Source organism: Actinokineospora enzanensis DSM 44649 (assembly GCF_000374445.1).
Classification (GTDB): domain Bacteria; phylum Actinomycetota; class Actinomycetes; order Mycobacteriales; family Pseudonocardiaceae; genus Actinokineospora; species Actinokineospora enzanensis.
Map to the genome: position 1 here is coordinate 1 of NZ_KB894424.1, position 57671 is coordinate 57671.

General features: G+C 71.1%; 52 protein-coding genes (1 of these 52 running past the window's edge). 30 read left to right on the top strand and 22 right to left on the bottom strand.

The window, feature by feature from the left end; all coding sequences use genetic code 11:
• Positions 1–396: 396 nt before the first annotated feature.
• Positions 397–1674, bottom strand: coding sequence for an aspartate aminotransferase family protein (locus C503_RS0123140; protein WP_018684612.1), 1278 nt, complete (start codon positions 1672–1674; stop codon positions 397–399).
• Between the two features lie 83 nt (positions 1675–1757).
• Positions 1758–2354, bottom strand: coding sequence for an NADPH-dependent FMN reductase (locus tag C503_RS0123145; protein ID WP_018684613.1), 597 nt, complete (start codon positions 2352–2354; stop codon positions 1758–1760).
• A 61-nt stretch (positions 2355–2415) separates the two neighbouring features.
• On the opposite strand from C503_RS0123145, the gene C503_RS0123150 reads away from it, so the two are divergent.
• From C503_RS0123150 to rocD, 5 genes are all read left to right on the top strand, one after another.
• Positions 2416–3039 carry a TetR family transcriptional regulator gene (locus C503_RS0123150; protein ID WP_018684614.1) on the top strand — a complete coding sequence of 208 codons (624 nt, stop codon included), beginning with the start codon at positions 2416–2418 and terminating at the stop codon, positions 3037–3039.
• A gap of 184 nt (positions 3040–3223) precedes the next feature.
• Positions 3224–4630, top strand: coding sequence for a CBM96 family carbohydrate-binding protein (locus C503_RS0123155; protein ID WP_051114923.1), 1407 nt, complete (start codon positions 3224–3226; stop codon positions 4628–4630).
• Between the two features lie 303 nt (positions 4631–4933).
• Positions 4934–6181: an MFS transporter gene (locus C503_RS0123160; protein ID WP_018684616.1), complete on the top strand. Its 1248-nt coding sequence runs from the start codon at positions 4934–4936 to the stop codon at positions 6179–6181.
• Entirely contained in the window at positions 6175–7137 is a 963-nt protein-coding gene (locus C503_RS0123165) for a TolB-like translocation protein (RefSeq protein ID WP_018684617.1), read from the top strand. The genes C503_RS0123160 and C503_RS0123165 overlap by 7 nt, the downstream gene beginning before the upstream one ends.
• Before the next feature lie 473 nt (positions 7138–7610).
• Positions 7611–8834, top strand: coding sequence for an ornithine--oxo-acid transaminase (gene rocD, locus C503_RS0123170; protein ID WP_018684618.1), 1224 nt, complete (start codon positions 7611–7613; stop codon positions 8832–8834).
• A 103-nt stretch (positions 8835–8937) separates the two neighbouring features.
• Here the strand turns inward: rocD and C503_RS0123175 are convergent, their stop codons facing one another.
• The 3 genes from C503_RS0123175 to C503_RS40495 form a co-directional block, all read right to left on the bottom strand.
• The gene (locus C503_RS0123175; RefSeq protein ID WP_018684619.1) at positions 8938–10569 is read right to left on the bottom strand and encodes an ATP-binding cassette domain-containing protein; all 1632 of its coding nucleotides are present in this window, start codon (positions 10567–10569) and stop codon (positions 8938–8940) included.
• A gap of 76 nt (positions 10570–10645) precedes the next feature.
• Positions 10646–10834, bottom strand: a complete 189-nt coding sequence (locus C503_RS0123180; protein WP_018684620.1) for a DUF397 domain-containing protein — start codon at positions 10832–10834, stop codon at positions 10646–10648.
• Positions 10821–11681, bottom strand: coding sequence for a helix-turn-helix domain-containing protein (locus tag C503_RS40495; protein ID WP_018684621.1), 861 nt, complete (start codon positions 11679–11681; stop codon positions 10821–10823). Before C503_RS40495 ends, C503_RS0123180 begins: the two co-directional genes overlap by 14 nt.
• 206 nt (positions 11682–11887) lie before the next feature.
• On the opposite strand from C503_RS40495, the gene C503_RS0123190 reads away from it, so the two are divergent.
• From C503_RS0123190 to C503_RS0123200, 3 genes are read left to right on the top strand one after another with little or no spacing between them, the layout of a single operon-like run.
• Positions 11888–12106, top strand: a complete 219-nt coding sequence (locus tag C503_RS0123190) for a hypothetical protein (protein ID WP_018684622.1) — start codon at positions 11888–11890, stop codon at positions 12104–12106.
• Between the two features lie 31 nt (positions 12107–12137).
• Positions 12138–12812: a phosphatase PAP2 family protein gene (locus C503_RS0123195; protein ID WP_018684623.1), complete on the top strand. Its 675-nt coding sequence runs from the start codon at positions 12138–12140 to the stop codon at positions 12810–12812.
• A 36-nt stretch (positions 12813–12848) separates the two neighbouring features.
• Positions 12849–13031 (top strand): hypothetical protein, encoded by a 183-nt coding sequence (locus C503_RS0123200; RefSeq protein WP_018684624.1) that lies wholly within the window; start codon positions 12849–12851, stop codon positions 13029–13031.
• A gap of 21 nt (positions 13032–13052) precedes the next feature.
• On the opposite strand, the gene zapE is transcribed toward C503_RS0123200, so the two are convergent.
• Complete coding sequence (gene zapE / locus C503_RS0123205; RefSeq protein ID WP_018684625.1) at positions 13053–14084, bottom strand: cell division protein ZapE; 1032 nt, start codon at positions 14082–14084, stop codon at positions 13053–13055.
• 87 nt (positions 14085–14171) lie between these two features.
• Between zapE and C503_RS0123210 the strand changes: the two genes are divergently transcribed.
• Both C503_RS0123210 and C503_RS0123215 read left to right on the top strand, forming a co-directional pair.
• Positions 14172–14888, top strand: coding sequence for a pyrimidine reductase family protein (locus tag C503_RS0123210; RefSeq protein WP_018684626.1), 717 nt, complete (start codon positions 14172–14174; stop codon positions 14886–14888).
• A 17-nt stretch (positions 14889–14905) separates the two neighbouring features.
• The gene (locus C503_RS0123215; protein WP_018684627.1) at positions 14906–15997 is read left to right on the top strand and encodes an ATP-dependent DNA ligase; all 1092 of its coding nucleotides are present in this window, start codon (positions 14906–14908) and stop codon (positions 15995–15997) included.
• Between the two features lie 171 nt (positions 15998–16168).
• Here C503_RS0123215 and C503_RS0123220 read toward each other — a convergent pair whose 3' ends face one another.
• Complete coding sequence (locus C503_RS0123220; protein ID WP_018684628.1) at positions 16169–17074, bottom strand: EamA family transporter; 906 nt, start codon at positions 17072–17074, stop codon at positions 16169–16171.
• A 216-nt stretch (positions 17075–17290) separates the two neighbouring features.
• Here C503_RS0123220 and C503_RS0123225 point away from each other — a divergent pair, with 216 nt between their 5' ends.
• Together C503_RS0123225 and C503_RS0123230 are read left to right on the top strand one after the other, a co-directional pair.
• Entirely contained in the window at positions 17291–18823 is a 1533-nt protein-coding gene (locus tag C503_RS0123225) for an alpha/beta hydrolase (RefSeq protein WP_018684629.1), read from the top strand.
• Positions 18824–18839: 16 nt separating this feature from the next.
• Complete coding sequence (locus C503_RS0123230) at positions 18840–19382, top strand: dihydrofolate reductase family protein (RefSeq protein ID WP_018684630.1); 543 nt, start codon at positions 18840–18842, stop codon at positions 19380–19382.
• A 333-nt stretch (positions 19383–19715) separates the two neighbouring features.
• Here the strand turns inward: C503_RS0123230 and C503_RS0123235 are convergent, their stop codons facing one another.
• On the bottom strand, positions 19716–20354 hold the full coding sequence (locus C503_RS0123235) for a DUF6319 family protein (RefSeq protein ID WP_018684631.1): 639 nt from the start codon (positions 20352–20354) through the stop codon (positions 19716–19718).
• Between the two features lie 118 nt (positions 20355–20472).
• Here C503_RS0123235 and C503_RS0123240 point away from each other — a divergent pair, with 118 nt between their 5' ends.
• Positions 20473–20691: a hypothetical protein gene (locus C503_RS0123240; protein ID WP_018684632.1), complete on the top strand. Its 219-nt coding sequence runs from the start codon at positions 20473–20475 to the stop codon at positions 20689–20691.
• 10 nt (positions 20692–20701) lie between these two features.
• Here C503_RS0123240 and C503_RS0123245 read toward each other — a convergent pair whose 3' ends face one another.
• Complete coding sequence (locus C503_RS0123245) at positions 20702–20896, bottom strand: hypothetical protein (RefSeq protein WP_018684633.1); 195 nt, start codon at positions 20894–20896, stop codon at positions 20702–20704.
• Positions 20897–21099: 203 nt separating this feature from the next.
• On the opposite strand from C503_RS0123245, the gene C503_RS0123250 reads away from it, so the two are divergent.
• Positions 21100–21648, top strand: a complete 549-nt coding sequence (locus C503_RS0123250) for an NUDIX hydrolase (protein WP_018684634.1) — start codon at positions 21100–21102, stop codon at positions 21646–21648.
• Between the two features lies 1 nt (position 21649).
• Here C503_RS0123250 and C503_RS0123255 read toward each other — a convergent pair whose 3' ends face one another.
• Positions 21650–22687 carry a DNA polymerase domain-containing protein gene (locus C503_RS0123255; RefSeq protein ID WP_018684635.1) on the bottom strand — a complete coding sequence of 346 codons (1038 nt, stop codon included), beginning with the start codon at positions 22685–22687 and terminating at the stop codon, positions 21650–21652.
• 134 nt (positions 22688–22821) lie between these two features.
• Here C503_RS0123255 and hisS point away from each other — a divergent pair, with 134 nt between their 5' ends.
• The 6 genes from hisS to C503_RS0123285 all read left to right on the top strand — a co-directional run bounded on the left by hisS (position 22822) and on the right by C503_RS0123285 (position 27264).
• Positions 22822–24078, top strand: a complete 1257-nt coding sequence (gene hisS, locus C503_RS0123260) for a histidine--tRNA ligase (RefSeq protein WP_033400968.1) — start codon at positions 22822–22824, stop codon at positions 24076–24078.
• A 36-nt stretch (positions 24079–24114) separates the two neighbouring features.
• Entirely contained in the window at positions 24115–24453 is a 339-nt protein-coding gene (locus C503_RS40500; protein ID WP_018684637.1) for a hypothetical protein, read from the top strand.
• 34 nt (positions 24454–24487) lie between these two features.
• Positions 24488–24934: a peptide-methionine (R)-S-oxide reductase MsrB gene (msrB, locus tag C503_RS0123270; protein ID WP_018684638.1), complete on the top strand. Its 447-nt coding sequence runs from the start codon at positions 24488–24490 to the stop codon at positions 24932–24934.
• A 147-nt stretch (positions 24935–25081) separates the two neighbouring features.
• Positions 25082–26065 carry a TIGR04222 domain-containing membrane protein gene (locus tag C503_RS43520; RefSeq protein WP_018684639.1) on the top strand — a complete coding sequence of 328 codons (984 nt, stop codon included), beginning with the start codon at positions 25082–25084 and terminating at the stop codon, positions 26063–26065.
• A gap of 72 nt (positions 26066–26137) precedes the next feature.
• Positions 26138–26938, top strand: coding sequence for an MbnB/TglH/ChrH family RiPP precursor modification enzyme (locus tag C503_RS0123280; RefSeq protein ID WP_018684640.1), 801 nt, complete (start codon positions 26138–26140; stop codon positions 26936–26938).
• Entirely contained in the window at positions 26935–27264 is a 330-nt protein-coding gene (locus C503_RS0123285; RefSeq protein WP_018684641.1) for an SCO6045 C-terminal-like domain-containing protein, read from the top strand. The genes C503_RS0123280 and C503_RS0123285 overlap by 4 nt, the downstream gene beginning before the upstream one ends.
• 43 nt (positions 27265–27307) lie before the next feature.
• Here C503_RS0123285 and C503_RS0123290 read toward each other — a convergent pair whose 3' ends face one another.
• Positions 27308–28069 carry a VOC family protein gene (locus C503_RS0123290; RefSeq protein ID WP_018684642.1) on the bottom strand — a complete coding sequence of 254 codons (762 nt, stop codon included), beginning with the start codon at positions 28067–28069 and terminating at the stop codon, positions 27308–27310.
• Between the two features lie 584 nt (positions 28070–28653).
• On the opposite strand from C503_RS0123290, the gene C503_RS0123295 reads away from it, so the two are divergent.
• Complete coding sequence (locus C503_RS0123295) at positions 28654–31833, top strand: S8 family peptidase (protein WP_169514598.1); 3180 nt, start codon at positions 28654–28656, stop codon at positions 31831–31833.
• Between the two features lie 61 nt (positions 31834–31894).
• On the opposite strand, the gene C503_RS0123300 is transcribed toward C503_RS0123295, so the two are convergent.
• The 5 genes from C503_RS0123300 to hemE form a co-directional block, all read right to left on the bottom strand.
• On the bottom strand, positions 31895–32488 hold the full coding sequence (locus C503_RS0123300) for a class I SAM-dependent methyltransferase (protein WP_018684644.1): 594 nt from the start codon (positions 32486–32488) through the stop codon (positions 31895–31897).
• Position 32489: 1 nt separating this feature from the next.
• Positions 32490–33737: a CoA transferase gene (locus C503_RS0123305; RefSeq protein ID WP_018684645.1), complete on the bottom strand. Its 1248-nt coding sequence runs from the start codon at positions 33735–33737 to the stop codon at positions 32490–32492.
• A complete protein-coding gene (gene hemQ / locus C503_RS0123310) occupies positions 33734–34426 on the bottom strand; it encodes a hydrogen peroxide-dependent heme synthase (protein WP_018684646.1) in 693 nt (230 codons plus the stop codon). Before hemQ ends, C503_RS0123305 begins: the two co-directional genes overlap by 4 nt.
• 965 nt (positions 34427–35391) lie before the next feature.
• On the bottom strand, positions 35392–36795 hold the full coding sequence (hemG, locus tag C503_RS0123315; RefSeq protein WP_018684647.1) for a protoporphyrinogen oxidase: 1404 nt from the start codon (positions 36793–36795) through the stop codon (positions 35392–35394).
• Positions 36792–37856, bottom strand: a complete 1065-nt coding sequence (gene hemE, locus C503_RS0123320) for a uroporphyrinogen decarboxylase (RefSeq protein WP_018684648.1) — start codon at positions 37854–37856, stop codon at positions 36792–36794. Before hemE ends, hemG begins: the two co-directional genes overlap by 4 nt.
• A 130-nt stretch (positions 37857–37986) precedes the next feature.
• Between hemE and C503_RS0123325 the strand changes: the two genes are divergently transcribed.
• Positions 37987–38550 (top strand): DUF3000 domain-containing protein, encoded by a 564-nt coding sequence (locus C503_RS0123325; RefSeq protein WP_018684649.1) that lies wholly within the window; start codon positions 37987–37989, stop codon positions 38548–38550.
• A 714-nt stretch (positions 38551–39264) separates the two neighbouring features.
• On the opposite strand, the gene C503_RS0123330 is transcribed toward C503_RS0123325, so the two are convergent.
• Positions 39265–41688 (bottom strand): M14 family zinc carboxypeptidase, encoded by a 2424-nt coding sequence (locus C503_RS0123330; RefSeq protein WP_018684650.1) that lies wholly within the window; start codon positions 41686–41688, stop codon positions 39265–39267.
• 266 nt (positions 41689–41954) lie between these two features.
• Complete coding sequence (locus tag C503_RS0123335) at positions 41955–43106, bottom strand: dipeptidase (protein WP_018684651.1); 1152 nt, start codon at positions 43104–43106, stop codon at positions 41955–41957.
• A gap of 257 nt (positions 43107–43363) precedes the next feature.
• On the opposite strand from C503_RS0123335, the gene C503_RS40510 reads away from it, so the two are divergent.
• Positions 43364–44080, top strand: a complete 717-nt coding sequence (locus C503_RS40510; protein ID WP_033400965.1) for a response regulator — start codon at positions 43364–43366, stop codon at positions 44078–44080.
• A gap of 98 nt (positions 44081–44178) precedes the next feature.
• The gene (locus tag C503_RS0123345) at positions 44179–45423 is read left to right on the top strand and encodes an HRDC domain-containing protein (protein ID WP_156893416.1); all 1245 of its coding nucleotides are present in this window, start codon (positions 44179–44181) and stop codon (positions 45421–45423) included.
• 1 nt (position 45424) lies between these two features.
• On the opposite strand, the gene C503_RS0123350 is transcribed toward C503_RS0123345, so the two are convergent.
• Positions 45425–45874, bottom strand: a complete 450-nt coding sequence (locus tag C503_RS0123350) for a nitroreductase family deazaflavin-dependent oxidoreductase (RefSeq protein ID WP_018684654.1) — start codon at positions 45872–45874, stop codon at positions 45425–45427.
• A 127-nt stretch (positions 45875–46001) separates the two neighbouring features.
• Between C503_RS0123350 and C503_RS0123355 the strand changes: the two genes are divergently transcribed.
• From C503_RS0123355 to C503_RS0123375, 5 genes are all read left to right on the top strand, one after another.
• Complete coding sequence (locus C503_RS0123355; protein ID WP_026316618.1) at positions 46002–46685, top strand: TetR/AcrR family transcriptional regulator; 684 nt, start codon at positions 46002–46004, stop codon at positions 46683–46685.
• A 93-nt stretch (positions 46686–46778) separates the two neighbouring features.
• Positions 46779–48008 (top strand): thiolase family protein, encoded by a 1230-nt coding sequence (locus C503_RS0123360; protein WP_018684656.1) that lies wholly within the window; start codon positions 46779–46781, stop codon positions 48006–48008.
• Positions 48008–50116, top strand: coding sequence for a 3-hydroxyacyl-CoA dehydrogenase NAD-binding domain-containing protein (locus C503_RS0123365; RefSeq protein WP_018684657.1), 2109 nt, complete (start codon positions 48008–48010; stop codon positions 50114–50116). Before C503_RS0123360 ends, C503_RS0123365 begins: the two co-directional genes overlap by 1 nt.
• Before the next feature lie 82 nt (positions 50117–50198).
• Entirely contained in the window at positions 50199–50918 is a 720-nt protein-coding gene (locus C503_RS0123370; RefSeq protein ID WP_018684658.1) for a DUF72 domain-containing protein, read from the top strand.
• Positions 50919–50932: 14 nt separating this feature from the next.
• Positions 50933–54394 carry an NB-ARC domain-containing protein gene (locus C503_RS0123375; RefSeq protein WP_026316619.1) on the top strand — a complete coding sequence of 1154 codons (3462 nt, stop codon included), beginning with the start codon at positions 50933–50935 and terminating at the stop codon, positions 54392–54394.
• Positions 54395–54525: 131 nt separating this feature from the next.
• Here C503_RS0123375 and C503_RS0123380 read toward each other — a convergent pair whose 3' ends face one another.
• Complete coding sequence (locus tag C503_RS0123380; protein ID WP_018684659.1) at positions 54526–55653, bottom strand: sensor histidine kinase; 1128 nt, start codon at positions 55651–55653, stop codon at positions 54526–54528.
• On the bottom strand, positions 55650–56336 hold the full coding sequence (locus C503_RS0123385; RefSeq protein ID WP_018684660.1) for a response regulator transcription factor: 687 nt from the start codon (positions 56334–56336) through the stop codon (positions 55650–55652). Before C503_RS0123385 ends, C503_RS0123380 begins: the two co-directional genes overlap by 4 nt.
• Before the next feature lie 67 nt (positions 56337–56403).
• Between C503_RS0123385 and C503_RS0123390 the strand changes: the two genes are divergently transcribed.
• Complete coding sequence (locus C503_RS0123390; protein WP_018684661.1) at positions 56404–57051, top strand: class II aldolase/adducin family protein; 648 nt, start codon at positions 56404–56406, stop codon at positions 57049–57051.
• Between the two features lie 483 nt (positions 57052–57534).
• Here the strand turns inward: C503_RS0123390 and dxs are convergent, their stop codons facing one another.
• Positions 57535–57671, bottom strand: the end of a protein-coding gene (gene dxs, locus C503_RS0123395; RefSeq protein WP_018684662.1) for a 1-deoxy-D-xylulose-5-phosphate synthase. 1777 nt of this gene lie beyond the right edge of the window; the window shows 137 of its 1914 coding nt (coding positions 1778–1914); its start codon lies beyond the right edge, outside the window; it ends in the stop codon at positions 57535–57537.

A 57671-nucleotide genomic window follows, 5' to 3' on the forward strand; every position in this document is an offset into this window, starting at 1 on the left:
GCCGGTCTCTTCCCGCCCGATCCCACTCGGCCCTGGGGGCCTCCTGGGATCGGGCGGGAAGAGACCGGCGCGATCCCGCGTGGTGGTCCAGTTGGGGGTGGCCGAGTTGGGCGGTCGGGTTATAGGTGGTCGAGTTTGGGGTGGCCAGGTTAGTGGTGGTCGGGTTAGTGATGGTCGGGTCTGGGGTGGCCGGGTTGGGCGGGCGGGTTGTAGGTGGTCGAGTTTGGGGTGGCCAGGTTAGTGGTGGTCGGGTTAGTGATGGTCGGGTCTGGGGCGGGCGGGTTGGGCGGGCGGGTTGGGCGGGCGGGTTAGTGGTTGTCGAGTTGGGGGGGATCTCGGGTGGGGGAATGTCGGGGGTGGCAGTGGGGGATTTGTGTGCCGCGGCGGGGTGGGGTGTTAGAGGATGGCTTGGGTTAGGGCTGCCAGGGCCTCGTCTACCTCTTCCGCTGTGACTGTCATGGGGGGTACCAGGCGGATGACGTTTCCGTATAGGCCGCCTTTGCCTACCAGGAGACCATTCCTCTTTGTCTTTTCCATGACGGTGGCTGCTGCGTGGGGGTCGGGGGCGCCGGTTGGGGTGATGAACTCGATGGCGATCATCAGGCCTCGGCCGCGTACGTCGCCGATTGTGGGGGTGGTTTCGGCGAGGGTGCGGAGGGCGGTGAGTAGGCGTTCGCCCAGTTTGTCGGCGTTGGATTGGAGGTCGTGGTCCAGTAGGTAGTCGAGGGCGGCGTTGGCGGCGGTTGTCACCAGGGGATTGCCGCCGAAGGTGGAGATCGAGTTGGCGGTCAGGCAGTCCATCACGTCCGCGCGGCCGACGACGCCGCCGATTGCCATGCCGTTGCCGAGGCCCTTGGCGAAGGTCATCATGTCCGGCACCACGTCGTGCGCGTCCATGCCCCAGAAGTGGGTGCCGGTGCGGCCCCAGCCGGTCTGTACCTCGTCCGAGATCAGCAGGATGCCGGTCTCGTCGAGAATGTCCTTGAACGCCCGGTACAACCCGTCCGGCGGCACGTTGAACCCGCCGACGCCCTGGATCGGTTCGGCGATCATGCAGGCGACGTCGCCCGCGGTCGCCGTGACCAGTACCTCGCGCAGGTCTTCGGCGCAGGCGCGGATGTAGTCCGCATCGGACAGATGGCGGAACGGGCCGCGGTAGCGGTAGCCGCCGTGGACGTAGCTCACCTTCAGCGGTGACAACGAACTGGCCGCCCAGCCGCGATTGCCCGTCACACTGTTCGTCCCGAACGCGCGCCCGTGGTAGGAGTTGCGGATCGACAGGACCTGGTTGCTGCGCCGGAACTGCGTGGCCAGCAACAGCGCCGCCTCGTTCGCCTCGGTCCCGGAGTTGCCGAAGAACACCTTCGCGTCCGGGATGCGGGACAACCGGGCGATCTTCTCCGCGAGTTCCACCTGGCTGCGAATCAGGTACAGCGTGGACGTGTGCAGCACCCCGGTGTCGAGCTGCCGCCGGATGGCGTCGCTGATCTCGGCGATGTCGTAGCCGATGGCGTTGGTCAGGATGCCCGCGAAGAAGTCCAGGTAGGTGGTGCCGGTCGAGTCGGTCACCCGCCTGCCGCCTGCGTGCGTGATCTCGATGGGCTCGTCGTAGTAGAGGGACAGCCAGGCGGGCAGGACGGCGCGGTGCCGGTCGATCAGCGGGATGTCAGCCATCAGCCGAGTGTGGCCGGAGCACCCCGGGCGGCGCCACGCCCCCTCCCGAGATCACCCCGACCACTCCCGGTCGGGCCGCGCGGTCACCCGGCGAGCGGGGCCGCGCGCAGGCCGGACAGTGCCTCGGACCAGGACCGCACCTCATCCAGCAGGGTGCACAGGATCTGCTCGTGGTGCGCGCCGGGGGCGAACTCGCCGGGCTCGCGCGGGTCGGTGATCACGAAGTCGTGATACATCGACAGCGCGACCTGGGCGCGCACGCAGGCCACCTTGACCTCGGCCAGCGTCAGCCGCAGGTGTTCGACGCCGCGCGCGCCCGCGGTCTGGGCGCCGTAGCCGACGAAGCCCGCGGCCTTGTCGTTCCACTCGGCGAACAGGTAGTCGACCGCGTTCTTGAGCGCGGCCGGGAACGAGTGGTTGTACTCGGGGACCACGAACACGAACCCGTCGAACGACTCGACGGTGCGCGCCCAGCGGGTGGTGTGCGGGTTGCGGTAGTCGCCCATCACGGCGGGGACGGGTTCGTCGAGCAGCGGCAACGCGTGGTCGGCGAGGTCGACGACCTCGACGGTGACCTCGGCCGGGTAGTGCGACCGGGCGACGGACGCCACCCAGTCCGCGACGACGGGGCCGCGGCGGCCGGGGCGGGTGCTGCCGACGATGACGGCGATTCGGGTCATGAAGGTAAAGTACAACGTGCATGGCAAGTAGTACAACGAGCGTTGTAGTTTCGGAGGTCACATGCCCCCCTCTGCCGACAAGCGGCGCGCCATCCTCGACGGCGCGCTCGGCACGTTCGCCCGCGACGGCTACACCCGGGCGAGCATCGACGCCATCTCGGCGGCCGCGGGCGTGTCCACCCGCACGATCTACAACCACTTCGCCGACAAGTCCCACCTGTTCGCCACCGTGATCGAGGAGAGCGCGGGCCGGGTCGCCGACGCCCAGCTCGACCTGCTGGACCGACACCTGCGCAAGGTGACCGACCTGGAGGCCGACCTGGTCGCGTTCGCGCTGGCCTGGCTGCGCTCCACGACCGGGTTCGAAGACCACTTCCTGCTGGTCCGCCAGGTCAACGCGGAGGCGCGGCACATCCCGCCCGCGGCCATCGATGCCTGGCAGGAGAACGGCCCGCGCCGGGTGCAGCGGGTGCTGGGCGAGCGGCTGACCGAACTGGCCGAGCGGGGTCTGCTGCGCGTGCCGGACCCGCGGCGCGCGGCCGTCCACTTCATGATGCTGATCTCCGCGCACAACCCGTCGTTCCGTGCCGACCGCGTGCCGGACTCCGAGCTGGACGATCTCGCCGCCGCAGGCGTGCACGCCTTCCTGTACGGGTACCACCCGGGCAATCCGCCGGTCGGGTGATCCTGTTCCACAGTGGACAAACACTCGGCCGCCGAATCGTTGACGCGACAGCGGAAACCGGCCTCCGATGCGGACTGTTCACCGGCGCGCCATCTGACGGCCGGGACCGTCGGGGCGGGCGTTCGGGGAGTGCCGGGAAGGTGAGGAGTCCCGAACGGACACCGAACCAGGGAAGGGCTTCGACATGTCCAGTCGCACAGCCAGGGTCGCCGGGGCGTTAGCCGCGACGGTGGGGGTGACGGCGGCGGCCGTGCTCGCCACCGTCGGCTCCGCGCCGATGGCCTCCGCCGCGACCAGCACGTTCACCCCCGTGGCCGACACCTCCGTCGACAACAGCGCAACCGGCACCAACTACGGCACCTCCGGCCAGCTCGGCGTGGACAACTCGCCGGTGAAGCGGATCTTCCTCCGGTTCACCGTCAGCGGTCTCACCGCGCCGGTCACCGGCGCGAGGCTGCGCGTGCACACCGACGACGTCAGCGGCTCCAACAGCCCCAGCGGCGGCACGTTCCGGTCGCTGTCCAGCACCACCTGGTCCGAAACCGGGACCACCTGGAACAACCAGCCCGCCATCGACGGCGCCACGCTCGGCTCGCTGGGCGCGGTCGGCCGCAACGCCTGGTACGAGGTGGACGTGACCCCGGCCGTGACCGGCAACGGCACCATCAGCATCGCGGTCACCTCGACCAACAGCGACGGCGCCGACTACGACTCGCGCGAGTCCGGCGCGGCCACGGCCCCGCAGCTGGTGGTCAGCACCGACACCGCCCCGCCCACGACGACGACCACAACCCAGGCGCCCACGGGCGACCCGGTCCTGGTCGGCGCCGGTGACATCTCCGACTCCGGCAGCGGCGACACCGCCACGGCCGCGCTGCTGGACAACATCCAGGGCACGGTGTTCACCACCGGCGACAACGTCTACAACAGCGGCACCACCAGTGAGTTCAACACCTACTACAACCCGACGTGGGGCAGGCACAAGGCCCGCACCCGACCGTCGCCGGGCAACCACGACTACGAGACCTCCGGCGCGAGCGGCTACTACGGCTACTTCGGCGCGCAGGCAGGCCCGTCCGGTCAGGGGTACTACTCCTACGACCTGGGCAACTGGCACGTCGTGTCGCTGAACAGCGAGATCAGCAAGTCCGTCGGCTCGCCGCAGGAAACCTGGCTGCGGCAGGACCTGGCGGCCAGCAGCAAGCCGTGCACCCTGGCCTACTGGCACAAGCCACGGTTCACCTCCGGCTCCAACCACGCGCCGGACGCAGGCGCGGGTCCCCTGGTGCAGGCGCTCTACGACTACAACGCCGAGGTCATCGTCACCGGTCACAACCACCAGTACGAGCGGTTCGCGCCGATGAACCCCAGCGGCGCAGCGGACTCGGCGCGCGGCATCCGGCACTTCGTCGCGGGCATGGGCGGCGCGGGCTTCTACAGCTTCGGCACCATTCAGCCGAACAGCGAGGCGCGCAACAATAACACCCACGGCGTGCTGAAGTTCACCCTGCACGCGAACAGCTACGACTGGCAGTTCATCCCCGAGGCGGGCAAGACCTACGCCGACAGCGGCACCAACTCCTGTCACTGAGTTGTCTTTCTCCCGCCGCCCGCCCCCTCATCCCCGCCCGGCACGGTCCCCGGCCTGGGACCGCACGGCCACCCACGTGGTGGGGGCGTTGCGGGACGAACCACCACGGACTCGTGGGGCACGGGCCCGGGTGGAAACCGGGGCGTACACCCGGGGGTGAGCACCCGGGCGGAAACCGGGGGTAGCTACCCGGGCGTACACCTGGGGTGGACCCATGGGTGGGTACCCGGGGTGGATATCGGGCGCTACCGGGGTTTTCTGCCCCGGTAGCGCCCATCCCTGCTCGCTTTCGGAGGTGCCGCGATGTACCTGTCCACCGTCACCCGGCCGAGTGCGGCCGACGCGCCGGACAGTCGCAAGTGGAGAGTCGGCGGGAACGTGCTGGCGCTGGGCGCGGTCAGCCTGGTCACCGATGTCTCCTCGGAGATGGTGACCGCGGTGCTGCCGCTGTACCTGGTGATCGGCCTGAACATGAGCCCGCTGCTCTACGGCGCGATCGACGGCCTCTACACCGGCGCGACCGCGCTGCTGCGCCTGGTCGGCGGCTATGTCGCGGACCGCACCCGCAGGCACAAGACGGTCGCCGGGCTGGGCTACGGGCTGTCCGCGGCGATGAAGCTCGGCCTGATCGTGGCGGGCAACGCGGTCGCCGCGATCGGGTTGGTGATCACCGCGGACCGCGCGGGCAAAGGTTTGCGCACCGGCCCCCGCGACGCGCTGATCACCCTGTCGACCCCGCAGGACCGTCTGGGCCGCGCGTTCGGTGTGCACCGCACGATGGACGCGGCGGGCGCGTTCGCCGGTCCGCTCGTCGCATTACTGATCCTCGCCTACGCGGGCGCCAAGAACTACGATGCGGTCTTCTTCACCAGCTTCGTGATCGCCGCGTTCGGCGTGGTCGTGCTGGTGTTGTTCGTCCGGGACAAGCCGGAGACAGTCGCCCCGAAGGCCGTCTCGCCCAAAGCCGCGGCCGGGTTGTTGCGCCGCAGCGGCATGGGCGGTCTGCTGCTGGCGGCCACCCTGCTCGGGCTCGTGACCGTGGGCGACGGCTTCGTCTACCTGCTGCTGCAGAAGCGCGGCGAGCTGGCGGTGGGCTGGTTCCCGGTCCTCGCCGTCGGCACGAGCCTCGTCTACCTGCTGCTCGCCACACCCCTGGGCATGCTGGCCGACCGCGTCGGCCGCTCCCGGGTCGTGCTGGGCGGGTACTGCGCGCTCGCCGGGGTGTATCTGTCGCTGCTGGCCCCGGTGGGCGGCCCGGCCATGGTCGTGCTCACCCTGGTCCTGTACGGCGTCTTCTACGCGGCCACCGACGGCGTCCTGATGGCCCTGGCCGGACGCGTCCTACCGGCGGAGCTCCGGGCGACCGGGATGGCCATGGTCCAGACGGGGCAAGCGCTTGCGTACCTGGGCTCGTCCGTCCTGTTCGGACTGGCCTGGCAACTGTGGGGTATCGACACCGCCTGCGCCACCGCCGCGGGCGCGGTCGTCGCCGCGATCGTCGTCACCGCCGTGATCTTCGCGCGGCTGAACCGGAGGACAGTGACATGCTGACGCTCAAGGCACGGGTTCTCACCACCGTCGCGGCCGCGGTGGCCCTGGGCGGCGCGGCCGTGGTCTACGTTGCCACCAGTGCCCCAGCACAGGCAGACCACTCGGCTCCCATCGCGGCAGGCGCGCGCGTCCAGGTCCTGACCAACGGGATGCTGTCCACGGTATCCGCCACCGACACCCGCGGCCCCCGCTCGATCACCGACCGCCAATGCGACCGCGCCTACACGGCGAACGGCACCGTCGCATGCCTCGTCCCAGTGGACGCCCTCACCGCCACCAAGTTGGTGGTACTGGATAAAGACCTGCACGAGACCAAGTCCGTGCCCCTGACCGGCTTCCCCAACCGCCTGAAGGTCTCCCCCGACGGCCGCATGGTGTCGTGGACGGTGTTCCTGGAAGGCCATTCCTACGCGACATCCGGCTTCTCCACCCGAACCGGCGTCCTGGACACCCGAACGGGCCAGGTCGTGGACTCGTTGGAAGGTTTCCAGGCCACGGTCGAGGGAAAGCCGCACACGGCAGTGGACGTCAACTACTGGGGCGTGACCTTCACCGACGACGACAACCACTTCTACGCGACCCTGTCGACCGGCGGCAAGCGCTACCTGGTGGCGGGCGACTTGGCCGCTCGCACCGTCCGAACTCTCACCGCGAACGTCGAATGCCCATCCCTCTCCCCGGACGGCACCCGAGTCGCCTACAAGTCCGCCATCGACGGCGACCCCAAGAAGGGCTGGCGCCTGTCGGTCCTGAACCTGGCCACCCTCGAATCCCTGCCGTTGGCCGAAACCCACAGCGTCGACGACCAGTCCATCTGGCTGGACAACACAACCATCGCCTACGCCCTCCAACGCGACGACGGCACCAACGACGTCTGGTCGGTCCCGTCGAACGGCACCGGCACCGCCACCCTCCTGATCGAAGGCGCCAACTCCCCCTCCCCCGCCACGACCTGAGAATCACCCATTGCGGCCCCGGAAACGCCCTACCCACCCCACCCCGACAACCCCATACGATCCCCCACGTCCTCTCCCCGAGAGTCGACAAGGCACAGAAGCAGGCAGGTTCTCCCACGCATTGCCTCCCCTGCTTCTGTGCCCCCACAACCACTCCACCCACCCTTGTCCACAGCCAAGATCACCGACACTCCGACTCTGTCGGTCCCCCTCGCTGGAATTGGTACGGGGCCAAGGGCCGTCCATGATCGAATCGACCCGGGTATCAGGTGCCGCCCGGCCACGATCACCCAGCCGGGGTGGAACAGGTACGAAACCCCCACCCGCTCCACCTCCCACCCACGACATCGCAACACCGACCCACCCACCGGCACAACAGATCGCCACAACAGCCGAAGATGGCGCAACGAATCGGCGTCGAAAGCAACGCTCTGCGGATGAAAGTGGCGTACGGGTGGGCATAGCCTGGGCCCATGACCGCCACAGTCCCGGCCGCTGCCGCCGAGTTGATCGAGTTGGACGAGCGGTGGAGCACGCACAACTACCACCCGCTGCCCGTGGTGATCGCCGAGGCCGAGGGGGCCTGGGTGACCGATGTCGCCGGACGGCGGTACCTGGACTTCCTGGCCGGGTACTCGGCGCTGAACTTCGGGCACCGGCACCCCGCGCTGGTGGCCGCCGCGGTGGAGCAGCTGGGGCGGGTCACGCTGACCAGCCGCGCGTTCCACCACGACCAGCTCGGGCTGTTCTGCCGTGAGCTCGCCGAGCTGACCGGCACCGACCTGGTGCTGCCGATGAACTCCGGCGCGGAGGCGGTCGAGTCGGCGCTCAAGGTCGCGCGCAAGTGGGCCTACCAGGTGAAGGGCGTGCCGCAGGACACCGCCGAGATCATCGTCGCCGGGTCCAACTTCCACGGCCGCACCACCACCATCGTGTCGTTCTCCACCGACGACCTCGCCCGCGCCGACTTCGGCCCGTTCACCCCGGGCTTCACCGCCGTCAAGTACGGCGACGCGCAGGCCGTCGAGGCCGCGATCACCGAGCGGACCGCGGCGATCCTGGTCGAACCCGTGCAGGGCGAGGCAGGCGTCGTCGTGCCGCCCGCCGGATACCTGCGCGAGCTGCGCCGACTGTGCGATGTGAACGACGTGCTGCTGGTCGCCGACGAGATCCAGTCCGGCCTGGCGCGCACCGGCACGCTGTTCGCGCTCGACCACGAAGGCGTCCGCGCCGATCTCTACACCCTGGGCAAGGCGCTCGGCGGCGGCATCCTGCCGGTCTCGGCGGTCGTCGGCCGCGGCGACGTACTCGGCGTCCTCAAGCCCGGCGAACACGGCTCGACCTTCGGCGGCAACCCACTGGCCTGCGCTGTCGGCCGCGCGGTCGTACGCCTGCTGCGCACCGGCGAGTTCCAGGACCGCTCCACCGCACTCGGCGCCCACCTGCACGAACGCCTGAACGACCTGGTCGGCCACGGCGTCGCCGAGGTCCGCGGCCGCGGCCTGTGGGCAGGCGTCGAACTCGCCCCCGGCGGCGTCACCGGCCGCGTCGCCTCGGAAGCCATGATGGCCCGCGGCGTGCTGTGCAAGGAAACCCAGGACACCACCCTGCGCGTGGCCCCGCCGCTGGTGATCACCGAGGCGGAGCTGGACCACGGGGTGGACGTGATCGCCGAGGTCATCGGAACCGGGCGCTGAGATCATCGGGCGGCCGAGCGCGAGGGCCCCGGCCGCCCGGTCAGCCACGATTGAGCACGCGCGGCCCTGGTCATCTCCCATCCGGCAGCCGGGCGCGGGTGGGTCAGCGGGCGCGGCGGACCCGGGTCTCATCCCAGATCGGCTTGTCCGCTTCGGACACCTCGCCGTCGGAGCGGAAGACCAGGAAGCGGTCGAAGGTGCGGGCGAACCAACGGTCGTGGGTGACCGCGACGACGGTGCCCTCGAAGGCTTCCAGGGCGTCCTGCAATGCCTCCGCCGAGTGGAGGTCCAGGTTGTCGGTCGGTTCGTCGAGCAGGAGCAGGGTCGCGCCGGAGAGTTCGAGCAGCAGGATCTGGAAGCGGGCCTGTTGACCGCCCGACAGGGTCTCGAAGCGCTGGTCGCCCGCGGCGGCGAGGCCGTAACGGCTCAGCGCCGACGCGGCCGCGCCGCGGTCCAGGCCGGGGCGGGTGTCGTCGCCGTGCCACAGGATGTCGGCGAGGGAGCGGCCGAGCCATTCCGGGTGTTGGTGGGTCTGGGCGAACAGGCCCGGCACGACCCGGGCGCCGAGGCGGCAGACGCCGGTGTGCGCAACACTGTCCACATCGGACAGCAGGCGAAGGAAGTGGCTCTTGCCGGAGCCGTTGGAGCCGAGCACGGCGAGGCGGTCGGCGAAGAAGACCTCGATGTCGAAGGGCTTCATCAGGCCGGTGAGCTCCAGCTGCTCGCACGTGATCGCCCGTACCCCGGTGCGGCCGCCGGTCAACCGTGGCTTCACCCGTTGGGGTCTGGGCGGTACGGGCGGGGGTCCGGCCTCCTCGAACTTGCGCAGGCGGGTCTGGGCCGCGTGGTAGCGGCTGGCCATGCCGTCGCTCATGGTGGCCGCGCGTTGCAAGGAGCGCACGAGTTCCTTGAGCTTCTCGTGCTCCTCGTCCCACCGGCGCTGCTGTTCGGCGATCCGCTCCCAGCGCGCCTCCCGCGCCTGGTGCCAGGTCGCGAAGCCGCCTGGGTGGGTCCACGCCGTGCCCGCCTCCACGGTGACCACGTGCGTGGCGACCGCGTTCAGCAGTTCGCGGTCGTGGCTGATCAGCAGCACCGCCTTGGTCGACTCGGCCAGCCGGGCCTCCAGCCAGCGCTTGCCGGGCACGTCGAGGTAGTTGTCCGGCTCGTCCAGCAGCAGCACCTGTTCACGGCCGCGCAGCAGCGCCTCCAGGACGAGCCGTTTCTGCTCGCCGCCCGACAGCGTGCGGACCTCGCGGAAGCGGGCGCGGTCGAAGCCGACACCGAGCGCGGCCGTGGTGACGGTGTCCCACAGGATCTCGGCGGTGTAGCCGCCCGCCTCGTCGTAGTCGACCAGCGCGGCGGCGTAGGCGAGCTGGGTGGGCTCGTCGTCGGTGTCCATGAGCGCCAGCTCCAGCCGGTCCAGCTCGGCGGCGGCGGCACGCAGCGGCGCGGGCGCCACGGCCAGCAGCAGGTCACGCACCGAACGGTCGTCCCGGACCGACCCGACGAACTGCGGCATCACCGCCAGCCCGCCCCTGACCGACACGGATCCGTCCGGCGAGGCCAGCTCGCCCGCGATGATCCGCAGCAGCGTCGTCTTGCCCGCACCGTTCTCTCCGACAACGGCGACGACCTGACCCGCGCCGACCTTCAGCCCGGCGTCACGGAACAGCACCCGGCCATCGGGCAGGGTGCAGGACAGACCGATCGCGTCGAGATGACCCACGAGCGGCATGGTCGCGCACCCCGACCGCCGAGCGCGACCGGTTTAGGACGAGCGGGGACCCACCCGGCGCGCGTCCACCTCACGTTCAGCCGAACACGCCCCGCTTGACCGCGTCGAGAAACACCGCGAACCGAGCCGAGTCGGCCACCACGATCCCCCCGGCAACCGCCTTCGAGTCACGAACCGCCACCTGGGCGACCCCGACCGCGACCTCGACGCACGCACTCTGCGTTTCGCTGAAGCTGCTCTTGCGGAAGAACCTATCCATGTCCATCGATCTCGTCCCTTAGCCGTTTGATCATCCTGACGGTCTCACGAGGAGACAACGCCAGCTTCGCCGCGCCGTCCCACACGGCCGACAGAGCTGGTACGGCTTGGTTCCGCACAGTGTGCATCCCGATGAGGCTCTCCACGTACGCGGAGTCCGGCTCGTCGTCCTCCGGAAAGCTCAACAGCATCAGGGGGCCGGACATCGCGCCGTAGGTACCACACCGGAAAGGGATGATCTGGAGCGTCACATGGGACAACGTCGCCATCTCCAACAGATGACCCAGCTGCTCGGAGAAGACGATATTCCCACCCACTGGGCGACGCATGGCGCTTTCGTCGATCAGCGAATGCAGCTCCAGGGGCCTGTCCGGCCGATGCAGCGCACTCTGGCGGTCCTGCCGCTCGGCGGCTTCCGCTTCTGCGTCCCACCCTGAAATGCGCTCGTGCGCGGCTCGCGCTTTGGCAGCGGCGTAGGCGGGAGTCTGCAAGAGTCCGGGGATGATCACCGTGTCGAGCGTTCGCTCGCGAACGGCTTCTCGTTCGTCCATGCGGAACCGCCGGTAGGTGTCCGGCAGAGATGTCGCGTGCTCGATGGCGGACATGTCCGCGTCCGCGACCTCCCACAGTTCCAGCGCACGCTCACGTTCCGCGTCGGAGACGCCCAGCACGTCCAGGATCATCATGAAGAGGTGGATGCGCGGCAGGCTGACGCCGGACAGCAGCCGAGTGACGGTCTGCTGCGCGCAGCGTGAACGTGCCGAGATCTCCTTCGGAGTCTGCTCGGCACGCTCCATGAGCTGGCGGACGTACCGACCCAGCCTGCGCTTGCCCCGCGTGGTGCCCACGGCCATGCGATCACCCTAGCCACAGTCCGTAACCCGATTTCCGCCGACTGTCACCCATTTGGACAAGCCAGTTTGTACACATCAAACGCTACTCTGACAAACGCAGGCGGGTCGAGCGGCTCTGTGCGACCGACCCTTAGCGGTGCACTTGGGCCTTCCCGCCTCGGCCCGCCTGCCCATCCCCGAACACCGAACCGGAACCGAGGTATCCCATGCACTCCAACGGGTTGGACGTCGTCATCGATCTGGAGAACGACGACATCCGTTACCGGGTCCACGAGGAACACGCCGCCGTGACCTTCAACGGTGAGGCCGGTTTCCACGTCCAGCTCAACCTCTACGAGCCCGCCCTTGCCCAGCTGCACAGCCTGATCGGACGGGTGCTGCCGGAGATCCGCGCCCGTGCCGACGAGTGGACCGCCGAGAGGTGAGGGGCATCCGACGTCGGGCATAGTGGGGCGGGTGGAGCCCCATCGCCTGTTGCCCCGGCACCTGCTCCTACCCGCGGTGGCGGCGGCCGTCGTCTCGTTCGGGATCGTGGCGCTGGTGGGGCGGCAGGTCGCCGGTGAGCGGACGGCTGGACGGGTCGACCGGGCCGCGTTCGCGGTCGCCGACGCGGTGTTCGACCGGCTGCCCGGGGTGGCCGGGCCGCTGGCGTGGGCCTCCCGGCCGGTCGCGATGATCAGTGTGATCGTCCTCATGGTGCTCGCCGCGCTGTGGGCGCGGCGGCCGCGGGTGGCGTTGCTGGCGGTGCTCGGCCCGGTGATCACGGCCGGGCTGAACAGCTGGGTGCTCAAGCCGGTGGTGGACCGCACGCACGACGGCTACCTCGCCTACCCGAGCGGGCACACCGCCACGCTGGTGTCGATCTTCACGGTGTTCACGCTGGTCACCGCCGCGAACGCGCCACCGGGGCGGCGGCTGGCCCGGACCGCCGCGACCGCGGCGGCCTGCCTGGCGCTCATCGCCGTGGCGGTGAGCGCGATCGTCGTGCTGCGCTTCCACTACCTGACCGACGCGGTCGGCGCGTTCTTCTGGGCGATCGCCGGGGTGGTGACCGTGGCCGCCGCGCTCGACCTGCTGCCCGGGACACACCCGAGGGCCCGCCTCACCCCGTTGAGGGCGTACCGTGCGTAACCTGGCAGGGCCTCCGCGCGAACGGAAAGGATGGCGGTGACCGACACACCCATCTACGACCAGATACGCCGGGAACTGCGCGCCAAGTCGGACAGTGGGGACGCTCAACCCCGAACCCGACAGCGCAGTGAGCCCGACTCCGGAACCGGCGTCTCGGTCTGGGCGTTGATCGACGAGCACCGCACCCCCGACGACAAACCGGGCCGCAGGCGCTCCTGAGCCCCCAAGCCCTACCCGCCGTTACCCGCGCAGCCCCGCCGCGTCGCGGGACAGCGCGACCAGCCTGCTGACCGCCCGCAGGTACTTCTTCCGGTACCCGCCGCCCAGCATCTCGCCGGTGAACAACGCGGACACCGGCTCCCCGGACACCACCACCGGGATGGCGCGGTCGTAGAGCCGGTCGGCGAACGCCACCACGCGCAGCGCCACGTCCTGACCGGACAGCGCGCGCACCCCGCGCAGGTGCACGGCGGTGACCCCGTCGACCAGCTTGCCGTAGCGGGACGGGTGCAGCCGGGCCAGGTGCCCGCACAGCTCGGCAAAATCGTCCACAGTGGACCCCGGCAGTCCGGCGGCGCTCGCCGCCAGGCCTGCGTCGTCCATCGGCGGCGGCGCGTCCGGCAGCCCGCGGTGCCGGTAGTCCGGACCGTCCACGCGCACCACACCGAACCGGGCCGACAGCGCCTGGATCTCGCGCAGGAAGTCGTCCGCGGCGAACCTGCCCTCGCCCAGCCGGTCCGGCAGCGTGTTCGAGGTGGCCGCCACCGACACGCCCGCCCCGGTCAGCTCGGCCAGCAGCCGGGTGACGAGCATGGTGTCGCCGGGATCGTCCAGTTCGAACTCGTCGATCGCCAGCAGCCGGTGCCCGCGCAGCCGCTCCACCGCCGCCCGGAAGCCGAGCGCGCCGACCAGGTTGGTCAGCTCCACGAACGTGCCGTACGCCTTGGGACCGGGCACCGCGTGCCACAGCGACGCCAGCAGGTGCGTCTTGCCGACCCCGAACCCGCCGTCCAGGTACAGCCCCGGTTTGTCCTCCGCCCTCCCCTCGGTCTTGCCGAACACACGCTTGAACAGTGGCGCACGCGCCCCCTTGGCCGTGACCGCCGCGGCGAACCGGGCGCACGCGGCCACCGCGGCGGCCTGGCTCGGCTGGTCCGGGTTGGGCACGTAGGTGTCGAACCGCACCGCGTCGAAGCGCGGCGGCGGGACCAGCTCGGCTACCAGCTCGTCGGCGCCGATGACGGGGTCGCGGTCGACCAGGCGGGCGGACATGCCGGGAGCGTAGCGGCGTGCTGGGATGAGACCGTGCACAGGCTGTGGCCCCCATCCCCCGTTTCCCCAGGTCAGACGTCACCCGATGTGGTGGACGACACCGAGCTGGAGCGCCTCTACGACTACCCGGCCGAGCTGGACCGGGCCTGGACGCAGGTCAACTTCGTCAGCAGCGCGGACGGCGCGGTCGCCGTGGCCGGGTTGTCCGCGGGGCTGTCCAGCCCCGGCGATAAGCGGATCTTCTCCCTGGGCCGTGACCTCGCCGACGTCATCCTGGTCGGGTGGGGCACGGCCAGTGCCGAGGGGTACCGCGGCGTCAAGCGCACCGAGCTGCGCGCCGAACGCCGGGCCCGGCTGGGCCTGCGGCCGCTGCCCCCGATCGCCGTGGTCAGCGGCCGCGCGTCCATCCCGCCCGACTCGCCGCTGATCACCGACACCACCGTGCCGCCGATCGTGATCACCAGCGGCGCCGCCCCCGCCCCCCGGCTGGCGGACCTGCGCGCGGCGGGAGCCGAGGTGATCGTGGCGGGCGAGAGCACCGTGGACCCCCGGGTCGCCCTGGCCGAGCTGTCCGCGCGCGGGCTGCGCCGGGTCGACTGCGAGGGCGGCCCGACGCTGTTCGGCACGCTGATCGCCGCCGACCTGGTGGACCAGCTGTGCCTGACGGTGTCCCCGGTACTGGCGGGTGGCGTGGTCGGGCGGATCGCGGCGGGCGCGGTCGCCGAGCCGGTGGGCATGGAGCTGGCCTCGGTGCTCGCCGAGGGCGGGTTCGTGATGCTCAGATACCGGCGCGCGGGCCGCTGACAAGGCAGTATGGCGGCGTGGCCCTTCCGCTGAACCCGCCGTTGCAGCCGATGCTCGCCCGGCCCGCGAAGTCCATCCCGGACGACGCCGGGCTGGTCTTCGAGCCCAAGTGGGACGGTTTCCGCTGTCTCGTCTTCCGCGACGGGGACGAGGTGACCCTGCAGTCGCGATCGGGCAAGCCGCTCAACCGGTACTTCCCGGAGATGGTCACCGAGCTGCGCAAGGCGCTGCCCGACCGGGTGGTGGTGGACGGCGAGCTGGTCGTCGACCGGGACGGCAGGCTCGACTTCGACGCCCTCGCCGAGCGCATCCACCCGGCCGCCAGCCGGGTGAACATGCTCGCCGAGAAGACCCCGTCCCGGTATGTCGCCTTCGACATCCTGGCGCTGGACGACGACATCTTCATGGAGGCCCGCGGCAAGGACCGGCGCAGGCTGCTGGAGAACGCGGTGGAGTTCACCGACCGGGTGCACCTGACCCCGGCCACCACGGACCCCGGGCTCGCCCGCGAGTGGTTCACCCTGTTCGAGGGCGCGGGCCTGGACGGCGTCATGGGCAAGCCCGCCGACGGCCCGTACACGCCGAACAAGCGGACCATGTTCAAGTTCAAGCACTCGCGCACCGCCGACTGCGTGGTCGCCGGGCTGCGCTGGCACAAGGGCAGCTCGCCGGGCGAGTCGGTCGGCTCGCTCATGCTGGGACTCTACGACCGCGGCGGCGACCTCAACCACGTCGGCGTGGTCGGCTCGTTCACCGTCGCCGCCCGCCGCGAGCTGGCCACCGAGCTGGCCGAGCTGATGGTCAACGGCGGCGCGAACCACCCGTGGGTCAGCGGCGCGCAGTCCGACGACGCGCGCGTCCCCGGCGCGATCAGCCGGTGGCGCACCACCGAGCAGCCGTGGGTGCCGCTGCGCCTGGAGCGGGTCGTCGAGGTGAGCTACGAGCACACCGAGGGCGGCTACCCCAGCCGGTTCCGGCACACCGCGCAGTTCCAGCGCTGGCGCCCGGACCGGGAACCGGCATCGTGCACGTACGAGCAGCTGGAGGAGCCCGCCAACTACGACCTGGCGGCCGTCCTGCGCGGCGAGGTCCGCGCCCGCACGCCCTGACCCGAACCCGGTTGTCCACACCGTCGTCTTCCACAACATCGCCGACCATCTCCCCCGACTCGCTCGCACATGGCCCGGTCGGGCCATGACACGAAGCTATCCAGGCAGTTCAGGGCCGGGTAGGGAGCGCGGTGGGGCTGTGGATGGATTCGGGGGTATGTGGACAACTCGTCATGGCTGGGGTTGGGAGAACCGGGTCGCCCCCGCCGAAGCCGCCACCACGCAGCAGATCGCGACCCACTGGGCGGGCCGCAGCGCCTCGTGCAGCACGACCAGTCCGGCGAGCGCGGCCACCGCCGGTTCCAGGCTCATCAGCACGCCGAACACCCGCGGCGGTACGCGGCGGAGCGCGTGCAGCTCCAGCGAGTACGGGATCACCGACGACATCAGCGCGACGCCCAGCCCCGCGACCAGCACGATCGGTTGCAGCATCGCGGTCCCCGAGTCGACCACGCCGAACGGCACCACCAGCGCCGCGGCGACCACGGAGGCCAGCGCCAGCCCGGACCCGTCCGAGGTGCGCTTGCCCAACGCCGAGCCGAGCAGGATGTAGAGGCCCCAGCAGGCACCCGCGGCCAGCGCGAACGCCAGGCCCACGATCGACACCGCGCCACCGGTCTGGGACAGCAGCACGACACCCGCGGCGGCGAGTAGTGCCCACAGGCCGTCCAGCCAGCGCCGGGAGCCGACCAGTGCCACAGTCAGCGGACCGAGGAACTCGGCGGTGACCGCGATACCCAGCGGGATGCGCTCGATGGCGAAGTAGAAGCAGAGGTTCATGGTGCCCAGCACCACGCCGTACCCCAGGATCACCGGCAGCGCGTGCCGGTTGAGCCGGATCGACGGCCGCCACAGCAGCAGGAACACCACCGCCGCCAGCGCCAGCCGCAGCGTCACCGCGCCCGTCGCGCCCGCGACCGAGAACAGCTGTTTGGCCACCGCGGCCCCGACCTGCACGCTGACGATCCCGACCAGCACGTGCGCGGTCGGCGGCACCGCCCCGGCCGCCGCCGACACGCCGGACACGAGCGTGCCCCACCGGGACACCGGACTCCGATCCACCTGCGCCACCACCACGGACGCACCTTACGACACGCGCGCCGGATTCATCCCATGTCTATTGGCTCGACCAGGGACCTCGGCCGCGCTCGGCGGTGCCGCCGAAACGACCGAGCACGGCCAGTCACGCCGTGGGCCCGCCTGCGTTCCGGGTCCCGTTCACCGGCGTCTCACCCGGACCGTGCGAGGCTTGGCCCAGGGTCGGGTAGTCCGAGCAGAGGAGTTGGCGCAGGCGTGAGGGTCCGTCACGGTGCCTGGCTGTTGCCCCTCGCGCTTCTCGCGGCGTGCACCGCCGGACCGTCCGTACGCCCCGGCATCGTGGTCAACGACGGCGACACCGGCGGTAGCGCGCCCACCACCACGACCGGTCCTGCCCCGCTGCCCCCACTCACCGAACCCGGCGCGTCCTCGATCAAGTGGGGCCCGTGCGGCACCTCTGTGTTGGAGGGTGTGGCCCCACCGGAGGGTGTGGAGGTCAGCTGCGGCAAGGTCAACGGCATTCTCGACTCGCCGTACAACCCGGGCCGCGGCACCGTACGCATGCAGGTCCTGCGCGCGGGCACCGGCCCGATCCCGCTGCTGGTGCTCGACGACATCGACGGCCTCCCCGGCACCCGCTACGCCGCCCGCCTGGCCGCCACCCTGCCCAAGGACCTGCTGGCCAGATTCTCGCTGATCGGCCTGGACCGCCGTGGCACCGGCAACTCCGACCCGGTGCGCTGCATCCCCGACGACGTCCGGACGGCCATCGTCACCGCCGACCCGCGCGACATGGACGTGGAAGGCCTCGTCGACCAGGCCCGCACGGCTGGCCAGCAGTGCTCGATCACGCTGCAGCCCCGCCTGCCCGCCCTCGACACCTGGCGCACCGCAGGCGACGTCGACTCGGTCCGGGCGGCCTTGGGCGTGGACAAGCTCAACGCCGTCGGCCACGGCGAGGGCTCCCGCGTCCTGGCGGTCTTCGCCGACCGCTACCCCGGCCACATCGGCCGCCTCGTGCTCGACGGCCTGCCCGACCCCAACGAGGACGCCGTCGTCGCCCTGACCGACGTCGCGGAAAGCTCGGACGCCGCCTTCGCCGCGTTCGCCGGCGACTGCGCGAAACGGTCCTGCGAACTCGGCGTCGACGCCCGCCAGGCGTTGCAGGAGATCCTCGACCACGCCGCGTCCACCCCCTTGTACAGCGACGAGCTCGAACTCACCCCCGGCGTCATCCTGCGCGCGGTCCGCCACGGCCTCTCCGACCGCACGGCCTGGCCCACGCTGTCGGCGGCACTCGCGGCCGCGCGTGGTGGCAACGCGCAACCGTTGGTCGCGTTGATATCGCCGACGATCCTGGAACAGGACCAGATCCCGGCCACCTTCGACAGCACCCTGGTGACCCGCTGCAACGACACCAAGTCCCGCCTGTCGACGGAAGCGATGGTGGGCGCGGCGAAGGATTGGAACAACCGGTTCCCCCTCTTCGGCGCGCTGACCGCGGAATGGCTCGCGGTGTGCAGCCCGTGGCCGGTCGCGACGAAACCGGTGGTGCAGCCGACCGTGCCGTCCGCGCCGCCGATCGTGGTACTGGGGACGTCGGTGGACCCGGTGACTCCGTTGCCCGGCACCACGCGGGCCGCCCAGCAGCTGGCGACGGCCTCGTTGGTGACGTGGCAGGGCGCCGGGCACGGGGCGTTGGGGTTCTCCCAGTGCGCCACCGACGCGACGATGGCCTACCTGTTGGACGGGAAGGTGCCGCGGGACGGGACTGTCTGTCCGCCGTAGGCCCTACCCTTGCCGGATGCGACCCCTTCGGTACTCGATCAATGTCACGGTGGACGGGTGCTGCGATCACCGCACGATCACCGCGTACGAGGAACTGCATCGCCACCACATCGGCAACCTCGTACGGGCCGACGCCCTCCTCTTCGGCCGGGTGACCTACGAAATGATGGAAGCGGCGTGGCGGCATCCCGACCCCGGCATGCCTGATTGGACGGCGCCCTTCGCCCGGACGATCGGCGCGGCGAAGAAGTACGTCGTGTCGAGCACGCTGGAGCGGGTCGACTGGAACTCCGAGCTCGTGCGCGGGGACCTGGCGGAGGCCGTCGAGCGGCTCAAGCGGGAGCCGGGCGAGGGGTTGTTCGTGGGTGGGGTGCGGCTGCCGATGGCGTTGGCGGAGCTGGGGTTGATCGATGAGTACGAGTTCGTGGTGCATCCCCGGATCGTCGGTCATGGACCGGCGCTGTTCGCGGGGCTGTCGCGGTATGTCGACCTGAAGCTGGTGGACCGGCTGGAGTTCGAGTCGGGGGCGGTGGCGATGCGGTACGAGCCGAGGAGGTAGGGGGTCGGCTCGCCTGTCCGCGCCTGGCATGTGCGTGCACGTGCCTGGGGTTATCCACAACCCCGTCAATCCATCCACAGCTCACGGTCGAGGGATATTGACAGCGGCCAAGATCGCCTAGGGTTCCTCGTATTGGGCGGGTTGCCCCCCGGGTGGGAGGGGGCGTGTTTCGGGGCCGGGGCGGAGGCAAGAGCGAGGGCGGTGCGGTCGGGCGGAGGATGGTCGTCGCAGGTGAGGGGCGAGACTCGCGCAAGGGCATGGGGTGCGAACATCAGCGCGCGACAGGGCTCTGTTCACGATCAGCAAGCCCCCGCTGGAAGCCGCTGCCACGAATCACCCCAGATCCCGCAGCACTCGCTGCGCCGCCTCCAACTCGGCCTTCAGCTCTTCCACCCTCCGCTGCCCCCGCTCCCGAGCCGCGTCCAACGCCGACCCGATCGCCTCCCCCACCGGCGCGGGCAGGAACCGCGCGGCCTTCGCGATCTCCCCGGCAGGCACCGGCACCCACCGCACGGTCCGCTTCTTGCCCACCAACACATCCACCGTCCACTCCCCCTCCGGCGTGGCATGCAGGGTCACCGTGATCTCCACGGGCACCTGCTTCCGCCCCCGCCGAGGCCTCTCCACCTCTCCCCCGCCCTCCAACCCCTGCACCTCTCCCCCGCCCTCCAACCCCTGCACCACGGCCACCGGCTCGACCGTGGGCGCGACCGGGGCAGGAGCAGCAGGCTTGGGCACGGGCTTCGGCTTCACCGTCGTCAACTCCCCGGGAGAGAACGACAACACATCCCGCGACCCCTGCGGCCGCACCTGGATGAAGTCCCCCTCCGCGGGCTCGTCGAACGCGATCACCTTCGCCTGTTGCCCCGCGGGCACCCCCACCGCCTTCGCCGTGAACCACACCGGCGTCGGCTTTCCCTCCGCCAGTGCGGTGCGCAGGCGGTCGATGTCCGCCGCGGTCAGTGCTGCCACCGGGCACCCCCTTCTCGATCATGGAATTGCCCCGTAGTGTGCCCCCACGCACCGACAGCTCACCCGACCGGGCGGTATCGACATGCCGGATGGGGCGGCGGGACCTACTTTCACGGTGATGAGCGTCCGGTACCTGTGGTGGCGAAGCTGCTACGACGGCGTTCTGCACGCGTTCCCCATGGTCGCGGGCAGTCGCCTGTCGCATCAGCACTACCGCGCGTCGTGCACGCACGCGGCGCCGCCGGACCTCGCGGGCGGGGAGCCGGACGGGCCGCGCTGCGAGCTGTGCCTGCTGATCATCGGGGCGGACCCGGTGGCCGCCGGTCGGTCCGGTTAGGACGCGCGGGTCAGCACTCGCGGAGCCGGTACTCGCAGCCGTACTCCAGGGCGTAGTGCAGGTCGTAGTGGTGCACGATCTTGGGGCCGCCGTGCAGGTACACGTGCGTGACCGTGGAGCGCGGGTCGGTCGGCGCGCCTGCCACGGTGTCGACGCGGCCGTCGAGGGGGCCGCCGACATAGCGGATGACGTAGCTGTCGGCCATGGTGTTCCCCTTCCCGGTCCGGCGTTCCCCCGCCCCCGCAGTGTAAGTCGAGGGGCCGACGTTTCCGGTGGTCCGCCCGTTTTGATCTTCGCCGGTCAACCGGATGGAGCAACATCGGTGCGGCCGTTGACATTCCCGCGTAGGGTGTCCTGCCCGCGGCGGGAACTCCTCGGACACTGTGGAATTTCGGTACCCTCGAACCGGTGTCCGCCACCATGGATGACCCCGCACAGTGGACCGTGCACGGCAGCAGGCGCGTCTACACCTCGGACTGGGTCGATGTCGACCTCGACGAGGTGGAGATCCCCGGCCGGGCCCGGTTCGAGCACCACGTCCTGCGCTTCCCCCGCCCCTCCGCGGGCGCCGTGGTCGTCGACGGCGATCGCGTGCTGCTGTTGTGGCGACACCGCTTCATCGTCGACACCTGGGGCTGGGAGATCCCCGCGGGCTGGGTCGACGCCGGTGAGGAGCCGGTGGTGGCGGCGGCGCGCGAGGTGGCCGAGGAGACCGGCTACCGGGCGGGCTCGCTGGCGCACCTGGTCACGGTCAACCCGATGCCGGGCATCAGCACGCACCGGTTCCACCTGTACGTCGCGACCGACCTGACCAGGGTCGGCGAACCGGACCCGGCCGAGTCGAGCCGCCGGGAGTGGGTCGCCACGGCCGACTTACCGGCCCTGATCGGCGGTGGCGACATCGCCGACGCGGCGACCGTGTCGGCGCTGGGCACCTACCTGGTCACCCGCGGCTGACTCAGTCCCGTGCCTTGGACGGCTGTACCCGCTTCGGCTCGCCCGGCATCTTCGGGTAGTCCGGCGGGTACGGCAGGTCGCCCAGGCCCTCGGCCTCGTCCTTGGCGACCATCTCCAGCAGCGGCTCCAGCGAGTACCGCTGTCCGGCCACGCCCGCGTGCAGGTCGCCGACGACCGCGAACCGTTCCGGCATGGTCAGCACGGTGAAGTCCTCCGGCCGCACGTCCGGCAGCTCGTCCCAGGTGACCGGGGCCGACACCTGGGCGCGCGGGGTCGGCCGCACCGAGTAGGCGGAGGCGATCGTGCGGTCCCGGGCCATCTGGTTGTAGTCGATGAAGATCCGGCTGCCGCGTTCCTCCTTCCACCAGCTCACGGTCACCTTGTCCGGCAGCCGCCGCTCCAGCTCCCGACCCAGCGCGATCAGCGCGCGGCGGGCCTCCACGAAGGTCCACCGCGGCTCGATCGGCACGTACAGGTGCACACCGCGGCCGCCGGAGGTCTTGGGGAACGCGTCCAGGCCCAGCGACCGCAGCAGTTCGCGGGCCTGCAGGGCGACCGCGGCCGCGTCGGCGAAGTCGGTGCCCGGCTGCGGGTCCAGGTCGATCCGCAGCTGGTCGGGGTGGTCGACGGCGGTACGCGAGACCGGCCACGGGTGGAAGGTGAGCGTGCCCAGGTTCGCCGCCCAGGCCACCACGGCCAGCTCGGTCGGGCAGACCTCGTCGGCAGGGCGGCCGCTGGGGAAGGTGATCCGGGCGGTCTCCACGTAGTCGGGGGCGCCCTTGGGGATGCGCTTCTGGTAGAAGGCGTCGCCGGTGTGGTCGCCGCGGGTGGAGAGCTTGGCGCCCTCGAACACCCCGCCGGGCCAGCGCTCCAGCGTGGTCGGCCGGTCGCGCAACGCGCCCAGGATGCCCGGCCCCACGGCCAGGAAGTACTCCACGATCTGCCGCTTCACCAGGCCCAGCTCGGGGAAGTACGGCTTGTCCGGATTGGACACCCGCACGGTCCGGCCGCCGACCTCGATCTCCATCGCTGCCGCCATGGCCGCAGCCTACGGCCAATGCGTAAACCGCGTGCACTGCTCGGTAGCGTTAACCCGCACATGCACGTTACGGCGTAACCCACGCCGTACGCGTACGCCGCAACCTGACACGCAAGGAACCGCTTCCGGTGAAGATGGACAACAGCCCCGCGCGGGGCACCCGTGACCTGCTGCCCGCGACCGTCGCCGTGCGCGACCACGTGCTGGCGAGGATCACCGAGGTCTACCACCGGTACGGCTACCAGCGGATCGAGACACCCGCGCTGGAGAACATCGAGCGGCTCAGCGGCGGACAGGGCGGCGAGAACGAGAAGCTGATCTACCGGGTGCTGCGCCGCGGCCTGGACGAGACCGTCGCCGCCGACACCCCGCTCGACGACCTGGTCGACCTGGGCCTGCGCTACGACCTCACGGTCCCGCTGACCCGCTTCTACGGCAACAACCAGGCGACCCTGCCGCAGCCGTTCCGCTCGTTCCAGATCGGCCCCGTCTGGCGGGCCGAACGTCCCCAGAAGGGTCGCTACCGGCAGTTCTACCAGTGCGACATCGACATGCTCGGCGAGGAGAGCGTGCTGGCCGAGGTCGAGCTGATCGAGGCCACCGCCGAGGCGCTGGCCGCCGCCGGTCTGGCGGGTACGACCGTGCGCGTGTCCGACCGCCGGTTCCTGTCCGCCCTGGCGGCCTCGGTGGGCCTGCCCGAGGAGGCCTGGATGGGCCTGTTCATCACCCTGGACAAGCTCGACAAGATCGGCTGGGACGGCGTGCGCGCCGAGCTGCCCGGCCGGGGCCTGGACGGCGCGGCGATCGACCGGCTGCAGGAGAGCATCACCGGCCTGCAGGGCGGTGACCCGGCCACGCTGGGCAAGCGCCTGGTCGACGCGGTGCCCGGCCTGCCGGACGAGGTGGTGGCCGACCTGTCCGCCACCGCCGACTCGCTGGCCGCGCTGGACGGCCTGGCCTGGGAGTTCGACCCGACGCTGGTGCGCGGCATGGGCTACTACACCGGCCAGATCTTCGAGATCACCCACCCGGCGAGCTCCGGTTCGGTCGCGGGCGGCGGGCGCTACGACCGGCTCATCGGCCGTTCGCTCGGCCGCGACGTGCCCGCCTGCGGTTTCTCCATCGGGTTCGAGCGGATCGTCGACCTGATCGAGGGCACCCGCACCGGCGAGGCCGTCGCCGTGCTCTACGAGACCGACGTCCCCCTGTCGGTGGTGACGGGCACCGCACGGGAGCTGCGCGCGGGCGGCCGGTCGGTGTCCCCGATCCGACGCCGGGGCAAGGTCGGCGCCCAGCTCGGACGGCTGGAGGAGTGGGGGTTCACCTCGGTGGTGCACCTGCGCGCCGACGCCGCCGGGACGCCCGAGGAGCGTCCGCTGGGCGGACGGTAGTCCCACTTCCGCCGTCGGCGGGTTACCGTGGACGGCATGGGCGCCACTGACATGCTCGGCGGGTCCGAGGACCTCCCGCGCCCCGCACCCGCCGCCGAGCGCAAGGACCGCTTCCACGAGGACCTGATCGGCCTGGACCCGGACGACCCGGAGGCCAGGGCGTTCGCCGCGCACCTGGACCGGGTCGAGCAGGTGCGCCCCAACTACACCGTCGAGGGCTACCTCGGCGGGGTCAGCGACTTCGCCGACTCGGCCAACCGGCTCGGCGGCCACCACCGGCTCACCGCGGGCATACTCGCGACGCTCATCCTGTTGGGCGTGGTGGTGGCCGCGTGGGACGCCCTGGTCTTCATCATGGGCGTGCTGTTCGGCTGAGGCCGGAGCTTGAGGAGAGTAGACGCGAGTGGCTATGGAACCGGTTGTGGGCGCGACGCCGCGGGTGGTCAGGTCGGAGCAGGAGTGGCGGGCCCAGCTGGACCCGCGCGAGTACGCGGTGCTGCGCGAGGCGGGCACCGAACCGGCGTGGACCGGCGAGTACACCGAGACGAAGACCGTCGGGGTGTACCGGTGCCGGGCGTGCGGGGCGGAGCTGTTCCGCAGCGACACGAAGTTCGAGTCGCACTGCGGCTGGCCGTCGTTCTTCTCGCCGCTGGCGGGCGAGAGCATCGTGCTGCGCGAGGACCGCGCGCACGGCATGGTCCGCACCGAGGTGCTGTGCGCGGGCTGCCACAGCCACCTTGGCCACGTGTTCGAGGGCGAGGGCTACCCGACGCCGACCGACCAGCGCTACTGCATCAACTCGATCTCGCTGACGCTGGTCCCGGACGGCACCTCAAGTCCGGGTCAAGAAGCCTAAATCCAGCCCCGGTAAGCCCTAAATCTAGGTCAAGCCCGCTTGTGCGCGCGGTCACATCCGCCGGAGCATGAGCGCGCACCGGAAAGCACGGATCCGGTGCGGCGGCGGGAAAGGACGCGTTCCTTTCCCCTCGGGGAGGGGGCGGTGATGGACGAGCCTTGGGGTGTTTCCGGACCGGATTTCCTGCGTTCGTATCTGGTGTGTCTGGCCTTCGCGGTACTGGTCGCCGGGGCGGTGCGGATCATGGCGCGCTCCGGCGCGGCGGGCCGCGCGAGTGTGCCCGACCGGCTGACCGTGGAGGACCTGGCCCATCTGGCGGGCGGCGCCCGGCGCGTCGTCGAGGTCGCCGTGGCCAGGCTGCTGGACCAGGGGCGGCTGCGGGCGAGTCGGGAGGGTCGCGTCCGGGCGGTCGAGGGGTCCGCGCCGGGGGCGAGCGAGCTCGACGAGGCCGTGCTCGACGAGGTCCGGCCCACCGGGCAGCGTTCGGTGGCGTTGTTGGTCGACCGGCTCGCCCAGCGGCCCGTGGTCACCTCGATCACGGCGCGGCTGGTCGGGAAGGGGTTGCTGGTCGACCGACGGGTCTCGCGCGCGCGGCTCTCGGCGCTCCCGCTCGTCCTGTTGTTCCTCGTCGGGCTGGTGCGATGGATCTCCGTACCGCCCGCGCACGAGGTGGGGTGGCTGCCGGTCGCCATGGTGGTGACGCTCGGCTTGGCGGTGGCGCTGTTCCGCCGCCCGGTGCCCGAGCTGACCTACCTGGGTGCCCGGCGGCTGGCCGAGGCCCGGAACGCGGGCAGGCAGTCGGTGGGGCTCGATCCCGCGCTCGTCGACCCGGCGCTCGTGCGGGGTGTGCCGGGGCAGGTGGCCCTGGGTGGGCTGGTCAAGTTCCCGGACGCCGAGGTGGCTTCGGCGTTCCGGGTGGTCCGGCCATGTGCGCCGCAGTACTCGCGCAGGCGTCGTTACTCGCGTGTGGGCAGTGGCGGCAGTGCGGGGGTCGCGGCGGGGTATGTCGGGTGCGGCAGTGGTAGTTCCGGTAGCGGCTGCGGGGGAGGCAGCGGCTGCGGAGGGGGAAGTGGTTGCGGTGGCGGTAGCGGCTGCGGGGGAGGCGGCGGCTGCGGCGGCGGAGGCGGGTGACCGTTCCGTCACGCTCCGAGGGCATGCCGGGGGGTATGCCCTCGGAGCCGCGCGCCGGGGGAGGATGACGGCATGGGTGAGCTGGGTGTCGGCATCGGCTGGCGGTCCGAGATAGACCTGACCGTGGAGCGGTTGCCGGGAGTGGACTTCGTCGAGGTGGTCGCGGAGAACCTGCACGACGACCACCTGCCGGAGTCGCTGCGGATCCTGCGCGAGCGCGGGCTGCCGGTGCTGCCGCACGCGGTGTCGCTGTCGCTGGGCGGCGCCGACCCGGTGGAGACCGAGCGGGTGGAGCACCTGGCGGCGGTGGCCGAACTGGTGGACGCGCCGCTGGTGAGCGACCACATCTGTTTCGTGCGCGCGGGCGGGCTGGACTCCGGGCACCTGATGCCGGTGCCGCGCACCCGGGCCGCGCTGGACGTGCTGGTGGCGAATGTCCACACGGCGCAGTCCATCCTGGGCGTGCCGTTGGCGTTGGAGAACATCGCCGCGTTGATCCGGTGGCCGGAGGCCGAGCTGACCGAGGCCGAGTTCCTGACCGAGCTGGTGGATCGGACGGACTGCCTGCTGTTGATCGATGTGGCCAATATGTGGGCCAACGCGCGCAACCTCGGCGAGGACCCGATCTCGCTGTTGGACGGCATCCCGCTGGAGCGGATCGCCTACGTGCACGTGGCGGGCGGCGTACTGGTCGACGGCGTCTACCACGACACGCACGCGCACCCGGTGCCCGCGGAGGTGCTGGACCTGTTGGCGGAGCTGTGTTCCCGGGTCGACCCGCCGGGCGTGCTGCTCGAACGCGACGACCGCTACCCGGCGGACTCGGTGCTGGACGCGGAGCTGGCCGCGATCCGCGCGGTGGTGACCCGGTGAGCCGGGCGGAGTTGGCCGCGGCGCAGGCGGAGCTGCTGCGCGCGGTGCTGGCGGGTGGACCGGTGCCCGCCGGGTTCGACGTGGACGCGGTGCGGGTCGAGGCGTCGTCGTTGTTGGCGAAACGGCGGCGGATCGTGGCCCAGCTGGGTCCGGAGGTGGCCGCGGAGCTGGGGGACCGCTTCGGGCCGTTGTTCGACGAGTACGCCGACGGCAACCCGCGGGCGGCGGGCTCCCGGTTCCGTGCGGACGCGGAGTCGTTCGCCCGCTGGCTGCGCGAGCGCGGCGAACTGGCGCCTGAGCCGCGTCGGCGCTGGTGGCGGCGGTGAGCCCGGCCGGGCGGGGCGGATCACCCCGCCCGGCCGATCGGGCTCAGCCCTGCGGCGGGGTGATGACGGCGAAGATCGCGCCCTGGTCGTCGGCCACCAGCGCCTGCCTGCCGTATGGGGTGTCCATCGGCGGCTCGACGACCCGGCCGCCCAGCTCCTGCACCTTGACCAGCGCGGCATCGGTGTCGGCAACCTGGAAGTAGGTCAGCCAGTACGGGGCCTCGCCCGCGCCGATGGCCCCGACGCCGCCGATCGGGCGCTCCTGGTCCGCTGCCAAGTGGACGGTCGCGTAGTCGAAGCCGCCCTCCAGGTCCTGGAAGGAGTAGCCGAACACGGCCGCGTAGAACTCCTTGGCCTTGGCGAAGTCCGCGCTCTTGTGGTCGTTCCACACGATGGCGCCGGGCTCGTTGGCCAGGTCGACGCCGGTGTGGCCACCCGCCTGCCAGAGGCCGAACGCGGCGCCGGTCGGGTCGATCACCAGGGCCATCGTGCCCTGGTCGGCGACCTGCATCTCGGGCACCACGACCTGCCCGCCCGCGGCGGTGGCCTTGGCCAGGGTGGCGGTGATGTCCTCGGTGGCCAGGTAGGTGACCCAGGCGGAGGTCTGTCCCTCCTGCAGCGGGCCGACGCCCGCCACCGGCGCGTCGCCGAGGTAGCACATGCCGTAGCCGCCGAACTCCGGGCCGCCGACCTCGACCCGCCAGCCGAACAGGCCGGAGTAGAAGGCGGTGGCGCGCTCGACGTCGGTGCCGAGGTCGACCCAGCAGGGCGTGCCTGCGGGCCAGGCGGTGGTACGGGTGACCATGAGACTTCCTCCAGTACTCGGGGGTTCCGGTCCGTTCGGGGACGGACCCGGCCACGCTAACCCCGGGCACCGACAACGGCCGGTCACGATCGGGTGGTCGTTCGCCCGATCGGGAGCATCGATATGGCCACGACCAGGCGCGCCACCGCTGGATCGGTCGACGGGTTCCCGCCACTGGACACAGTGGACGGATCGGCACCATGGCCGGTGAGGGCCGGTGAACAAGATGTACCCGGGGCAGCGCGGTGCGCCGGACGATCATCCGCGGTACCTGCTCGAAAGGCACCGATTCCCACCTGTCGGTACCCGTTCGACGGCCCGAGCGGGTACCGACAGGTCACGATTAAGTGATCGGACGCGCCGCCGGGACCGCGAACGGTCCACGACCGTGTGCATCGTTCCTGGACCGATCGGCACATTCCCGCCGTATACGCCGAAAAACGCGCTCCGGGCAATCAGCCGAATTCCGCCAAACCGGCGCGCGGTTGGCGGATTGCCCGGCGCGGCGCGGGCCGGCTAGCTTCCGTGCGCACCGCGGGGCCGGAAAGTCCCCGGGAAACCGGAAACGACCGATGATCCGCCCCGTGGCCGTCCGACGGATCGGAGGCTCATTGCGCACCCGCGTCACGACCATCGCCGCCGCCCTGGTACTCGGTGCCCTGCCCGCGGCGGCCCCGCAGGCAGCCGCCGCGACACCATCTTCAGACCACAGCGGACAGACGGTCACCCTGATCACCGGTGACCGCGTCCTGGTCCCGGAGTCCGGTGGCAGACCCGCGTTGCTGCCCACCGCGGGCCGCCGGGTCGAACACCACATCTACACCACCCGCGACGGGCACACCCACGTCGTCCCGCGCGACGCGATCCCGCTGTTACGGACTGGTCAACTCGACCCGCGGCTGTTCGATGTCACCGCGCTGGCCAAGGCGGGCTACGACGACCGCCGCGCCGACCTGCCGTTGATCCAGACCGGCCCGACACCGCGCCTGGCCGGTATCCGCGCCACCCGCGAACTCCACTCGATCGACGGGCACGCGCTGTCGGTCGACAAGGCCGCGCTCGCGAACACCTGGCAGGCGCTGACCGCCGCGGGCGGCAAGGTGCTGCTCGACGGCAAGCGCGCGTTCGCGCTGGACCGCAGCACCGGCCAGATCGGCGCGCCCGCGGCCTGGCAGACCGGGCTCACCGGCACCGGGGTGAAGGTCGCGGTCGTGGACTCGGGTGTCGACGAGACCCACCCGGACCTGGTGGGCAAGGAGATCGCCCAGGCCGACCTCTCCCCCGACAACGACCCGGTCGACCGGCTGGGCCACGGCACGCACGTCGCCTCGATCATCGCGGGCGGCGGTCCCGGCTCCAAGTACCGGGGCGTGGCCAGTGGCGCCCGGCTGCTGGACGCCAAGGTGGGCGACCGGACCGGGAACGTGCAGGACTCGTGGATCCTGGCCGGGATGGAGTGGGCCGTCGCGCAGGGCGCCGACGTGGTCAACCTGAGCATCGGCGGCCTGGACGGCGAGGGCATCGACCCGCTGGAGGAGGCGGTGAACCGGCTCTCCGCTGAGTCCGGTGCCCTGTTCGTGGTCGCGGCGGGCAACGAGGGGCCCCGCGCGGGCACAATCAGCAGTCCGGGCAGCGCGGACGCGGCGCTGACCGTCGGCTCCGTGGAGCGCGACGACACCGTGTCCCTCTTCTCCAGCCGCGGCCCACGCGTCGGTGACGGCGCGATCAAACCGGACATCTCCGCCCCCGGTTCGGGAATCGTCGCGGCCGCGGCAGCGGAAGGGCGGATCGGCGATCCGGTCGAACCTGGTTATGTCCGGCTGAGCGGCACGTCCATGGCGACCCCGCACGTAGTGGGCGCGGCGGCGTTGGTGGCGCAGCAGCACCCGGATTGGAACGGCGAGCAACTCAAGGCGGCACTGACCGCGTCGGCCACCCCGACAGCGGGCGCGACCGTGTTCGACCAGGGCTCCGGCCGGGTGGACGTCGCCAAGGCGATCACCCAGACACTCACCACCACGCCGACGTCGGTCAGCTTCGGCCGCCAACGGTGGCCGCACGACAGCGACACCGCGATCACCCGACAGCTCACCTACCGCAACACCGGCACCGCGGCCGTGACGCTGGACCTGACCGTCGACGCCGCGCGGGCGGGCGTGTTCACGGTCTCCCCTGCCCGGGTCGTGGTGCCCGCGGGCGGCACCGCGACCGCGTCCGTCACGGCGGACACCCGCCGGGCTCCCGCGGACGGGACGTACTCGGGCTCGGTCGTGGCCACCGGGGGTGCCCGGCCGCTGCGCACCCCGGTCGGCGTCGACCGGGAACCGGAGAGCTACGACCTCACCCTGCGACACACCTTCGCGGCCGACCGGCTGCTCAGCATCGTCGGCCTTGACACCGACGTCTGGATCACGCGGATCGAGTCCACCGACGTCACCAGGCTCCGGCTGCCCAAGGGCCGGTACGCCATCTCTGACGTGAACTTCGACGCCGAGAACCGGCCCACCTACTTCTTCGGCCCATCGGTGCCGATCACCGGCAACAGTGAACTGGTGGTCGACACCCGCAACTCGTACCCGGTGAGCATCACCCCACCGGACAGGTCCGCCCCGCTGGACATGGCGTTCACCGGCTACGAGTCACGATCGGCGTCGGGCGCCGCCGCCTCGGGCACGCTGTCCATCATCGACCTGGCCGCGCTGCGCGTCGGCCAACTCGGCCCGGACGCGCCGAAGGGCACCTTCACCTGGGCCGCGGGCGCGTACTACACCAACCCCACGGAGTCCTACGCGCTGACGTGGTTCCTGGGCGAGTCGGTGCCGAAGGACTTCCACCGCACCGTGCGCAAACGCGACCTGGCGACCGTGCACACCTCGATCGCGACCCCATTCCCCGACACGACGATCGTGCGGCGGATCTCGGCCCAGCCACCCGGCGGCGCCCAGTACGGCGGCGTCTACCCGTGGCTGCACGAGACCGGCCCGGAGGTCACGGAGCACTACAACGCGGGCGACCTGTCCTGGGTGGCCGACAGCATCCTGGTGGTCGACCCGCTGTACACCTCGTTCACCAGCGAGGCGTTCCGGGTCCGCCCGGGCGAGACCACCCGCCAGTACGTGAACCATGGCGTGTTCGGACCGGCCCTCCCGCGCAATACCGTTCCGTGGGCGGAACGGTACCGGGACGACATGTTCATCGGCATCGGCCTGTGGGGAGACTCCTTCGGCAACGCGGGCTTCAGCCAGACCACCTCGGCCCGGAGCACCCTGTCCCGCGACGGCAAGGTGATCGGCACCTCCGACCAGGCCGGTGGCCGCTACGAACCGTTCCACCTGCCACCCGGGCCCGGTCGGTACACATTGGACACCACGGGCACCCGTGACCCCCGCTTCCAGGTGAGCACCACGGTCGCGGCGACGTGGACCTTCCAGTCCGATCCCGGACAGGCGAAGGTACCGCTGTCGGTGGTCCGATTCCACGCGGTGCTGGACGAGAGCAACAGCCTGCCGACGGGGAAGTTCTGCATCCCTGTCTCGGTGCAACTGGAGGACGGTCGGGCCGATCGACCTCGCCGCCTGGCCGTCGACGTCTCCTATGACGAGGGCCGGACGTGGAAACCCGCCCGACTGCTGGGTGGGTTCCTGCTCCTGCTCGACCATCCGTCCAACGCGGGCTCGGTCTCGCTACGCGCCACGGCCGAGGATTCCCGTGGCAACACGGTGAAACAGACCATCACCCGCGCCTACCTGCTCAAGAAGCACTAACCCCGCGAAAGCGCCCGCCGGGTGACCGGCGGGCGCTTTCCTCTGCACGGATGAACCTGTCCTACTTGCCGAGCAGAACCAAAGAGGTCCACCACACATCGCGTCTTCCCTGGATATCTGCCGTTTCGCTGTGGTGTATTGCTCTCAGCCCCAGAGGTTCTGCCAGGGCAATGGTTTCGGCTACGGACACGTCGAACATCCGGCGGCCGGGTGGGACCGGGCCGTGACGAAGGGTCAGGATCACGCGGCCACCGGGTGCCAAGAGAGTGGCAAGCCTGCCCATCGCCGCAAGACGTTCAAAGTCGGCCAAGTGCATCCAGACCGCGCTCAGCAGTATGAGGTCAAAGCGGCCTTGGATTGCGCCGAGTTCCGGGAGCGAGTCGTCGAGCCATTCGATGGCGGTGCCGTGCAGCGATCGGCCGATCTCGCGGAACTCCCGGGTCGGTTCCACAGCGGTGACGGCATGCCCACGCGCGGCCAAGGCGGCCGCGTCCCGGCCGGTGCCAGCACCGATGTCGAGCGCGCGGCCCGGGGCAGCGGGGAGCCAGGGCAGGATGGGGGCATGGACGGACTCGAAGGTCACGTTCTCGTACTGGCGGGCCAATGACACGGCGGCTTCGACGTAACCGGCGGCGCTCGCTACCTGGTCCGACATGTCACCACCAAGCCGCGGGATCGGTACCGGGCATTCCCGGGACGCTGGACCAATGCGGTGGCGAGCCGGGCAGTTCACCGGGGAAACGCACGTGCCGGATCCGCCCCCACGGACTATCCACTTCGGACAGATATGCGTCGATCGGTGCATCGAGCTCGGAGGATTCGATACGGCCCAACGAGGTCAACCAGTGCGCGGTCCGGGCCAGCGACACCCGAACGTGCCAGGTGCCGCCTTCCGTGGCGCGGCGGCGCAGGGCGGTGAGGACTCCGTGGGCGGCGAGCCAGCCGGTACCGTGGTCGAGAGCCTGCGCGGGAAGCGGGATGGGAGCCGCGTCGCCGCGATGGGCGATGCCGGTGGCGAGTTGGACCAGGCTGTCGAAGCCGCGACGGTTGTGCCAGGGGCCCGTGTGGCCGTAGGCGGCGAAAGTCACCAGGATCGTGCCCGGCGGGGCGTCGGCGGGACCGAAACCCTTAGCGGGCAACGAACCCGGACGGAACGACTGCAACATCACATCCGCGTCCGCCCACAGCTCATGCAGGTGAGCGCGCGCCTCGGCAACCCTCAGATCAAGGTGCGCGGTGCGCTTGCCGAACCCGTTGTCGATCACCACCGGCCGCATCGTCGGCAGGTGCGCCGCGCCGACGTGCAGCACGTCCGCCCCGTGCGCGGCGAGCGTGCGCCCGCACACCGGACCGGCGATCACATGCGTCAGGTCCAACACCCGCACACCCGCGAGCGGCCGATCGGCAGGCGGTAACGGCCGCGGCGGGGCATCCGCGACCCGTTCGAGCGAAACCAGTTCCTCTTGCGCGACGGCGATCCCCTGCGGATGCCGAGCCCACTCGGCAGGCGACCGCAGCGCCGCCGCCGCTCCCCCGGCCGCCACGACGGCCTCGGCGACTTCCTCCGCCGCACGCCCGCCGATCGCCTCGGCGACATCGTCACCGAGCGCCGCGTGGGCCGCCGCCTCGTGATGCGGGTAGTTGCAGTGCAACCGCACCCACCCGTCGACGGCCCGATAGTCGCGCGACAGCGGTGCCCACGTGTCCCCCGGCGAGGCCCCGTCGACACGCAAGTGGCGTTCGCTGCGAAAGGATTCCGCGGCGTGCCGGATGTCCACCGAGACCTCGCCGGGCTCGGTTCCCCTGTCCCGCAACAGATCCCCGGCGGCCCGCGTCACCCGGCCGACACAGGTCTCGGCCAGGTGCGCCACCCGATAGGGACCCGCGAGGACCCGTTCCGTCACGGCAGGTTGGCGATCAGTTCCGCGGCGGGCACCCGGGTGCCGGTGTAGAACGGGATCTCCTCGCGCACGTGCAGGCGCGCCTCGGTGCCGCGCAGGTGCCGCATCAGGTCGACGATGCGGTGCAGCTCGTCGGCCTCGAACGCCAGGATCCACTCGTAGTCGCCCAGCGCGAACGAGGCCACCGTGTTCGCCCGCACGTCCGGGTAGTCCCGCGCCTCCTTGCCGTGGTCGGCGAGCATCTTGCGGCGCTCGTCGTCGGGCAGCAGGTACCACTCGTACGAGCGCACGAACGGGTACACGCAGATGTACTTGCGCGGCTCCTCACCCGCGAGGAACGCGGGCACGTGACTCCGGTTGAACTCCGCGGGCCGGTGCAACGCGACCTGACTCCACACTGGCGCGGACGCGCGCCCCAGCGCCGTACGCCGGAACCCGGTGTACGCGGCCTGCACCTGCTCGATCTCCTCGGCGTGCCACCAGATCATGTAGTCCGCGTCGGCCCGCAACCCGGCCACGTCATACACCCCGCGCACCACCACCCCCTTGCCCTCCAGCGCGTCGAGGTACTCGGTGGTCTCGGTCGCAGCCGTACCCCGGTCGTCGGGCAACCGCCCCGGCTCGATCCGGAAGACCGACCACATGGTGTAGCGGATGGTGTCGTTGAGCTCGGTGTAATTGAGGCGGGCCATACCCCCATCGTCCCACCCCGTTCCACCCGGGCAACGGCGACCCGCGTCACTTGTCCACAGCCCGTCCGGAGTTGTCCACAGCCCCCGCGCGCACTCTTCCGCCCAGGTCACAGCCCCGATAGGCTCAGTACAGGGACCTGGCCCCAGGGCGGGCGGGGTCCGTTCACCGGGCGGCTTGTGGATCTTGAAACGAAGATCGCCAGCGTCTTCGCCCTCCCCACGAGCGATTCCCGTGCACACACGGGATGTCCCATCCAAGACAACGTTCCATGCGCAGCGCGCGAGGCTCTCCCCGCATGCGCGGGAATCCACTTCAACGCGAGCGCGACCCCCAGCACCCGGCCGACGAAAACCGCGCCAGGGAACAGTTACACACGCCTCTCCCGCCCATCCCCGACTTCTCACCCGCACTTGCGGCCGGTCGGCCTGCCCCTCGCCGACCAGACCAGTCGACGTCGACACCATCCCGGCCCCGCCCCAAGGTTGTCCACACCCAAGATCAACTCTCATCCGGGTGAGCGTTTCCCCAGGTAGAATGGAACTCGGGGGTCCCCCACGAGTTGTCCACAACCTCCTGAACGATCCCCAGCCCCACACCACCACTTGACGAGCCCCCTGCCCGCGGCTCCTGTGGACCGCTCCGCGCACAACCTCATCTACCAGCGGTAGCGTAGAAATCCGGGGATCCCCTGCGAGTTATCCACAATCCCTCGAACAGTCCCCAAGCGCACGGCGACAGTTGACGGACCCGCACACCACGGCCCCTGTGGACAGCCTCGCGCGCGATCTCCGCTGCAGGCGATAGCGTGGAAAACGGGGGATCCCGGCGAGTTGTCCACAACCCCTCGAATCCATCCACAGCCCCAACCGCACCACTTCCACCGCTCTGACCTGCACAGATAGGCTCACGCGCGGGCCAGCCCCCGGGTGGGAGGGGCCAGGAGCACGAGATGATCTTGAAGTGGTCAGGCGGGGGTGAGGTGGGTGGCGATGCGGTGGGCGGCCGCGTCGGCGGTGGCGATGCAGGCGGGGAGGCCGACGCCGTGGAGGGTGGCGCCTGCGACGGCCAGGCCGGGGTGGGGGGCGATGGCGTGTTCGATCTCGGTGACCAGGTCGGCGTGGCCTGCCGCGTACTGCGGCAGTCCGCCGCCCCACCGGGTGACCAGCGAGTCGATCGGCGGGGCGGTGACGCCGGTGAGTTCGACCAGGTCGGCGCGGACCAAGCGGACGAGTTCGTCGTCGTCCGCGCGCAGGGCGCCGGGGTCGCCGTGGCGGCCGACCGAGCCCCGGACCAGCACGGTCTCGCCGCCGAGGTGGGACCACTTGGCCGCGGAGAAGGTGAACGCCTTGACCGCGAACGGGCTGCCGTCGAGCCTTCGTTCGCCCGCGCCGAGCAGGATGCCGGAGGTACCGGGGAGTTCGGTGCCCTCGGGCAGGGCGAGCGCGACCACGGCCATCGACGCGACCTGGACCCGGCCGTACGCGGCGGACGCGGCCGGGACGACGCCGTCGAGAAGCTTGCGGGCGGCGGGCGCGGGCACGGCGAGCACCACCGCGTCCACGTCCAGCACCGCGTCGGCGGGTTCGTGACCGGGGGCGTTGGCGCCCAGGGTGAGTCGCCAGCCGGTGTCGCGCCGGGCGAGTGAACGCACGGGGACGCCGAGTCGGATCGTGGCGGCGCGGGCCAGCCGGGTGATCAGGGTGTCGAGACCGGTGGTGAGCGTGCCGAACACCGGCTGGCCGGTCGGCTTGGGGATGGCGGTCGCGGCGGCCTCGGTGAGGGTGCGGGCGCCTGCGTCGAGAGCGCCTGCCAGCGCGGGCAGGGTGGCGCGCAGGCCGAGGCCGTCGACCCCGCCCGCGTAGACGCCGCCGAGGAGAGGGTCGATGAGGCGGTCGGGGAGTTCGTCGCCGAACCGGGCGCGGAGCAGGGGACCGAGGGTCGCGTCCCCGTCCAGTTCGACCGGCGGCAGGTCGCGTTCGGCGGCGACGCGGCGGGCGCCTTCCGGGCTGAGCAGGTCGGCGACGGCGTCGGGGTCGCCGGGCACGCCCATGACCGTCCGCCCGGGGATGGGCCTTGTGACGCCGCCCGCGCGCACGGTCGAGCGTGCGCCGGTCGGGTGCGTGACGTCGCCGTCGAGGCCCAGTTCCGCCAGCAGCGCGGTCATCTCGGGGCGGCGGACCAGGTAGGCCTCCGCGCCGACGTCGTAGCGGCGGCCCGCCAGCTCGGCGGTGCGGATCTTGCCGCCCAGCCGGTCGGTCTGCTCGACGACGGTGACCTCGGCGGTCGCGCCGAGCAGTGCGCGCAGGCGGTGCGCGGCGGCCAGGCCGGAGATGCCGCCGCCGACGACCGCGACCCGCACCGGGGTCACCGGCCGGGCGTGTGGGTGTGGATGAACTCGACGGTGCGGGTGATGGCGTCCCGGTCGGTCTCGGGGAGGACACCGTGGCCGAGGTTGAACACGTGCCCCGGCGCGGCGCGTCCCTCCCCGACGATGCGCGCCACCTCGCGGCGGATCACGTCGTCGCCCGCGAACAGCGTCGCCGGGTCGAGGTTGCCCTGCACGGCGGCGCCGGGCACGGCCGCGGCCGCGACGTCCAGCGGCGTGCGCCAGTCGACGCCGACGACGTCCGCGCCCGCCTCGCGCATGGCGGCGAGCAGGTGGCCGGTGCCGACACCGAAGTGGATCCGGGGCACGCCCACGTCGGCGAGACCGGAGAGGACCTTGCGCGAGTGCGGCAGCACGAACTCACGGTAATCGCGCAGCGACAGCGCGCCCGCCCACGAGTCGAACAGCTGCACCGCGTCGACCCCTGCCGCGATCTGTGCGCGCAGGAAGCCCAGGGCAATGTCGGCCAGACGGTCGAGCAATGCGTGCCATGTGGTCGGTTCGGCGTACATCAACGCCTTGGTGCGCTCGTGGTTGCGGCTTGGACCACCCTCGACCAGGTAGGACGCCAGGGTGAACGGCGCGCCCGCGAACCCGATCAGCGGCGTTTCGCCGAGCGCGGCGGTCAACAGCCGCACGGCCTCCGCGACCGGCTCCACCTGCGCGGTGTCCAGTTCGGGCAGTGCGGCGACGGCGGCCGCGTCGCGCACCGGCCGCGCCACGACCGGCCCGGTGCCCGCGACGATGTCCAGGTCGACCCCGGCCGCCACCAGCGGGACCACGATGTCGCTGAACAGGATGGCGGCGTCGACCCCGTGCCTGCGGACCGGCTGCAGGGTGATCTCGGTGACCATGGCCGGGTCGAAGCAGGCCGCCAGCATCGGCGTGCCCGCCCGCAGCGCGCGGTACTCGGGCAGCGAGCGGCCCGCCTGGCGCATGAACCACACCGGCACCCGCGACGGCACACCCCCACGCGCGGCGACCAGGAACGGGGCTTCGGGCAGGCTCCGGCGCGCGGTGGCCTGGGAAATGAGTTCAGTCATCGCGGCCCCATGTTCCCACGCCCACCCGGTCGTTCCCGCACCTACCGCGCGAGTCACACTGTCGGTTGCCCGAAAGCGCTCGGCGCGCCCTCCCCGCTCACCGACTCGGGTGGTCCTACAGTTACCAGTCGTGACCGGAACGTCCACCGCGCCTGAGCTCTTCACCCAGGCCGTCGAGGCGCTGAAGTCGCTGCGACCTCGACCGGAGCTCCAGCTCGCCGAGGTCCGCCCGCCGCAGCGGCTGGCCCCGTGGGCCTACGCGCTGACCGCCGAGGCCATCGGCCCGGCCGAGGTCCAGGCCACCGGCAGACTGATCCTGCTGCACGACCCCGACGGCCAGGAGGCCTGGGACGGCGTGCTGCGTGTCGTGGCGTACGTACGTGCCGAACTCGACGCCGAGCTCGCCGACGACCCGCTCCTCCCCAGCGTCGGCTGGTCCTGGCTCACCGACGCCCTCGCCGCCTCCGCCGCCGAGTTCACCGCATTGGGTGGCACGGTCACCGACACCTCCTCCGCCCGCTTCGGCGACATCGCGGGCCCGGCCCGCACCGACGACCTGGAACTGCGCGCGTCGTGGACACCTACCGGCGGACTCCGACCCCACGGCGAGGCCTTCTGCGACCTGATGGCCAGCGTGGTCGGCCTACCACCGGTGGGCGTCACCCTGTTCGAACAACGCCGCGGCGGCGAGTGACAGCCTGGCTGTGCGTTGATCTGTCCTGCTTGGTCTCTTCGGGAGTTGTCCACACGGCTCTGGATTCATCCACAGGTCTCGTTCGGGGGGTATTGACAACTTTCATGATCGCCTAGCGTGCCTTCTTGGTGGCCCGCCCCCTGGTGGGGCGGGGCCTGCTTGCTCGAAGATCCATAACACGGTCACGTTGGTGACTCCCGGCGGGACCGGCAGCGACAGGGTGGCCCCGGCCGCGGCGGACGGGCCGTCCGCGGGCATGAGGTGCCCGAGCGAGTCGGGCCGGGCGGACTTCCGCCGCGCTCTGCGCTGGGGCGGACCAGAGGTGTCGAACCACCGGGTCGAGTTCATCGCCCGCATGTCGCGAGTTGTCCACAGGCAAGATCATCTCGGCTGCGGGGTCGCGGGTTTTCTCGGTAGAATGAAGATATAGGGGATCCCCTATCGAAGGGGACCTTTGCGGGCGCGCGGGCTGGGGTCGAAAAGGCTGGGGCGGCGACCATTCCGACGATCGGGATCATCGCGGTCTTCTGGGCTTACGGGGCTCAAGCCGGTCTGCGCGAGGATGTCGGCCCAGGCGCCGAGTTCGGGGATCCCGTAGCGCCAAGGCAGTGGGCCGCCCCCTGGCGGCGAGACAAACCGGATCGGGTCGGCGAGGCCGAAAAGGACGGGGGTGTCACCGGTACCGGTGACACCCCCGTCGTCAGTCAAGCGTTGCTACCGGCGGTGCTCCTTGGCCAAGCGGGCCGAGCGGGTGCAGACATCGCCGACGTCGACTGTCTGGGCGCGGTCGACGTAGACGTCTGTCAGGCCGACCAGGCGGCCCTTCTTGTCGGTGCAGGTCAGCTGGTAGGGCTCCTTCGGGCCCAGCGTGGTCGGCAGTGGCGACGCGAAGTCGACGGACACGTTGGCGTAGTCGTCGGTCTTGGTCGGGTCGGCCTGGGCGTAGTTGACCAGGACCGCCGTGTAGTCGCCGGGGGGCGGGTCGAACAGCACCGCGCGTTCGGAGGTGGTGCCGCCGCTCGCGGACTGCGTCACGATGGCGCCGGTGGAGTCCAGGATGTACATGTCCCAGTCGGTGGCCGGGTTGGTCCAGGCGATCGAGACCGTGAAGCGGCCGTTGTCCACCTTGGGCATGCCGTCCACGTGGAACGGGACGCGTTCGGCGGTCGTGTCGACGGGCCAGTTGGTGTTGATGGCCGGGACGCCCGCCGGGTTGGGCAGGACCACGTTCGCCTGGGCCGGGCCGCGTGGGGCGCGGCCGTAGCGGCCCGCGATGTAGGGGCGGGTGGACGGGTTGACCGACCAGCTGAAGCGGCCGCCGGTGGCGGCGAGCTTCGAGGTGATCGTGTCGGTGACGTAGATCGGCGGCAGCGTGGTGCCGTCGGACTGCTGCACCGGCGAGGTCGGGGTCTGGAAGGACTTCCGCAGCTGCAGCTGGTAGCCCTTGGGCGCCGAGCCGATCAGCGTGGAGTGCGCGGCCGGGTCGGCGGCGTTGCTCAGCATGTCGATGAACGCCTGCCGGTTGCCGCCCTTGCCCGCGCCGGTGGCCGGGGCGAGGCCCGCGTACTCGGCGATCACGCCGGCCTCGTACGGCGGGTGGAAGCCGACCGTGCCGATCTCGAAGGTGAAGCCGTAGCCGCCGGTCGCCCAGTAGGACCAGTCCTCAGTGGACCCCGTGGTGTCGTAGAGCATCCAGGACGGTTCGCTCTTGTAACCGTTGCGGGAGGCCATCTTGTCGCCGAGGGCCTGGTAGGTCGGCTCGTCCAGCGGGGGCCGCACGTCCGCGACGCCAGGGACGCGCAGGACCAGGCCGGAGTAGGTGTGCAGGGTGATCAGGTTGGTGATCTGCCGGGTCGACACCAGCGAGCGCACGTTGCGGGTCTCCGGCTCGGAGAACGGCGCGGAGCCGCGGTAGGTGTCGACGTTCCACAGGGTGCTGGCGCCGTTGCCGCCCCAGAAGCCCGCGTAGTTGCGGTTGGGGTCGGTGCCGCGGGAGCCGCCCGCCGGGTTGGCCTTGCACACGCCGGTGCGGTACTGCGCGGGCGAGTCGTTGACGTTGCAGTTCTTGCGCTTCATCTCGTAGTCGAAGCGGGAGAAGTCGCCCTTGGGCTCGGCCTCGCGGGAGATGGAGAAGCCGTCGGCGTTGACCACCGGGACGATGATGTTGCGGGTCTTGCCCACCAGCGACCGGATCTCGCCGCCCGCGCGGTAGCCCTTGACCAGCTCGTAGGCCCACTCGATGGCGTGCTCGCCGGAGGGCCACTCGCGCGCGTGGTGCACGCCAAGGGTCAGGTTGACCGCCTTGCCGTCGGCGGTGTTGTCGACGTCCGTGGCGATCTCGATGCCGTTGACCTCGCGGCCTTCCCAGGTCACCTCGGGCAGGGTGAACGCCTTCACCAGGCCCGGGTTGGCGCGCGCGAGCTCCTTGAGCTCGTAGTCGTACTCGTAGAGGTGCCGGTAGCTGGTGCGCCCGGACGGCAGCGCGGACGACGTGGCGGTCGCGGCGAACGCGCGGTCCTGCTTGGCGTTGGCGATCGACTGCCCGGACAGGTCCGCCTCGACGACGGAGGAGCGCAGTCCGCTGCCCGCCAGCTTGGCCCGGTCGGCGTCGGTGGCGATGACGACGTCGACGCTGGTCGCGTCGCCCTTCTCGGTGAGGTCAAGGTCGAGGCCGAGGAGCCGGTCCTTGTCCTGGCGGGTCGGCGTCTGCACGCGCACGACCTGGGCGGGCTTGGTGGGCTGCCCGGTCTTGTCCAGGGCGAGGAAGTCCACGCCGAGCCGGGTGGTCTTGGCCGGGCCCGCGTATCGGCAGCCCTGCACGACCAGCTGCTGGCCCTTGGTCACGAAGCTCTCGGCCAGCTCGGTGGCGTGCAGGCCCGCGGAGGCGGCGACCACGGCGCCGGTCTTCTGGTCGAAGACGGCCAGGTCCCAGTCGCCGGAGGTGTCGCCGATCGGGGTGAGCCGGGCCTGGAGCAGCCCGTCCACGCCGGAGGTGAGCTCCCGGCGGTCGGTGCCGCGGGTGCCCGCGGGCAGCAGCTTGTCGTGGCAGGCGCGGGTGACGGCCGCGTCCGCGCGCAGGACGTTGTCGGCGGCGGTGGCGGGGGTGCCCGCGGCCGCCACCAGGCCGAGGGCGACCACGCCGGATAACCCGGTCGCGGCCGCCAACCGCCAGGTCCGGACCCGTCTCGATCTTGAGCTCACGCTCGTCTCCTCCCAGAGCCGGTGCCCGTGCGGCGCACGGACGAGCGTGACGCTAGCCACCGTTAACCCCAGGGAATGTGGTTACCGGTTGCCAGTTGGGAGGCGGCGGAACGGGGTTGCGCCGACGGGTCCACGACGCGCGTCGGGCGCTTGAGGGGCTCTGTCCGATTACCGGACGCTCAAGAGAAATTACCTTTTGCCAGTTATCCGGCCGCGCGCGCCACCTCTTCGGCCGAACGCAGCACCCGCAGGACGTTACGCCCCGCTACCTTCGCCAGGTCGTCCTCGCTCCAGCCGCGGTCCAGCAGGGCCCCGAAAAGCGTCGGATACCCGCCGACGTCGGCCAGTCCCTCGGGCAGTTCGGCACAACCGTCGTAGTCGCCGCCGATGCCGATGTGGTCCACGCCGACGATCTCGCGGGCGTGCTCCATATGGGCGATGACATCGGCCAACGTCGCTTTCGGCTGCTCGTGGCGACCGTCCCAGGTCGCGTGGAAGCGCTCCCGCTCGTCGAGGTCGGCGTGCTTGAGGCCGACGGCGGCCATCTCCTCGGCCATCCGGGCGTCCCAGTCGGCGATGGCCGTGGAGACGAACCGCGGCACGAAGGTCACCATCAGCACGCCGCCGTTGCCCGGGAGGCGTTCGAGCACGTCATCGGGCACGTTGCGGGGGTGGTCGGTGACCGCGCGGCAGGACGAGTGGCTGAACACGACGGGCGCGGTGGTGGTGTCCAGGGCGTCGGCCATGGTGGTCGCGGCGACGTGCGAGAGGTCCACGAGCATGCCGAGCCGGTTCATCTCGGCGACCACCCGGCGGCCGAAGTCCGACAATCCGCCCACGCCGGGCTCGTCCGTGGCGGAGTCCGCCCAGCTTGTGTTGTCATTGTGAGTCAGGGTCATGTATCGGACGCCCAGCCGGTACAGGGCGGCCAGCGCGCCGAGCGACTCGCCGACGCAGTGCCCGCCCTCGGCGCCGAGCAGGGACGCCACCCGACCCGAGGCGAAGGCGGATTCGACCTGGTCGGCGGTGGTGGCGAGGGCCAGGTCGGCGGGGTAGCGGGCGATCAGCGCGTGCACCAGCTCGATCTGTTCGAGGACCGCGGTCACGGCGGTGTGCCCGGTATGGGAACAGGGCACGTAGACCGACCAGAACTGGCCGCCGACGTGGCCGCGGCGCAGGCGGACGATGTCCGTGTGCAGGCCGGGCTGCTCGGTCAGCAGGTCGAGGCTCGCGGCGGTGACGTGGGGTTCGGCGCCGAGTCGATCGCGCAGCGCCCACGGGAGGTCGTTGTGACCGTCGATGAGAGGGGTGCTCGACAGGAGCAGTCCGGCGCGCTCGGTCCCAGGGTTGTGCACTACCCGTGACTCCATTTCATCGCGTAGCGGGCCCGGCCCGTTACGTCACCGACTAGGGACTCACCCGAACGTGTGACCCTCGCGCCCCTGAGTCACAACCCGATCGGATACTTACCCGATTGATCGTCCCGCTAACCCGCTTGGGCGGCTAGGCTGCCTTCGTCGACACCACTTTCGGTCCAACGGCGGCGCGGCTGTTCGGCCGAAAGTCCCAGTGCCGGTCGGGGGGCAACGACCGACTCCAGGGAGGTAGTGACGTGGCTGCCGTCGGCTTAGGTCAGGCCGTTCGAACCACGCCAGCCGGCGCCTTGCCGGCGAACATGGTCCCGCACCCGCGGGAGGAGCTGTTCTCAGTGCTGGTGGTCGACGACCACCCACTGTTGAGGGAGGCGATAGCCGCTCGGCTCACGCAGATGGGCGCGGGCACAGTGCACGAGGCCGCCACGGTGGCCGAGGCGAGAGCGCGCGCACAGGCCACCGGCCCGTGCGACCTGGCGATCCTCGACCTCGGACTGCCGGACGGCAGTGGGATCGAGCTGGTCACGGAGCTGCGCAGCCACGGCTGGCCGCGCATCGTCGTGCTGGCTTCGTCCGACGACCCGTACGCCGTTCGATCGGCCTTCCAGGCGGGCGCCCAGGCCTACCTGCTGAAGTCCGCGTCGCCGGTGGTCGTGACCGACGGGGTCCGGCGAGTGCTCGAAGGCGGCGTCTACGCCGACCCGAGCGTCGCCCCGGTCCTCGCCACGGGCACGCGGGTCCCGGGCACCGACAACACCCCGCGCGAGCTGTCGGCGCGTGAGGTCGAGGTGCTGCAACTGGTCGCGGACGGCCAGTCCAACAAGGAGATCGGCGAGGCGCTGAACCTCTCGGCGCTGACGGTGAAGTCGCACCTGTCGCGGATCGGCCGCAAGTTGGGCACCGGCGACCGGGCACAGATGGTCGCCCTGGCCATGCGGGCAGGCGTCATCCGGTAGACAACAGCAGTCGTGTGGCTGGGCTGGGCATGGCCCAGCCACACGACTGCTGCTGATCTCCGACGTTTGTCACCCGTCGTGCCGTAGGGTCATCGGCCGTGACTATCCCCGGCTCCGGACCCGCCGCCACCGAACCCCCAGCCCCGGTGCTGCTCACCGAGCCAGCCGAGGGCACCCCGGACGTGGTGGTCGACCTCGACGCGCTGGCGCGCGCGGCGACCCGCATCGCGGGTGGTCACGGTCCGATCGCGGTGGACACCGAGCGGGCCTCGGGATACCGCTACTCGCAACGCGCCTACCTGGTGCAGGTCCGCCGTCAGGGCGCGGGCACCTTCCTGATCGACCCGGTCGCGGTGGACGACCAGGTCGACCCCCTGATCGAGGCGCTGGGCGCCGACGAGTGGGTGCTGCACGCCGCCTCCCAGGACCTGCCCTGCCTGGCCGACCTGGGCCTGCGCCCGGCGCGGCTGTTCGACACCGAGCTGGCCGGGCGGCTGGCGGGCTTCGAGCGGGTCGCCCTGGGCACCCTGGTCGAGCTGCTGCTGGGCTACCGGCTGGAGAAGGGGCACGGCGCGGCGGACTGGTCGCGCAGGCCATTGCCGGTGGACTGGCTGAACTACGCCGCCCTGGACGTGGAGTTGCTGATCCAGCTGCGGGAGGCGCTGGAGGACGTGCTGGGCGAGCAGGGCAAGCTGGACTGGGCGCTGGAGGAGTTCGAGGCGTTGCGGGTGGCCGAGCCCCCACCGCCGCGCAAGGAGCCCTGGCGCCGGACGTCCGGGATCCACAGCGTGCGGACACCGCGCGGGCTGGCCTCGATCCGGGCGCTGTGGGAGACCAGGGACGGGATGGCCCGCGAGCGCGACATCGCCCCGGGCCGGGTGCTGCCGGACAGCGCGATCATCCAGGCGGCGTCGGTGAACCCGGCCGACGAGCAGGCCCTGTTGCTGCTGCCGGTGTTCAAGGGGCGGGCGCAGCGGCGGCTGGCCGGGTCCTGGATGCGGGCCCTGCGCGCGGCGGCCCAGCTGCCCAAGTCGGAGCTGCCCGACCCGGCGCCGCCGTCGGACGGTCCGCCGCCCGCGAACCGCTGGGCGGACAAGGACCCGGAGGCAGCGGCCCGGCTGTCGGCCGCGCGCTCGGCGCTGCACAAGATCGCGGAGGACCACCGGCTGCCGGTGGAGAACCTGTTGCAGCCGGACCTGGTCCGACGCACCTGCTGGCAGCCGCCCGCCGATGTCGACGCCGACTCGGTCGCGTCGGCCCTGCGTGCCGGTGGCGCCCGGAACTGGCAGGTCGGTCTGACGCTGGACGCGCTCACCGCGGCCCTGAAGACGACCGCGGCCTGAGTCACCTCGCGATGGTCACCCGGAAGACGGGGTGTCTGGGCGCGGCGCCGCGCAGCACCTCGTCGCTGGAGTCGGCGTTGACGCCGTCGAAGAACTGGCCGACCTCGAACGCCCAGCGCTTCAGGTAGGCGCGCAGGATCTCCGGCTTGTCCGCGTCCGTGAGCTCCTCGGCGGTGAACCGGTCGGTCCGTCTGCCCACGCGCAGCTCTCCCTCGCCCGCGACGCGCAGGTTGCGCACCCATTCGGTGTTGCCGCGCGCGGCGACGAGGTACTGGGTGCCGCTCACGGTGAGCAGGTTGACGGCCGTGGTGCGTGGTTCGCCGCTCTTGCGGCCGCGCACGGACAGCACGCGCGCGCCCCAGACGTTGACGCCTCGGCGGATCAGGAACGACACGAACCGCTGGACCGCCAGCTCGAAGGGGCGGGGGCGCAGGTAGTGGGGCTGGGTCATGGTGTCCTCCTCGGTTGCGAGAGCGGTGCTCTCTGATGTGAACAGTGAACTCCGGCGGGCCACTCGCTGTCAAGAGCACTGCTCTCGAATTTGTGCGTCGCTCCGTTCGAGTGTCAGACTGGTCGGCATGAGCGCAGGGCGGACGGCGCGGGAGCGCGCCCGGGCCGAGGTGACCCGGGAGATCAAGGACGAGGCACGCCGACAGCTGGCCACGGACGGGGCGGGCCTTTCCCTGCGGGCGGTCGCGCGAAGCCTGGGCATGGTCTCCTCGGCGCTCTACCGGTACTTCCCGAGCCGGGACGACCTGCTCACCGCGCTGATCATCGACGCGTACGACGCGCTCGGCGACGCGGTCGAGAAGGCCGATCCCGGCGGCGCGCCGATCGAGCGGTGGCGGGCCGTCTGCGCGGCGGCGCGCGGGTGGGCGCTGGCCCACCGGCACGAGTACGCGCTGATCTACGGTTCGCCCATCCCCGGCTACCAGGCGCCGCAGGACACGGTCGGACCCGCAGCGCGGGTGCCGCTGGTGTTGATCGACATCGCGCACGCGGCGGACGTGCCGGACAGCCCGTTGCCGGATGTCCTGCGGGAACAGGTGGTGGGGGTGCTCGCGACGCTGCCCATCGCGCCGCCGCCGGGTGCCGGGGCGCGGGTCCTGATCGCGTGGACGCAGGTGTTCGGGATGATCAGCTTCGAGCTGTTCGGGCAGCTCGTCGGCAGCGCCGACCCGGCGGACGCGTTCTTCGGGTACGCGGTGGACCGGATGGCGGCGATCATCGGCCTGCCCGGCGCGGAGTGGCCCACACCATAGGGGCACCGCGGTGGTTACCGACCGGTAACCAGGACTAGAGTGGGGCGCGTGGGGTTACCGATCGGTAGCCCGGAGCCGAGCTGAGGAGCACCCGTGGCCGCACCCGCTGCCCCCGCAGCCGCGCGCGCCGTCCGCGATGTCGTCTTCGTCGACGGCGTGCGGACGCCGTTCGGCAAGGCGGGCCCGAAGGGCATCTACGCCGAGACCCGCGCCGACGACCTGGTCGTCAACGTCATCCGCGAGCTGCTGCGCCGCCACCCCGGGCTGCCGCCGGAGCGGGTGGACGAGGTCGCCGTGGCGGCCACCACCCAGATCGGCGACCAGGGCCTGACCATCGGCCGCACCGCCGCGCTGCTGGCGGGCCTGCCCAAGTCGGTGCCCGGGTTCGCCATCGACCGGATGTGCGCGGGCGCGATGACGGCGGTGACCACCACCGCGAGCGGGATCGCGTTCGGCGCCTACGACATCGTGATCGCGGGCGGGGTCGAGCACATGGGCCACCACCCGATGGGCGAGGGCGTGGACCCGAACCCGCGCATCGTGGCCGACAAGCTGGTCGACCCGACCGCGCTGGTGATGGGCCAGACCGCGGAGAACGTGCACGACCGCTACCCGCACCTGACCAAGGCCCGCTGCGACGCCTACGCCGCGCGCAGCCAGGAGAAGTTCGCCGAGGCGGTGAAGACCGGCAGGATCGGGCCCGAGCTGGTGCCGGTCGCGACCCGGTCCGCGGAGCTGGGCTGGGGTCTGGCGACCGAGGACGAGCCGCCGCGGCCGGGCACGACCGTGGAAGCGTTGGCGGCGTTGAAGACCCCGTTCCGCCCGCACGGCCGGGTCACCGCGGGCAACGCGGCCGGTCTCAACGACGGCGCCACCGGCTGCATCCTGGCCGAGGAGCAGACCGCCCGGGAGCTGGGCCTGCCGGTCGGCATGCGGCTGGTGGGCTACGCGTTCGCCGGGGTCGAGCCGGAGGTCATGGGCGTCGGCCCGGTGCCCGCCACCGAGAAGGTGCTGGCCCGCACCGGTCTGTCCATTTCGGACATCGGGCTGTTCGAGATCAACGAGGCGTTCGCGGTGCAGGTGCTGGCGTTCCTGGACCACTTCGGACTCGCCGACGACGACCCGAGGGTGAACCAGTGGGGCGGCGCGATCGCCTGTGGACACCCGCTGGCGTCCTCCGGCGTGCGGCTGATGACCCAGCTGTCCCGGCAGTTCGCCGAGCGGCCGGACGTGCGGTACGGGCTGACCACGATGTGCATCGGCATCGGCATGGGCGGCACGGTCATCTGGGAGAATCCGAGCTGGGACGGGGGCGAGCGCTGATGCTCACGCGGGAGCAGGCCGAGCTGGCCTATCCGGACGAGGTCGTCACCCGCGCGGTGACGCGGCTGGTGCGCGTACCCGGGCTGGCGAAGCCGGTCGCGCTGATCACGATCGACAACGGGCACGACCACACCCGTCCGTCGACCTTCGGCCCGCAGGGCCTGGTGAGCCTGAACGCGGCCCTGGACGCGGCGTTCGCGGCCGAGCCCGCCGCGATCGCGGTGACCGGCAAGCCGTTCGTGTTCGCCGTGGGCGCGGATCTGTCCGGGGTGGAGCAGGTGGCCTCTCGGGCGTCCGCTTTGGACATCGCGGTGACCGGGCACGAGGTTTTCCGCCGGTTCACCGACTCGGCGGTCCCGACCTTCGCCTTCGTCAACGGCGCGGTCATGGGCGGCGGGCTGGAGCTGGCCCTGGCCTGCCACTACCGCACGCTGTCGGAGAACACGGCCGCGATCGCGTTCCCCGAGGTGTTCCTGGGGCTGTTCCCCGGCTGGGGCGGCACGCAGCTGCTGCCGAACCTGATCGGACCGGACGCGGCCGTGACGGTGATCCTGGAGAACGCGCTCAGCCAGAACCGGATGCTGAAGCCGCGACAGGCGGCCGACCTGGGCATGACCGACGTGCTGCTCGGTTCCGCGGACTTCCTGGAGCGGTCGCTGGTGTGGGCCGTCGGTGTCATCAACGGCGAGATCTCCGTGCAGCGCAAGGAGATCGACCGGGGCGCGGGCTGGGACGCGGCGATGGAGCGTGCCCGGGGCATCGTGCAGGGACGGACCAAGGGCGCCTCGCCGGGCGCGACGAAGGCGTTGGAACTGCTGGAGCTGGCGCGCGGCAACGACCTCGACGCGGGCTACGCGGCCGAGACCGAGGCGCTGGCCGACGTGCTGATGACCGACCCGCTGCGGGCCGGGCTGTACTCGTTCAACCTGGTGCAGAAGCGGGCGAAGCGGCCGGCAGGCGCGCCGGACAAGTCGCTGGCACGGCCGGTGACGAAGGTCGGCATCGTCGGCGCGGGCCTGATGGCGAGCCAGATGGCGTTGCTGTTCGTGCGGCAGCTCAAGGTTCCCGTGGTGCTCACCGACATCGACCAGTCCCGTGTGGACAAGGGCGTGTCCTATGTGCACGACGAGATCGACAAGCTGGGCGCCAAGGGTCGGCTGACGCCGGACGGCGTGAACCGGTTGCAGGCGCTGGTGTCCGGCTCGCTGGACAAGGCCGCGTTCGCCGACGCGGACTTCGTCATCGAGGCGGTGTTCGAGGAGCTGGGCGTCAAGCAGAAGGTGTTCGCCGAGGTGGAGGCGCATGTCAGCGCGGAGTGCGTGCTGGCGACCAACACGTCCTCGCTGTCGGTGACGGCCATGGCGGCCGGGCTCAAGCACCCCGAGCGGGTGGTCGGGTTCCACTTCTTCAACCCGGTCGCGGTGATGCCGCTGCTGGAGATCGTGCGCGCCGAGAAGACCGACGACGCGACCCTGGCCACCGCGTTCGCCACCGGCAAGACGCTGCGCAAGTCGTGCGTGCTGGTCAAGGACGCGCCCGCGTTCGTGGTCAACCGGCTGCTGACCCGGTTCATGGGCGGCGTGGTCGCGGCGATCGACGCGGGCACCCCGTTCGAGGTCGCCGACCGCGCGACCGAGCCGCTTGGCCTGCCGATGAGCCCGCTGGTGCTGCTGCAGCTGGTGGGCGCGCCGGTCGCGCTGCACGTGGCGGAGACGATGCACGGCGCCTATCCCGACCGGTTCGGCGTCAGCGAGAACATGCGCAAGTTCGTCGCGGCCGGGAAATCGGCGGTGTGGACGTGGGATTCGTCCGGGAACCAGTCGGTCGATCCGGAAGTGGCCGCATTGTGGGAGTTCGGCCCGGTCGAACTGACCGCCGAGCAGGTCCGCGCCCAGGTGCTGGAGGGCCTGGCCGAGGAGATCCGCATCATGCTCGACGAGGGCGTGGTCGCCGAGGCCCAGGACATCGACCTGTGCCTGATCCTGGGCGGTGGCTGGCCGTTCTGGCTGGGCGGCATCACGCCGTACCTGGATCGTGAGGGCATTTCCGAACGCGTCAACGGAAAACCGTTCCTGGCCCCCGGCGTCGCCTCCGTGCCGGTCGCCTGATCCCCCCGATGCCCCCTGGCGGACTGCTCCGTCAGGGGGGCATCGTCGTGCGCGGTACGGTCGACTCCGCCACTCTGGTCTGGTGATCAGGATCGGCATCTCGGGCTGGACCTACGCCTCCTGGCGCGGCCCGGTCTACCCGCGCGGCCTGCCCCCGCGCGACGAACTCCCCTTCATCGCCAACCGCGTCGACACCATAGAGATCAACGGCACCTTCTACGGCCCACGCAAACCCGCCGACTACACCCGCTGGCGCACGGTCACCCCGGACGATTTCGTCTTCGCGGTCAAGGGCCCTCGCGCCGTGACCCACACTCATCGGTTACGCCGCGCGCGGAAACCCCTCGATGAGTTCCTGGACTCGGGCGTGTTCGACCTCGGTGAGAAACTCGGCCCGTTCCTGTGGCAGATTCCCGCGTCCCTGCACTATGACCCCGCACTGATCGCGGACTTCCTCCAGCTGTTACCTCGCACCGCCCGACACGCGTTGGAGGTCCGACATTCCAGCTACACCAACGACACCTTCATCGACCAGCTGGCCGAATACGGCGTGTCGCTGGTCGTCGCCGACAGCCCCGGCCTGTGGCCCTGCCTCGTCTCGAACACCACGGACTTCGTCTACATCCGCCTGCACGGCGACACGGACCTGTACGCCAGCCCCTACACCGACGAGGCGCTGGACGTATGGGCCGACCGCATCACCGAATGGCACCGGACCCGGGATGTGTACGTGTACCTGGACAACACGATGGAAGCCCACGCACCCCATGACGCGGAGCGCCTGATCAAACGCCTGCGGTGACCCATAATGGGCGCGTGCACAACGAGGTGAGCGGAACCGTGCACGGCACCGTGATCCAGGCCCACACGGTGACCGTCTCGGCTGGTGCCCCGCGATCGGTATGGATGGTCCCCACCCCCGACCGCCCACTGGTGGAACGCGCGGCCGAATCCACCCGACTGCACGACCTGGTGACCAGCGGCGAACAACTCATCGGCGTCGTCGGCCCAGGCGGCTTCGGCAAGACGACCCTGGTCATCCAGCTCTGCCACCGACTGCGCGCCGCGTTCCCCGGCGGCATCCTCTGGGTCACCCTCGGCGAACACGTCCCCGACCCGGTCCTGGCCGACAAGCTCAACGACCTCTGCGAACTCCTCGGCGCCCGCCGCCCCACCCTCACCGACCCGAACATGGCAGGCCACCGACTACGAGAACTTCTCACCTCCCGCGAACCCGCCCTCTTGGTGGTGGACGACGTCTGGGCGGCGAGCAGACTGACCCCGTTCCTCGGCCACAACACCCCGGTCATCACCACCAGCCGCGCCCGGGGTGCGCTCCCACCCGCCGCCAAGATCGTCCCGGTATCCGCCCTGAGCCCCAGCGAGAGCCGTATCCTCCTCACCCTGGGCATCGACGGCCTGACCCGCACCGAGGAGCTGCTGAAACTCACCGGCCGCTGGGCGATCCTGCTCTCCCTCGTCAACAGCGCCATCCGCCAGTCAGTGGAAGAAGGCGACACACCCGACGACGCCGCTTCCCTGGTCGCCGAACAACTGCGCCTGGACGGGCCGGACAGCCTCGACATGGACAGCGCCGACCGCCGCGACTCCGCCATCCGGGCCACCGTCGAAGCCAGCCTCCACCGGTTGTCCCCGGACGATCGGGAGCGCTTCCGGGAACTGGCGGTGTTCCCCGAGGACACCGACATCCCGACCGAGGTCGTCCACCTCCTCTGGGCGTCGGTCGGGCTGTCCCCGGCCCGCTGTCGCAAGCTCGTCCGCCTGCTGAGGGACTCCTCCCTGATCGCCGCCTCCCCCAGCGCCGTGCGGCTGCACGACGTCCTGCGCGCCTACCTGCGCCAAGTGCTCGGCGACGCCCTGCCCGGGGTGCATGCCCGACTGGTCGCGGCCCTACGCACCGAGATCCCCGGCGAATGGGACACCGCCCGCCCCTACACCCTCCACCACCTGGCGACCCACGCCGCCGAGTCGGGACTGCTGGACCGCCTGCTGCTCGACGCGGGTTTCCTCCTCGCCGCCGACCAACCCGGGGTCCTGACCTGCCTGGACCAGGCCCGGACTCCGGAGGCCAAGCGCGCGGCGACCGCCTACCGACGGGCCGCCCACCACCTGCGTGACCGGCCCGAGCACGAGCGCCCCGCCTACCTGGAACTGGCCGCACGCCAGGAAGGCGCGACGGACCTGGCCGATGAGGCGGGCGAGTTGGCCACGGACTCCCCTTGGCGCTGCGACTGGGCCCACTGGAACCCCGGCCTGCCACACCGGATCTTGGACCGGCACGACCGGATGGTCGACGAGATCGCGCTGGTTCCCCTGCCGGACGGCAGGCTCTGGGTAGTCAGCAGGTCGCGGAACGATGTCCGCGTCGTGGACGCGGACACCAACGAGGCCGTCCGCCCGCCGTGGCCGATGCTCTACCGGCAGACCTCGGCAATCGCGTGCGTACCGCTGCCCGACGGCCGCCACGCGATCGTCGCGGGCTCGACCTCGGGCATGGTCCGCGCCTGGTACCCCGAGTCCGGCGAGCCGCTGCGGTGGACTTTCTCCGCACCGCCGGACACCGATGACGATCTGTGGGACCTGCCCGAACCCGTCCTGTCGCCCGAGTGGGACGTTCCGGACGAGGTGATCCAGCACTGCCCAGCCGACCAGCGGTGGGAGCCGACAGACGATGCGGATCCCTGGGAGGACGACTACCCGCGCTGGTCAGCCCGGTTCGACGCCATCGAGTGCGAGTTCCTCGGTCTGTGCCCGCCCCCGGACCGCTTCGAGACGGCGGTGGAGTGCGTCGTCTGGGACAACTCACCGGGTGATCCCGTGGTCGTGGTGGCGGCCGGGGGTGTGATCCGGATGTGGGACCCGACGGCGGGGCGACTGGCGGCGACAAGGATCGAGTTCCGGAACGCGGCGCCGTTCCGGGCGAACGACTTGGCCCCGCGCCGCCTTGTGGACGGTCGAGCAGTGGTCGTGGTGGATACCCGTGCGGTACTTCCCTTCGGCCAGTTGCCTGCCGACTTCCAGTGGCCCTTCGACCTGACGACCGGTGCGCGGCTGGCACTCTCGGAGGCCGACGAGGAGATGCCGCTGCTGGTCCTGCCGGACGGCGCACACCTGAAAGCGCGGGATCTCGCATTCCTGTCGAACTGGTCGGACGCCATCCGGCGACGTCTCGGGGTGCCCCAACACCCCGGTGGGATCTCGGCCACCGCCCTGTGCATGCGTGGCGGCGAGCAGGCCATGGTGGCGACCGGTGGCTTCGACGGCGTGGTGCGGTTGTGGGATCTCCAGGTGCTCCTCCACACGACCTGGCCCACGCTCGACCCGTCGACCCAGCCCACCGACCTGGTTCGGGCAGGCGAATGGATTGTGACCGCGCACGAGGGGTACGTCCGAGTACGGGATGCGTCCGGTGAGGTGACGCGAGAGCTGAGCCTCGAATCACCGCCGACCAGCCTGGTGCCGGTTCTCGCCCCCAGCGAGGAAGCAGACCCGCCGCTGGTCGTGATGACCTTCCGGGACAGTCCGGTCCGAGTCTGGAACGTCGACACCGGCGAGGTCGACACGCGAGACTGGACCCCACCCGCACAGGCGATCACCTGTGTCCGGACGACAGATGCGCGCACCGTGCTGCTGACCGCGACAGCAACCTCCCGACTCGACGCCTGGGATCTGGTCACGGGAAATCGGCTGTGGATGGCCGACGGGGAACCACTGCGTGGTCCGCTCTTCCCCTTCGACCCGGAGACAGTCGAGATCACCGTGTTGGCGATGCCGCGCGACCTGCTCCTCATCAGCCGCCCCAGGCTCCGTAGGCACAGCTTCGAAGTTCGCGGGGCGGAAACAGGATCCGTGGTCGAGGCGGACCTCTTGGACGATCATCCCCTGATGACGCAGAAGCTCGCGGTCGTCCCGGACGGCGAGGAGTCGCTCGTGCTCTCGCTCTACGGTCCGTCCGAGCCGCTGGAGAAAGGGCGGTTGCCCGTCGCCTGCGGCCGAGGCCATCAGGCCATCCCGGGCAGGCGCGACTGCTTGCTCTGGAACGGCGCCGTTGTGCTCACCTCGGCCGAAATGAGCAGCGTCGTGGTCGGCAGGAGCGTCGACGTGCTCGACGCCTGGACCAATGACGTCTGCGACAGCAGGTGGAGCACGGATCTCGCGATCCACCTCGACACCTACGCCAACATGGTCCTCGCGCTGGAGCCTGATCGGGTGGTGGTGGCGACCGACCAGGGGCTCGTGGGACTGCGGTTGTGGTGAGAGTGCCGGACCATGGATGTCGTGGCCGGTCGGCCGCATGTCGGACGTCGGGGTGGGTGCGTCCCGTCGTGGCGGGAGAACGAGATCGGCCCGTGTCGTCGGTGCAATCGGCGGCTCGCCGAGAAGTGCTGTCACATCGCCGGGAGGGTCACGACGACGCGCAGTCCCCCGCCGGGAACGGGTTCCGCGCGAACCGTGCCCCCGTGCGCGCGGGCGACCGCACGGACGATGGACAACCCCAGGCCGGTGCCGGTGTGCGAGGTCCGGTCGACACCGCCTCGGCGGAACGGCTCGAACAGTTCTCCGACCCGTTCCGGAGCAATGACCGGGCCGGACGAGGCAACGTCCAGTGTTGTCCACTGTGGACCACAGCTGGTGTGCACCTCGATCCACCCGCCGTCCACATTGTGCCGAACCGCGTTCTCCAACAGGTTGCCCGCCACCCGTTCGAGGAGCGCGGAATCCCCGACCACGGTGGCGTGACCGTCGTGAAAGCGGGCCGTGATACCCCGACGTTCCGCGTCGGAGCGAGTCGAGCGCCAGGCGCCTGCCACGACCACCGGTAGGTCAACCGGGCCCGTCGCGCCGACGCCCAGGCCGTCCGTGCGGGCCAGCACCAGCAGGGCCTCGACCAGCTCTCCCGCGCGCAATGTCGCTGCCCGGACCACATCGGCCATGCGGCGGAGTTCACCCAGGTCGGCGTTCGGATCGGACAGTGTGACGTCCAGTTCCGTGCGGATGACCGTGAGCGGGGTGCGCAGCTCGTGGCTCGCGTTGGCGACGAACTGGCGTTGCGCCGAGAACGCGGCCTGCAACCGGTCGAGCATGGCGTCGAACGTGTCCGCCAGCTCGGCCACCTCGTCGCGCGCGCCCTGGTGGTTGATGCGTTCACCGAGGGACTCCACCGACAGCCGGTGCGCCGTAGCGGTCACCTCTCGCAGCGGGCGCAGCACGCGGCCGGTGATGGCCCACGCGAGCACCGCCGTTGCCACGACCACACACACGAAAGCCACCGAGCCCGCCAGCAGTACCCGGTCGCGGGCGTCGTTCGACAACGCCTCGGCCAGTTTCTCGGCCTCGACGCGCACACCGCCGACCACCACCGTCGTCCCCGACGGCAGCGCGGGCACCGAGGCGACCACCTCGCCCGCCAACAGCCAGCCCAACCACAGCAGCAGCACGCTGACCACCGCGACCAGCCCGGTCGCCAGCAGCGTGACCCGGGCCCGCAGGCCGAACCCGCGCCTGCGGTCGGTCACCCCGCGGACTCGGCCGACCCGGTGGCCGTTGGCACCCGGTAGCCGGAGCCGACCACCGTGTCGATCACCCCGGGGTCACCCAGTTTCTTGCGCAGCGTCATCACCGTGACCCGCACGGTCGTGGTGAACGGGTCGGCGTTCTCGTCCCACACCCGCTCCAGCAGCTCCTCGCTGCTGACCACCGACCCGCGCGCGGCGAGCAGCACCTCCAGCACGCCGAACTCCTTGCGGGTCAGCTCCACCGGCTTCCCGGCCCGCGACACCATGCGCCGCGCCGGGTCCAGCTCGACATCACCCGCGACCAGCACCGGCGGCGTCACCGGCGTGGCCCGCCGAGCCAGCGCGCGCACCCGGGCGACCAGCTCCGGGAACGCGAACGGCTTGGCCAGGTAGTCGTCGGCCCCCAGCGAGAGCCCCTCCACCCGATCGGCGACGGCGTCGCTGGCGGTGAGCATCAGCACCCGGGTCAGCGCGCCGGACGCGACGATCTCCCGGCACAGGTCGTCGCCGTGCATCCCGGGTAGGTCGCGGTCGAGGACGACCACGTCGTACCTGGTCACCGAGGCCTTCTCATGCCCCTCGTCGCCGTCCAGGGCGATGTCGACGGCCATCCCCTCGCGCCGCAGACCACGCGCAACGGCCTCGGCGAGGGGCGCCTCGTCCTCCACGATCAGAATCCGCACCCCCCAACGGTGCCACACCCACCTGAGAACCGGTTCTCAGGTGCGGCGGGCAGGGCATGATCACCCCATGATGCTGCGCTCCTTGCGCGAACAGGTGGCCACCCAGGCCCGCCGGATCGCGGCCGCGGGCCTGGTCCTGGGCACCGCGGGCAACCTCAGCGCCCGCCAGGGCGACCTCATCGCGATCACCCCGACGGGCGCGTCCCTGGCCGAGATGCGCGCCGAGATGGTCACGGTGATCGACCCGCGCGGGGAGGTCGTCGACGGCACACTCGCCCCGACCTCTGAACTGGACCTGCACCTCGGTGTGTACACGCGGTACCGCCCAGGCGCGGTAGTCCACACGCACGCGCCCATGGCAACGGCGATGTCACTCGTGCTGGATGAACTGCCCTGTGTGCACTACCAGTTGGTGGAACTGGGCGGCACTGTCGCGGTCGCTCCTTACCGCACGTTCGGCACGCCGGAACTCGCCGAGTGCGTACTCGACGCCCTGGACGGCCGCACGGCCGCGCTCATGGCCAACCACGGCGGCATCACCCACGGCGCGGACCTGGAAACCGCGGTCACCCGAACGCTCCTGCTTGAGTGGGGCTGCGAACTCTTCTGGCGCGCCTCCGCCCTAGGCACCCCCCGCACCCTCACCCACCCCCAACGCGACGACTACCTACGGCAGGTCTCCGCCCGCCAATACGGCAAAACCCGCCCTCTGTAGCCCTCCCCTCGGAAGGGAGAGCGTGATCGGGCTGGTGGGGAAGCATGATCGGGTTCGCGGAGGAGTGTGATCGGCTTCTCGGCGGGCGTGAGTGGCTTCCCCGGGGGGCGCGAGGGCCAGTCGAGCGGGCGTGAGCGGCTCGGGAGCGGATTCCCTGGGTGAGGCGCGGGCGGATTCGCCCGTGGCAGGTGGGGCCGGGTCAGGGAGAGGCGTGGTCGATCTCCTCAGCGCCCGGGAGTGGGTTGTCCACATGGGTCGTGAGTTGTCCACAGCCGGGCGCCAGTCACTTCCAGGGCCCTGACCTGCGCGAACAGGATTGCCTCAAGGGCCTGCCCCCAGGGCGGGAGGGGCCTGCTCACCGAGTGATCGACTTCGGGCAGTTGAGGAGTCGGTGTCGCGGAGCGGCACAGTGGCTGGAAGGCGAGGAGCGGGAATGAGGCCGGGGCGGACCGAGAGAGTCTCGGGCCGCCCCGGAGAGGCAGCTCAGGCCGGATCGGCGGCGCGGGCGACCTGTCGTGGGTTCTGGCCGATGAGGTCGGAGGCCCAGCCCGTGACGCGGCGGGCGACGTGTTGGGCGGTGAGGCCGAGGCGGACGAGGACCTCGTCGCGGGTTCCTTGGG

Excerpts from the sequence above, each read along its gene's own strand:
- msrB (WP_018684638.1), top strand. The coding sequence starts at position 24,488 with ATGGAACCGGTTGTGGGCGCGACGCCGCGGGTGGTCAGGTCGGAGCAG.
- C503_RS0123280 (WP_018684640.1), top strand. The coding sequence starts at position 26,138 with ATGGGTGAGCTGGGTGTCGGCATCGGCTGGCGGTCCGAGATAGACCTG.
- C503_RS0123350 (WP_018684654.1), bottom strand. The coding sequence starts at position 45,874 with ATGACCCAGCCCCACTACCTGCGCCCCCGCCCCTTCGAGCTGGCGGTC.
- C503_RS0123160 (WP_018684616.1), top strand. The coding sequence starts at position 4,934 with ATGTACCTGTCCACCGTCACCCGGCCGAGTGCGGCCGACGCGCCGGAC.
- C503_RS0123290 (WP_018684642.1), bottom strand. The coding sequence starts at position 28,069 with ATGGTCACCCGTACCACCGCCTGGCCCGCAGGCACGCCCTGCTGGGTC.
- C503_RS0123255 (WP_018684635.1), bottom strand. The coding sequence starts at position 22,687 with ATGGCGGCAGCGATGGAGATCGAGGTCGGCGGCCGGACCGTGCGGGTG.
- C503_RS0123240 (WP_018684632.1), top strand. The coding sequence starts at position 20,473 with ATGAGCGTCCGGTACCTGTGGTGGCGAAGCTGCTACGACGGCGTTCTG.
- C503_RS0123155 (WP_051114923.1), top strand. The coding sequence starts at position 3,224 with ATGTCCAGTCGCACAGCCAGGGTCGCCGGGGCGTTAGCCGCGACGGTG.
- C503_RS0123145 (WP_018684613.1), bottom strand. The coding sequence starts at position 2,354 with ATGACCCGAATCGCCGTCATCGTCGGCAGCACCCGCCCCGGCCGCCGC.
- C503_RS0123245 (WP_018684633.1), bottom strand. The coding sequence starts at position 20,896 with ATGGCCGACAGCTACGTCATCCGCTATGTCGGCGGCCCCCTCGACGGC.
- C503_RS43520 (WP_018684639.1), top strand. The coding sequence starts at position 25,082 with ATGGACGAGCCTTGGGGTGTTTCCGGACCGGATTTCCTGCGTTCGTAT.
- C503_RS0123190 (WP_018684622.1), top strand. The coding sequence starts at position 11,888 with ATGCACTCCAACGGGTTGGACGTCGTCATCGATCTGGAGAACGACGAC.
- C503_RS0123165 (WP_018684617.1), top strand. The coding sequence starts at position 6,175 with ATGCTGACGCTCAAGGCACGGGTTCTCACCACCGTCGCGGCCGCGGTG.
- C503_RS40500 (WP_018684637.1), top strand. The coding sequence starts at position 24,115 with ATGGGCGCCACTGACATGCTCGGCGGGTCCGAGGACCTCCCGCGCCCC.
- C503_RS0123140 (WP_018684612.1), bottom strand. The coding sequence starts at position 1,674 with ATGGCTGACATCCCGCTGATCGACCGGCACCGCGCCGTCCTGCCCGCC.
- C503_RS0123365 (WP_018684657.1), top strand. The coding sequence starts at position 48,008 with ATGCTCACGCGGGAGCAGGCCGAGCTGGCCTATCCGGACGAGGTCGTC.
- hemE (WP_018684648.1), bottom strand. The coding sequence starts at position 37,856 with ATGACTGAACTCATTTCCCAGGCCACCGCGCGCCGGAGCCTGCCCGAA.
- C503_RS40495 (WP_018684621.1), bottom strand. The coding sequence starts at position 11,681 with ATGGCCGTGGGCACCACGCGGGGCAAGCGCAGGCTGGGTCGGTACGTC.
- C503_RS0123180 (WP_018684620.1), bottom strand. The coding sequence starts at position 10,834 with ATGGACATGGATAGGTTCTTCCGCAAGAGCAGCTTCAGCGAAACGCAG.
- C503_RS0123230 (WP_018684630.1), top strand. The coding sequence starts at position 18,840 with ATGCGACCCCTTCGGTACTCGATCAATGTCACGGTGGACGGGTGCTGC.
- zapE (WP_018684625.1), bottom strand. The coding sequence starts at position 14,084 with ATGTCCGCCCGCCTGGTCGACCGCGACCCCGTCATCGGCGCCGACGAG.
- hemQ (WP_018684646.1), bottom strand. The coding sequence starts at position 34,426 with ATGGCCCGCCTCAATTACACCGAGCTCAACGACACCATCCGCTACACC.
- C503_RS0123175 (WP_018684619.1), bottom strand. The coding sequence starts at position 10,569 with ATGCCGCTCGTGGGTCATCTCGACGCGATCGGTCTGTCCTGCACCCTG.
- C503_RS0123355 (WP_026316618.1), top strand. The coding sequence starts at position 46,002 with ATGAGCGCAGGGCGGACGGCGCGGGAGCGCGCCCGGGCCGAGGTGACC.
- C503_RS0123300 (WP_018684644.1), bottom strand. The coding sequence starts at position 32,488 with ATGTCGGACCAGGTAGCGAGCGCCGCCGGTTACGTCGAAGCCGCCGTG.
- C503_RS0123390 (WP_018684661.1), top strand. The coding sequence starts at position 56,404 with ATGATGCTGCGCTCCTTGCGCGAACAGGTGGCCACCCAGGCCCGCCGG.
- rocD (WP_018684618.1), top strand. The coding sequence starts at position 7,611 with ATGACCGCCACAGTCCCGGCCGCTGCCGCCGAGTTGATCGAGTTGGAC.
- C503_RS0123150 (WP_018684614.1), top strand. The coding sequence starts at position 2,416 with ATGCCCCCCTCTGCCGACAAGCGGCGCGCCATCCTCGACGGCGCGCTC.
- hisS (WP_033400968.1), top strand. The coding sequence starts at position 22,822 with ATGGACAACAGCCCCGCGCGGGGCACCCGTGACCTGCTGCCCGCGACC.